This is a genomic window from Microbacterium sp. LTA6, from assembly GCF_045690355.1.
In the GTDB taxonomy this organism is placed as follows: domain Bacteria; phylum Actinomycetota; class Actinomycetes; order Actinomycetales; family Microbacteriaceae; genus Microbacterium.
In genome coordinates, this window is the sequence record NZ_CP147855.1 from 3,630,024 (window position 1) to 3,687,694 (window position 57,671).

General features: G+C 66.8%; 51 protein-coding genes (2 of these 51 cut by a window edge). 14 read left to right on the forward strand and 37 right to left on the reverse strand.

Translation table 11 applies throughout. The features are described from left to right. The 6 genes from LTA6_RS17405 to rpsO form a co-directional block, all read right to left on the reverse strand. Positions 1–613, reverse strand: partial view of an extracellular solute-binding protein gene (locus LTA6_RS17405; protein WP_341975118.1) — the 5' end (the start) only. 692 nt of this gene lie to the left of the window's left edge; 613 of the gene's 1,305 nt are visible here — the first part of the coding sequence; its start codon is at positions 611–613; its stop codon lies off the left edge, out of view. A gap of 16 nt (positions 614–629) precedes the next feature. Beyond that, positions 630–1,856, reverse strand: coding sequence for an adenosylhomocysteinase (locus tag LTA6_RS17410; protein WP_341975119.1), 1,227 nt, complete (start codon positions 1,854–1,856; stop codon positions 630–632). Beyond that, positions 1,853–3,109: an adenosylhomocysteinase gene (locus tag LTA6_RS17415; RefSeq protein WP_341975120.1), complete on the reverse strand. Its 1,257-nt coding sequence runs from the start codon at positions 3,107–3,109 to the stop codon at positions 1,853–1,855. Before LTA6_RS17415 ends, LTA6_RS17410 begins: the two co-directional genes overlap by 4 nt. A 190-nt stretch (positions 3,110–3,299) precedes the next feature. Next, a complete protein-coding gene (locus LTA6_RS17420; protein WP_341975121.1) occupies positions 3,300–3,641 on the reverse strand; it encodes a transcriptional regulator in 342 nt (113 codons plus the stop codon). Continuing rightward, positions 3,631–4,497 (reverse strand): hypothetical protein, encoded by an 867-nt coding sequence (locus LTA6_RS17425; RefSeq protein WP_341975122.1) that lies wholly within the window; start codon positions 4,495–4,497, stop codon positions 3,631–3,633. Before LTA6_RS17425 ends, LTA6_RS17420 begins: the two co-directional genes overlap by 11 nt. Before the next feature lie 152 nt (positions 4,498–4,649). Next, positions 4,650–4,919 carry a 30S ribosomal protein S15 gene (rpsO, locus tag LTA6_RS17430; protein ID WP_045280509.1) on the reverse strand — a complete coding sequence of 90 codons (270 nt, stop codon included), beginning with the start codon at positions 4,917–4,919 and terminating at the stop codon, positions 4,650–4,652. Positions 4,920–5,062: 143 nt separating this feature from the next. On the opposite strand from rpsO, the gene LTA6_RS17435 reads away from it, so the two are divergent. Continuing rightward, positions 5,063–6,355, forward strand: coding sequence for an MFS transporter (locus LTA6_RS17435; RefSeq protein ID WP_341975123.1), 1,293 nt, complete (start codon positions 5,063–5,065; stop codon positions 6,353–6,355). A 28-nt stretch (positions 6,356–6,383) separates the two neighbouring features. On the opposite strand, the gene LTA6_RS17440 is transcribed toward LTA6_RS17435, so the two are convergent. The 6 genes from LTA6_RS17440 to LTA6_RS17465 form a co-directional block, all read right to left on the reverse strand. Next, a complete protein-coding gene (locus LTA6_RS17440) occupies positions 6,384–6,938 on the reverse strand; it encodes a YceI family protein (protein ID WP_341975124.1) in 555 nt (184 codons plus the stop codon). 169 nt (positions 6,939–7,107) lie between these two features. Next, on the reverse strand, positions 7,108–7,476 hold the full coding sequence (locus LTA6_RS17445) for an FKBP-type peptidyl-prolyl cis-trans isomerase (protein ID WP_102191873.1): 369 nt from the start codon (positions 7,474–7,476) through the stop codon (positions 7,108–7,110). Between the two features lie 86 nt (positions 7,477–7,562). Next, on the reverse strand, positions 7,563–8,375 hold the full coding sequence (locus LTA6_RS17450) for an ABC transporter permease (RefSeq protein ID WP_341975125.1): 813 nt from the start codon (positions 8,373–8,375) through the stop codon (positions 7,563–7,565). Positions 8,376–8,382: 7 nt separating this feature from the next. Next, a complete protein-coding gene (locus tag LTA6_RS17455) occupies positions 8,383–9,210 on the reverse strand; it encodes an ABC transporter permease (RefSeq protein ID WP_341975126.1) in 828 nt (275 codons plus the stop codon). An 85-nt stretch (positions 9,211–9,295) separates the two neighbouring features. After that, positions 9,296–10,489, reverse strand: a complete 1,194-nt coding sequence (locus LTA6_RS17460) for an extracellular solute-binding protein (protein ID WP_341975127.1) — start codon at positions 10,487–10,489, stop codon at positions 9,296–9,298. Between the two features lie 52 nt (positions 10,490–10,541). Continuing rightward, positions 10,542–11,612, reverse strand: coding sequence for an ABC transporter ATP-binding protein (locus tag LTA6_RS17465; protein WP_341975128.1), 1,071 nt, complete (start codon positions 11,610–11,612; stop codon positions 10,542–10,544). A gap of 123 nt (positions 11,613–11,735) precedes the next feature. Here LTA6_RS17465 and LTA6_RS17470 point away from each other — a divergent pair, with 123 nt between their 5' ends. Then, positions 11,736–12,512 carry a GntR family transcriptional regulator gene (locus tag LTA6_RS17470; RefSeq protein ID WP_341975129.1) on the forward strand — a complete coding sequence of 259 codons (777 nt, stop codon included), beginning with the start codon at positions 11,736–11,738 and terminating at the stop codon, positions 12,510–12,512. Between the two features lie 37 nt (positions 12,513–12,549). After that, positions 12,550–13,257, forward strand: coding sequence for a cache domain-containing protein (locus LTA6_RS17475; protein ID WP_341975130.1), 708 nt, complete (start codon positions 12,550–12,552; stop codon positions 13,255–13,257). Between the two features lie 129 nt (positions 13,258–13,386). Here LTA6_RS17475 and LTA6_RS17480 read toward each other — a convergent pair whose 3' ends face one another. Then, a complete protein-coding gene (locus LTA6_RS17480; RefSeq protein WP_341975131.1) occupies positions 13,387–14,682 on the reverse strand; it encodes a PrsW family intramembrane metalloprotease in 1,296 nt (431 codons plus the stop codon). An 88-nt stretch (positions 14,683–14,770) separates the two neighbouring features. On the opposite strand from LTA6_RS17480, the gene LTA6_RS17485 reads away from it, so the two are divergent. Continuing rightward, on the forward strand, positions 14,771–15,640 hold the full coding sequence (locus LTA6_RS17485; RefSeq protein ID WP_341975132.1) for a fumarylacetoacetate hydrolase family protein: 870 nt from the start codon (positions 14,771–14,773) through the stop codon (positions 15,638–15,640). 81 nt (positions 15,641–15,721) lie between these two features. On the opposite strand, the gene LTA6_RS17490 is transcribed toward LTA6_RS17485, so the two are convergent. Together LTA6_RS17490 and LTA6_RS17495 are read right to left on the reverse strand one after the other, a co-directional pair. Further along, positions 15,722–17,182: an aspartate ammonia-lyase gene (locus tag LTA6_RS17490; RefSeq protein ID WP_341975133.1), complete on the reverse strand. Its 1,461-nt coding sequence runs from the start codon at positions 17,180–17,182 to the stop codon at positions 15,722–15,724. Positions 17,183–17,231: 49 nt separating this feature from the next. Continuing rightward, positions 17,232–18,167, reverse strand: coding sequence for a phosphodiesterase (locus LTA6_RS17495; protein WP_341975134.1), 936 nt, complete (start codon positions 18,165–18,167; stop codon positions 17,232–17,234). A 222-nt stretch (positions 18,168–18,389) separates the two neighbouring features. On the opposite strand from LTA6_RS17495, the gene LTA6_RS17500 reads away from it, so the two are divergent. Further along, positions 18,390–18,956, forward strand: a complete 567-nt coding sequence (locus LTA6_RS17500) for a TetR/AcrR family transcriptional regulator (protein ID WP_341975135.1) — start codon at positions 18,390–18,392, stop codon at positions 18,954–18,956. Positions 18,957–18,977: 21 nt separating this feature from the next. On the opposite strand, the gene LTA6_RS17505 is transcribed toward LTA6_RS17500, so the two are convergent. Both LTA6_RS17505 and LTA6_RS17510 read right to left on the reverse strand, forming a co-directional pair. Then, positions 18,978–19,304: a peptidase gene (locus LTA6_RS17505; protein WP_341975136.1), complete on the reverse strand. Its 327-nt coding sequence runs from the start codon at positions 19,302–19,304 to the stop codon at positions 18,978–18,980. Further along, positions 19,301–20,653 carry an inorganic phosphate transporter gene (locus LTA6_RS17510; protein WP_341975137.1) on the reverse strand — a complete coding sequence of 451 codons (1,353 nt, stop codon included), beginning with the start codon at positions 20,651–20,653 and terminating at the stop codon, positions 19,301–19,303. Before LTA6_RS17510 ends, LTA6_RS17505 begins: the two co-directional genes overlap by 4 nt. Before the next feature lie 155 nt (positions 20,654–20,808). On the opposite strand from LTA6_RS17510, the gene LTA6_RS17515 reads away from it, so the two are divergent. After that, complete coding sequence (locus tag LTA6_RS17515) at positions 20,809–22,908, forward strand: S9 family peptidase (RefSeq protein ID WP_341975138.1); 2,100 nt, start codon at positions 20,809–20,811, stop codon at positions 22,906–22,908. A 390-nt stretch (positions 22,909–23,298) separates the two neighbouring features. Then, the gene (locus LTA6_RS17520; RefSeq protein ID WP_407358329.1) at positions 23,299–23,931 is read left to right on the forward strand and encodes an endonuclease domain-containing protein; all 633 of its coding nucleotides are present in this window, start codon (positions 23,299–23,301) and stop codon (positions 23,929–23,931) included. 111 nt (positions 23,932–24,042) lie between these two features. Here the strand turns inward: LTA6_RS17520 and LTA6_RS17525 are convergent, their stop codons facing one another. The 6 genes from LTA6_RS17525 to truB form a co-directional block, all read right to left on the reverse strand. Beyond that, the gene (locus LTA6_RS17525; RefSeq protein ID WP_341975140.1) at positions 24,043–25,071 is read right to left on the reverse strand and encodes a 6-phosphofructokinase; all 1,029 of its coding nucleotides are present in this window, start codon (positions 25,069–25,071) and stop codon (positions 24,043–24,045) included. A gap of 215 nt (positions 25,072–25,286) precedes the next feature. Next, positions 25,287–27,449: a DEAD/DEAH box helicase gene (locus tag LTA6_RS17530; protein ID WP_341975141.1), complete on the reverse strand. Its 2,163-nt coding sequence runs from the start codon at positions 27,447–27,449 to the stop codon at positions 25,287–25,289. A 192-nt stretch (positions 27,450–27,641) separates the two neighbouring features. After that, positions 27,642–28,592 carry a bifunctional riboflavin kinase/FAD synthetase gene (locus tag LTA6_RS17535; protein ID WP_341978452.1) on the reverse strand — a complete coding sequence of 317 codons (951 nt, stop codon included), beginning with the start codon at positions 28,590–28,592 and terminating at the stop codon, positions 27,642–27,644. Beyond that, positions 28,589–29,026 (reverse strand): hypothetical protein, encoded by a 438-nt coding sequence (locus tag LTA6_RS17540; RefSeq protein WP_407358330.1) that lies wholly within the window; start codon positions 29,024–29,026, stop codon positions 28,589–28,591. The genes LTA6_RS17535 and LTA6_RS17540 overlap by 4 nt, the downstream gene beginning before the upstream one ends. Positions 29,027–29,083: 57 nt before the next feature. Beyond that, positions 29,084–29,452 (reverse strand): hypothetical protein, encoded by a 369-nt coding sequence (locus LTA6_RS17545; protein ID WP_341975142.1) that lies wholly within the window; start codon positions 29,450–29,452, stop codon positions 29,084–29,086. After that, positions 29,449–30,342, reverse strand: coding sequence for a tRNA pseudouridine(55) synthase TruB (gene truB / locus LTA6_RS17550; RefSeq protein ID WP_341975143.1), 894 nt, complete (start codon positions 30,340–30,342; stop codon positions 29,449–29,451). The genes LTA6_RS17545 and truB overlap by 4 nt, the downstream gene beginning before the upstream one ends. Before the next feature lie 55 nt (positions 30,343–30,397). On the opposite strand from truB, the gene LTA6_RS17555 reads away from it, so the two are divergent. Continuing rightward, a complete protein-coding gene (locus tag LTA6_RS17555) occupies positions 30,398–31,276 on the forward strand; it encodes an A/G-specific adenine glycosylase (RefSeq protein ID WP_341978456.1) in 879 nt (292 codons plus the stop codon). A gap of 26 nt (positions 31,277–31,302) precedes the next feature. Here LTA6_RS17555 and LTA6_RS17560 read toward each other — a convergent pair whose 3' ends face one another. From LTA6_RS17560 to nusA, 8 genes are all read right to left on the reverse strand, one after another. After that, a complete protein-coding gene (locus LTA6_RS17560) occupies positions 31,303–33,492 on the reverse strand; it encodes a response regulator transcription factor (protein ID WP_407358331.1) in 2,190 nt (729 codons plus the stop codon). A gap of 133 nt (positions 33,493–33,625) precedes the next feature. After that, a complete protein-coding gene (locus tag LTA6_RS17565; RefSeq protein WP_341975145.1) occupies positions 33,626–35,470 on the reverse strand; it encodes a glycosyl hydrolase family 18 protein in 1,845 nt (614 codons plus the stop codon). Positions 35,471–35,579: 109 nt separating this feature from the next. Beyond that, positions 35,580–38,150 carry a glycosyl hydrolase family 18 protein gene (locus tag LTA6_RS17570; RefSeq protein ID WP_341975146.1) on the reverse strand — a complete coding sequence of 857 codons (2,571 nt, stop codon included), beginning with the start codon at positions 38,148–38,150 and terminating at the stop codon, positions 35,580–35,582. A gap of 149 nt (positions 38,151–38,299) precedes the next feature. Beyond that, positions 38,300–40,438, reverse strand: a complete 2,139-nt coding sequence (locus tag LTA6_RS17575) for a helix-turn-helix transcriptional regulator (RefSeq protein ID WP_341975147.1) — start codon at positions 40,436–40,438, stop codon at positions 38,300–38,302. A 134-nt stretch (positions 40,439–40,572) separates the two neighbouring features. Next, complete coding sequence (gene rbfA, locus LTA6_RS17580; RefSeq protein ID WP_341975148.1) at positions 40,573–41,010, reverse strand: 30S ribosome-binding factor RbfA; 438 nt, start codon at positions 41,008–41,010, stop codon at positions 40,573–40,575. A 72-nt stretch (positions 41,011–41,082) separates the two neighbouring features. Next, a complete protein-coding gene (gene infB, locus LTA6_RS17585) occupies positions 41,083–43,887 on the reverse strand; it encodes a translation initiation factor IF-2 (RefSeq protein ID WP_341975149.1) in 2,805 nt (934 codons plus the stop codon). A gap of 59 nt (positions 43,888–43,946) precedes the next feature. Beyond that, complete coding sequence (locus tag LTA6_RS17590; RefSeq protein WP_341975150.1) at positions 43,947–44,219, reverse strand: YlxR family protein; 273 nt, start codon at positions 44,217–44,219, stop codon at positions 43,947–43,949. A gap of 41 nt (positions 44,220–44,260) precedes the next feature. Beyond that, the gene (nusA, locus tag LTA6_RS17595) at positions 44,261–45,244 is read right to left on the reverse strand and encodes a transcription termination factor NusA (RefSeq protein WP_341975151.1); all 984 of its coding nucleotides are present in this window, start codon (positions 45,242–45,244) and stop codon (positions 44,261–44,263) included. 129 nt (positions 45,245–45,373) lie between these two features. Between nusA and LTA6_RS17600 the strand changes: the two genes are divergently transcribed. Beyond that, positions 45,374–46,729, forward strand: a complete 1,356-nt coding sequence (locus LTA6_RS17600) for an FAD-dependent oxidoreductase (RefSeq protein ID WP_341975152.1) — start codon at positions 45,374–45,376, stop codon at positions 46,727–46,729. A gap of 3 nt (positions 46,730–46,732) precedes the next feature. Here the strand turns inward: LTA6_RS17600 and LTA6_RS17605 are convergent, their stop codons facing one another. From LTA6_RS17605 to LTA6_RS17625, 5 genes are all read right to left on the reverse strand, one after another. Continuing rightward, entirely contained in the window at positions 46,733–47,767 is a 1,035-nt protein-coding gene (locus LTA6_RS17605; protein ID WP_341975153.1) for a TIGR00730 family Rossman fold protein, read from the reverse strand. A 78-nt stretch (positions 47,768–47,845) separates the two neighbouring features. Then, a complete protein-coding gene (locus LTA6_RS17610; RefSeq protein ID WP_341975154.1) occupies positions 47,846–49,603 on the reverse strand; it encodes a proline--tRNA ligase in 1,758 nt (585 codons plus the stop codon). A gap of 57 nt (positions 49,604–49,660) precedes the next feature. Then, the gene (locus tag LTA6_RS17615; RefSeq protein WP_341975155.1) at positions 49,661–50,431 is read right to left on the reverse strand and encodes an isocitrate lyase/phosphoenolpyruvate mutase family protein; all 771 of its coding nucleotides are present in this window, start codon (positions 50,429–50,431) and stop codon (positions 49,661–49,663) included. 94 nt (positions 50,432–50,525) lie between these two features. Further along, positions 50,526–50,792 (reverse strand): hypothetical protein, encoded by a 267-nt coding sequence (locus tag LTA6_RS17620; protein ID WP_341975156.1) that lies wholly within the window; start codon positions 50,790–50,792, stop codon positions 50,526–50,528. A 26-nt stretch (positions 50,793–50,818) separates the two neighbouring features. Then, positions 50,819–51,748, reverse strand: coding sequence for an NAD(P)/FAD-dependent oxidoreductase (locus LTA6_RS17625; RefSeq protein WP_341975157.1), 930 nt, complete (start codon positions 51,746–51,748; stop codon positions 50,819–50,821). Between the two features lie 77 nt (positions 51,749–51,825). Between LTA6_RS17625 and LTA6_RS17630 the strand changes: the two genes are divergently transcribed. The 5 genes from LTA6_RS17630 to LTA6_RS17650 all read left to right on the forward strand — a co-directional run bounded on the left by LTA6_RS17630 (position 51,826) and on the right by LTA6_RS17650 (position 57,596). After that, complete coding sequence (locus LTA6_RS17630; RefSeq protein ID WP_341975158.1) at positions 51,826–52,416, forward strand: XRE family transcriptional regulator; 591 nt, start codon at positions 51,826–51,828, stop codon at positions 52,414–52,416. 752 nt (positions 52,417–53,168) lie between these two features. Beyond that, positions 53,169–54,512 (forward strand): DUF222 domain-containing protein, encoded by a 1,344-nt coding sequence (locus LTA6_RS17635; RefSeq protein WP_407358332.1) that lies wholly within the window; start codon positions 53,169–53,171, stop codon positions 54,510–54,512. Positions 54,513–54,575: 63 nt separating this feature from the next. Beyond that, the gene (locus LTA6_RS17640) at positions 54,576–56,021 is read left to right on the forward strand and encodes an RNB domain-containing ribonuclease (protein ID WP_341975160.1); all 1,446 of its coding nucleotides are present in this window, start codon (positions 54,576–54,578) and stop codon (positions 56,019–56,021) included. Between the two features lie 98 nt (positions 56,022–56,119). Then, positions 56,120–56,599 carry a helix-turn-helix transcriptional regulator gene (locus tag LTA6_RS17645; protein WP_341975161.1) on the forward strand — a complete coding sequence of 160 codons (480 nt, stop codon included), beginning with the start codon at positions 56,120–56,122 and terminating at the stop codon, positions 56,597–56,599. 31 nt (positions 56,600–56,630) lie between these two features. After that, the gene (locus LTA6_RS17650) at positions 56,631–57,596 is read left to right on the forward strand and encodes an NUDIX domain-containing protein (RefSeq protein ID WP_341975162.1); all 966 of its coding nucleotides are present in this window, start codon (positions 56,631–56,633) and stop codon (positions 57,594–57,596) included. On the opposite strand, the gene LTA6_RS17655 is transcribed toward LTA6_RS17650, so the two are convergent. Beyond that, positions 57,544–57,671: the final stretch of a hypothetical protein gene (locus tag LTA6_RS17655; RefSeq protein WP_341975163.1), read on the reverse strand. 757 nt of this gene lie beyond the right edge of the window; only the last 128 of its 885 coding nucleotides appear in the window; its start codon lies off the right edge, out of view; the stop codon is at positions 57,544–57,546. The genes LTA6_RS17650 and LTA6_RS17655 overlap by 53 nt on opposite strands.

Consider the following 57,671-nt stretch of genomic DNA (forward strand, 5'->3'; position numbering starts at 1 on the left):
AGCCGGAAGCGAACGGCTGGATGCCTTTGGCGTGCAACTGCTCACACGTCGAGAGCAAGCCGTCCCAGTCGGCGATCGACGTGGCCGGGTCCAGGCCCGCCTGTGCGAAGAGCTCCTGATTCACCAGCAGCGCATAGCCGTAGGTGCCGGTGGGGAGGATGTAGAGGTTGCCGTCCTCCGAGTGGTTCTCCGGGAGGAACTTCAGGTTCTCCTCGACCTCCGGAAGCATCGCATCCTGCAGCGGGTAGAGGCCGTTGCGATAGCTGTAGGCCTGCGCTCCGCCGTACATCGTGACGACATCGGCACCCTTGCGCGCGACGGTGGCGTTTCGCACCTGATCGAAGTATGTCGGGTACGGCATGGTGGTCAGTTCGACGGTCACCTGCGGGTACTTGTCCTGGAAGGCGGCGATCACCGCCTCGTAGGCCTCGGCTCCGCCGTCGTAATTGTCAGGGAGGAAGGACCACACGGTGATCGTGGTCTCCCCCTCGGGCACGTTCGCCGGGTCGAGCGCTTCGGCGCTGGGCGCTGCGCCCTCGGAGCATGCGGCGAGCGCGAGAGCGCCGGCCGCCAGCAAGCCGGCCGCTGCAATGCGGGTCCTGTTCTTGATCACGGGAAATCCTCTCGGTTCACCAGCTGCGCATCGCGGCAGCGAGGTCATCTGTCATCGGTTCGAGGGATGCTCCCTCGTGAGCCAGGCGGGCGATGGCGACCGCCTGTTCGAGTGCCTCGGGAAGCGGGTGGACACCCACGCCCCAGTCCTTCGCCGTCGTCGCGATGAGTTCGGCCGCCAGAGCCTGCAACGAAAGCGAGAGGTCCATCACCTCGATCGGGTTTCCCTCACCGTCCGTGCAGTTCAGGCAGTCGCCCTCGCTGATGACGAGGACCGTCGTGCCGTCGGCACGGGTGTACTGGGTGACACCGGCGCGAACGGAATCCGCTGTCCCGAGAGCATCCAGTTCCGGCATCGGAAGCTCGAACGCGCCACCACCTGCCGTGCAGAGGATGACGCCGTCCGGCATCTGGTCCACATGCGCAGCGGTGACGGCTCCGGCGATCCCGGTCGCAGCGAAGACCACCTCCGCGGTCGGCGCTGCGTCGGCAAGGCTCATCACCCTGTACCCGTCGTGCAGTGCCTGCAACGCCTTGATGGGGTCGAGTTCGGTGACGACGACGCGCGCGCCGAGCGCAGCCGCGTGAAGGGCTACACCCTTGCCCACCCAGCCGTATCCGACGACGACGACCGTGCGTCCGGCGATCTGCAGGTTCGTCACGTCGAGCAGGGTCATCACGCACGACTGGCCGGTGCCGTACACGTTGTCGAAGAGGTACTTGGTCTTGGCATCGTTGACCGCGACCACGGGGATGCGCAGCGCGCCGTCGTCATGCATCGCCCGCAACGGGCGCACACCGCTCGTGGTCTCCTCCGCAGCCCCCAGGAGGCTGCCGACGAGGGCGGGGAACTCGCGGTGCGCGAGACGGATGATCGATGCGCCGTCGTCGAGGATGATGTCGGGCGCGGTACCGAGGTACTCCCTGGCGAGTTCCAGGTCTCGCTCATCGCCGACGCCTTCCTCCGCGAACACGGCGAGCCCTTCTGCGGCGAGGGCATCTGCGGTCTCCTGGTCTGTTGACCGACCCGAGCAGTACACGCTGACCTCCGCCCCGGCATCGCGCAGAGCGAGCGCGAGGTTCGCGGTCTTCGGCTCGAGTACCAGCCCTACTCCGATGCGGTGTCCTTTGAGTGCTCCAGACTCGGCGAGGCGTACCGAGATCCCGCGGAGCACCGGCATCCCTCTGCCTGCCCAGGCGATCCGTCCGGCTCCGGCACGCGCCCGCTCTTCGAACGTGCTCATGGTGCGATCCCTTCGCTCAACCAGTCGGCCGCGTCGTCTTCCTGCTCCGCCCGCATCGGGTCGAGCTCCACGCCCAGGCTCGCGAGCTTCGCAGCTGCGATCGCGTCGTCGAGCTCGGCGGGAATGATGTGCACGCCCGGCTCGAGACCAGCGGTCACCAGGTGATGTGCGCCGATACCCTGAACCGCGAACGTGAGGTCCATGATCTCGACCGGATGCCCGCTCCCGCCGGCGATGTTCACGAGCGCTCCCCCGGACAGGACGTGAAGATCGCGATCGCCGATTCGATATGTGTCGATCTGCTCTCGAGGCGAGGAGATGGCGGACGCCGCGGCGGCGAGTGCATCGACGTCGACTTCGAGATCGTGGTGACCGGCGTTGGCCAGGACGACGTCGTGCCGGAGGAACGGCAGATCGCGCTCGCCGATCGCTCGCATCCCTCCGGTGCCGGTGACCACGAAGGTCGCGTCCGGCAGCACATCCCGGGCGGCGCCGACGGCGTGGCCGTCCATGAACGCTTCCAGGGCGCGCACCGGGTCGACTTCGATCACGCTGGTGCGAGCTCCCATCGCCTTGGCGTACTGCGCGATACCGCGGCCGACGTACCCGTAGCCCACCACGCAGAATCCGGCTCCGGCGATCTGACGGTTCGTCAGGCGAAGCATGGCCTGCACCGTGGTCTGCCCGGTGCCGAACTTGTTGTCGAAGAGGTGCTTGCAGCGTGCGTCGTTCGCCGTGAGCGCCGGGAACGGCAACCGCCCGGCTTCGTGCATGCGGTGCAGACGCGCCGTCCCCGTTGTCGTCTCCTCCGAGACTCCGCGGAGTCCTGCGAACAGCTCGGGGCGGTACTGACTCATGCGCATCGTCAGCTCGGCGCCGTCGTCGATGATGTACTCCGGTGCGTGGTCGGCTGCGATCAACAGCTCTCGCTCCCAGGAGTCGTAGTCGCCATCAGGTTCAGCGACGACGGTGAGTCCGCGTTCGCGGAGGGCCTCGACGACATCACCTCGGGTGGTGCGCGGATTGCTGCCGGCGACGATCACCTCGGCTCCGGCATCCGCGAGCACGGTGGCGAGGAAAGCTGTCTTGGCTTCGAGATGCACCACGACGGCGATCCGCTTGCCTTCCAACGATCCGTCGGAGATGCGCCGACGGACGAACCCGTCCAGCACCGGCGAGTGGCGGCGCACCCATTCGATCTGCGCCCGTCCGACGTTCGGGTCTCCCGAGCGCGAATCCTGTGTGACATCCATCGAGACTCCGTACAGAGTTGTGTCCTGCGTGATTGCATCCTGCGCGCGGATCGACGGGTGTCCGATCCGCGTGCTTCCGCCTATCTAAGCGGTTAGAACCGCTGATGACAAGAACCTCGTGGGTGTCGACCACCATAGCAGGGGAAACGACGACGTCAACGTGTCTGTTGAGGCTGCGGACCGACCCCGATCACGAGGGCAACTGTCGGCCACCCAGTTCGACGATCTCGCGGAGCGCCTGCAGGTGACCGCCGAACGCGTTCGATCCGTCAGCAGTGGCACGTACCCACGTGCGTGGTCGGCTGCCGACAATTCCTTTGCGGACGATCACGTAGCCTGCCTCATGCAGGTGTGCGATCGCCTTGCTGAGCGCGGAGTCCCCGACCTGGAGGATGTCGGCGAGCGTTCCGAAATCGAGTTCAATGGCCTCGTCCAGGGAGGCCATCAATGAGAACCGGATGGGACTGGCGAAGTTGTCGTCCAGGCGCGTTCGCGGGTGCGGCGAGCGCGTCGGCTGCGGGTCAGTCGGCATCGCGACCGTCGAAGAACGCGGCCGCCACGAATGCCAACACGACAACGACCGCAGCGATCGAGATGATCAACGGGTCGAGCGGCTGACGGAACTGCACGAGCACTGCGCAGGCGAACACTGCCCAGCCCAGCACGAACGCCGCCCATTGCGGCCAATACCAGACCGCACCCAGTGCCGGAAGCCGGTCGCTGATCTGCACCGCGATCCACCAGCCGAGCATCAGGAGGATCAGCGCCATGCTGAACAACGATGCCGGCACCGAATACGCCACGGAGGTGATCGCGATCGCAATGCCGAACACGGCGCCGATCGTCAGGGTGAAGTTGCGAGCGACCGTGGCAAGGGGCGCCCGGGCGCGCCGAAGGACCGCTGGACGTGCGCGGCGGAGATCGCGTACGGCGAGTCCGCCGAAGACGAGGAGGACCAACCCGCCTGGCGCCAGGCGCAGAACGAACGGGATGTCCGCGCCGACGATCTGAGTTGCGATACCGACGACGACGCCAGCGACGGCGACGAACCCGAAAAGCGCATACGCCCAGCGCTCTGTGCGCCGCAGCCGCGACTGGAAGCCGAAGCTCTCCTTGAGCTCGCCGGACAGCTGGATCCACACGAGTAAGAGAGCGATGAGCGTGATGAATGACGAGCTGCTGGAAGATCCGAACCCGAACATCATCACGGACAGATAGACGGCCAGCGCGGCCGCCTCCGCCAGCGCGACCCACGCGATTCCACGCCGATCGATTCGCTCCTCCCGACGCGTCGCGACCACGTCGACCTCATCGAGGTACGCCTGCGCGACATCCGCGGTGGGCGGTTCCAACGGCTCGGCCGCCGATAGCGGTTTCTGCTCCATCATCGCCCTCCCCAACTTTCCGGTAGGAAAGTCCATCTTCACTTTCCTACCGGAAAGTCACGATGAGGTCAACGAACCACGCGCAGCAGAAACGACGAAGGCCGCCCCACACCTGGGACGGCCTTCGGAAGAAGTGCGATTGATCGCTGGGTCGCTCAGCGGCGAAGCCCAAGACGCTCGATCAGCGAGCGGTAACGCGCGATGTCGATGTCCTGGAGGTAGCCGAGCAGACGACGGCGCTGACCCACCATGAGGAACAGGCCACGACGCGAGTGGTGGTCGTGCTTGTGCTCCTTGAGGTGTTCGGTGAGGTCCTTGATGCGCTGCGTCAGCATTGCGACCTGCACCTCGGGGGATCCGGTGTCACCGGGGTGCGTCGCGTACTCTTCCATGATCGCCTTCTTGGCGTCAGATTCGAGTGGCATAGATGGGATCCCCTTTCAGTTCGTTGCGCGGCGCCCAACACCTGATGTGCGAGCTCTCTTTATCCGCGGCCGATCAAACGGCAACCTGAAGAGTCTACCAGCAGCGGCGCCTGCCTCTGCACACGGGCCGATAGCCTCTTCAGGTGCAGTTCTCCCGCGGGCATCTCATCGACCTCACTCCCCTGCGGGCCTCCCCGGCCTTCGCCCGGATGTGGGTCGGCTCGTTGCTGACCGGCATCGGCGGCCAGCTCACGATCGTCACCGTGATGCTGCACGTGTTCGATCTCACCGGCAGCACCTTGGCGGTCTCGATGATCGCCGTCGCCGGACTGGTGCCGATGGTCGTGGCTGGCCTCTACGGAGGGATGCTGGCTGACGCGTTCGACCGACGCAAAGTCGCGCTGATCGCCGCATCGATCGCCTTCTGCGCCACGGCACTTCTGGCGGCGCTCACCTGGGCCGGCGCCGAGACCATCTGGTGGCTGTACGCACTCAGCATGATCATCGCCGCGACGAACTCGGTCGGCTTCGCCACCCGAACCGCCATCGTGCCGCGACTCATCCCCCTCGACCAGCTGGCCGCCGCATCCGCTCTGAACGGAATCTCCTTCGGCATCACGGTGATGGCGGGCCCTGCACTCGCGGGGCTGCTCGTCGCGCTCACCGGCTTCGGGTGGACGTACACGATCGACGTCATCCTGATGACGTCGATGTTCCTCGGCCTATGGGCCCTGCCGGCGCTGCGCCCGGAGGGCGAGACCGTGCGCCCAGGGCTGGCATCCCTTGTCGACGGGTGGCGGTTTCTGCGCCGAGCCGGCAACATCCGGATGCAGTACCTGCTCGACATCATCGCGATGACCTTCGGGCAGCCGCTCGCCCTCTTCCCCGCCCTCGGTACGCTGCTGCTGGGCGGAGGGGCCGTCACGACGGGAATCCTGACGGCAGCGGTCGCCGTCGGGACGTTCACGTCCAGCCTGTTCTCGGGCCGCGTGGTGCAGTACCGCTGGCATGGCCGCGGCATCACCCGTGCGATTCAGGCCTACGGCGCAACGATCGCCCTGTTCGGAGTAGTGCTGCTGATCGGCGCGTTCACGCCCGGCACATCCGAGACCTCGCCGAACATCATCCTCATCGTGTGCGCGTGCATCGCGCTCGCACTCTCGGGCGCCGCAGACAACGTCAGCTCGATCTACCGCAACACGATGATGCAGGCCGCGGTCCCCGACGCGATGCGCGGCCGCCTGCAGGGTGTCTTCATCATCGTGGTCGCCGGTGGACCTCGCGTCGGAGCCCTCTACGCCGGGGTTCTCGCCACGGCGACGTCGCTGTGGTTCCCCCCACTGCTGGGCGGATTCCTGGTCATCGCACTCGTAGCGATGCTTGCCAGGACGAACCCGCGTTTCCGCGGCTACGACGCACTGAACCCCGAGCCCTGAGGACCCGGGGTTCAGACGGCCGAGGGCGTCAGCTCTGCTCGAGAGCGCCCTGCAGGTCGAGGCTGATGGTGATCTCCTTGCCGACGAGGACTCCGCCGGTCTCCAACGCGGCGTTCCAGGTCAGACCGAAATCCTCGCGGTTGATCGTGGTCACCGCCGAGGCGCCGGCCTTGTAATTGCCGTAAGGGTCGGTGCCGAATCCACCGAAATCGAATTCGAAGCTCACCGGCTTCGTGACGCCGCGGATCGAGAGGTCGCCGTCGACGAAGAAGTCGCCGCCCTCGACGCGGGCGCCGGTGGAGACGAACTCCATGGTCGGGAAGTTCTCGGTGTCGAAGAAGTCCGCCGAGCGAAGGTGCGTGTCGCGACCGGAGTCCTTGGTGTCGATGGAGGTGACGTCGACGCTCGCCTCGACCTTCGCCTCGAGCGGGTTCTCGGGCGCCACCAGGGTCGCGTTCTTGATGCCGAAGGTGCCGCGCACCTTCGAGATCATCATGTGGCGGACGCTGAACGTGACCTCGCTGTGCGCGGGGTCGAGGACCCAGGTGCCTGGACGGTAGCCGGGGATGTCGATGCTGGTCATGGTTGCTCCTCTGGGGACGTGGACCGCTGCTGCGGCAGGGGCCGCTTCTGCGGCATCAGAGGAGACAACTCACATTCACATGAATGTATTCCGATGAATGTGAAATTGGCCCCGAATGCAGAAGACGCCCCGATCATCAGATCGGGGCGTCTTCTGGAAAAAGGGGTGATCAGCCGACAGCGACGAGGTCGATGATGAAGATCAGCGTCTTTCCGGAGAGGAAGTGACCTCCGCCGGCCGGACCGTATGCCAGCTGCGGCGGGATGACCAGTTCACGGCGTCCGCCGACCTTCATCCCGGGGATGCCGTCCTGCCAGCCCTGGATCAGACCGCGCAGCGGGAACTGGATGGTCTCGCCACGCCCCCAGGAGGAGTCGAACTCTTCGCCGGAGTCGAACTCGACACCCGCGTAGTGGACGGTCACGGTGTCGCCGGGCTTCGCCTCAGCGCCGTCGCCTTCGATGAGGTCCCGGACCACCAGTTCCGTGGGAGCGGGGCCGGTGGGAGCGTCGAACTCGGGCTTTGTGCGATCAGTCATGACTCCATCCAACCCGAGCGTCCCCGCCGGGTCAACGCAGATGATCCGCTGAGCGCGAACGCACGGGCCGGCTCAGCTCGGGCGCATCATCCGCGATCCGTGATGTCGCGCCCGAGCCGCTGGGACACCCACACCGGGATGAACGAGGCGAGGATCACGATCGTCGCGACCACGTTGACCGTGTTGGCCTCATTCGGACGCGCCATCTGGTTCATGATCCACAGCGGCAATGTGTCGACTCCCGGCGGAGCCGTGAAGATCGTCACGTACACCTCGTCGAAGCTGAGCGCGAAGGCGAGGATCGCCCCCGCGATCAGGGCGCTGCGGAACTGCGGGAAGGTGACCATCCGGAACGTCTGCCACGGTGTGGCGCCGAGGTCCTGGGATGCCTCCTCGATACTCGGATTCAGCCGACGCAGTCGAGCGAGGACGTTGTTGAACACCATCACGATGCAGAAGGTGCCGTGCGCGATGATCATCCCGTAGAAGCCGACCTGGATGCCGATGGGCTCGAGCATCCGGTTGTAGGTGTTGTTCAGCGCGACGCCTGTGACGATCCCTGGGAGGGCGATCGGCAGGACCACCAGCAGGTTCACCGCCCGCTGGCCGAAGAAGGAATATCGCTGCAGCGCGAAGGCGACGAGCGTGCCGAGGATCACCGCGATCACCGTCGCCCCGCTCGCGACCAGGACGGAATTGAGCAGAGCGATCCGCACCGGCTCGCTCGAGAACGCCTTCCCCCACCACTCCAAGGAGAAGCCGGTGACCGGCCAGCTGACGATCCGCGCCGCGTTGAATGAGTTGAGGACCACCAGTCCCAGCGGGATGTACATGAAGGCGAGGATGACCGCGACGAGGACCCCGAGGATCGCTTTGGAAGTGCGGGACAGTCTCAGCATGAGCCGCTCACATCCTTTCGAGAGCACCGGTGCGCTGAACGCTCACCAGGTAGATGACGACGAACGCGATCGGGACGAGCGAGTACGCCGCGGCGAGTGGCGGATTCAGGTTGATGTTCGAGGCGATGACACTGCCGATCATCTGGGTGTCGCCGCCGACGAATCGTGCGACGAGATAGTCGCCGAGGCTGAGCGAGAACGTGAACACGGAGCCGGCGATGATCGCGGGCTTGATCAGCGGAAGCACGACGGTCGTGATCGTGCGCCAGGAGCCTGCGCCGAGGTCGGCGGAGGCATCGAACAGGTTCGGCGGCAGCTGCCGGATCGCGGTGTACACCGGGACCGCCATGTACGGAAGCCACAGGTACGTCAGCGTGAGGACGACCGTCCCGAGCGTGAAGCCGGGCCCTTCGATACCGAACGGTGCGAGCATCCAGTTGAAGAACCCCTCCTTCGTGAACGTGATGCGCATCGCCAGCACCTTCACCAGATATCCCGCCCAGAGGGGCAGGGTGATCGCCACCGCCAGCAGGGCCCGCAGCCACGGCGCGGCCACTTTAGCCATGAAGATGCCGAGCGGCACCGCGATGAGGATCGACAGCACGGTCACGCCCAGGGCGATGCCGAGTGTTCGGACCGATGTCGAGAGGTAGGCCGGGTTGATGAAGAGCTGCTCGAAGTTGCGCAGCGTGAACCCGGGTTTCACTTTCGAGGTGAATGGATCCGTCACCCAGAAGGCGGTCACCAGCAGCATCACCAGCGAGAAGATGTAGATCCCGATGAGCCAGGTCATCGGGAGGGCCAGGAGGCCGGCGATGCGTGTGCGCCGCGTCATGTCGATCCCGTCGTCGTCGTTGCGGAAGCTTCCGTCCCTGGGCGGGACCGGAGTCCCGCCCAGGGCGCGTTGGATTCGTCGTCTCTCAGCCCTTGACCGAGAGCCAGGCATCCGTCCACTGCTGGAAGTTGGTGCAGGTGGCCTCGTCAGCGGGGCGACCGTCGATGCACTGCTCGATCGGGGTGGTCCAGAACCACACCTTCTCGAAGTACTCCTCGTTCGTGGCGTTGTAGTACTCGCAGTGCACCTTGGCCTCGTCGCTCGTCTCGCAGAATGCGGCGTTGGCCGGTGCCATGCCGAAGTTCATCGCAATGGCACCGTTCACCTCCGGAGTGGAGGCGTAGTCCATCCACGCATAGGCGCAGTTCGGGTTCTTGGCCTCGGTCGCCAGCATCCAGGCATCCGACCAGCCCGTCGAGCCCTCCTCGGGCAGCACGCTCTTGAACTTGTCGTCTTCGGTGAGCTTGCGCAGCACCTCCCACGACGTGCCGAGCACGGTGGTGCCACCGGCGAACGACGTGATCTGCGCGGCGGGGTCCGACCAGTATTCGGAGACGATCTCGTTCTGCTGCTTGAGCAGCTCGACGGCCGCGGCGAGCTGCTTCTCGTCGAGCGCATACGGGTTCTCGATGCCGAGATCAGGCTCGTGCGCCATCAGATAGACCGCGGCATCCGCGATGTAGATCGGAGCGTCGTACGCGATGACCTGACCGGCGTACGGGCTGTCCTTCTCCCAGGCGACATCCCAGCTCGTTGGCTCCTCAGTGACGACATCGCTGTTGTACTGGAGGATGTTGGCGCCGCGACCGATCGGGATGCCGTACGACTTGCCGTTGATCGTGTCGTAGATCTGCCCCTTCATCCCTTCGACGATGTCGTCGCCGAAGCTCGGGATCAGCTCGAGGTTGAGAGGCTGCACGTCGCCGCCTGCGATCAGGCGCAGGCTCGCGTCGCCCGATGCGGACACGAGGTCGTAATCGCCGGTGCGCATGAGCTGCACCATCTCGTCGCTGGTGCCGGCGACGCGGCGATTGACCGTGCATCCGGTTTCCTTCGTGAACTCGTCGCTCCAGGCCGGTTCGACGAAGCCGCTCCAGGCGACGATGTTGACGTCGCTCTCGTTCTCGCCGAGTTCGCCGAGCATGGGGATGTCGGGTACCTCGATCTGGAGTTCACCGTTGCCTTCGGTGGACGGCTTTTCACCCCCGCCAGAACAGGCGGAGAGCGTGAGGACGGCGACGGCCGCCATTGCGGTGGTGGCCAGGATCTTGTGACGCATGGATCGCTCCTTTGTGATCAGTGCTGCAGGGTTTTCAGTGGTGCCGGTTGCTTCAGGGAAGCCGGGCCGCATGCTCAGGGGTCCATGCGGCTCGAACGAGATCCCCGCGGCCGAAAGCCGCTCCGGACGTGGGGTGGTGGGCATTGGGCTGCTCGGCGATGATGTCGACTCCGGCGTCGGCCGTGACCAGATAGCGGGTGGCCGGGCCGGTGTAGACGACCTCGCGGACCGTGCCGGTCAGTGAGACGTCACCATCGCCGAGTGGTTCGTCGCGCGCCGTCAGACGCACGCGCTCCGGACGGATGCTCATCGTCCGACGGTCACCGGTGAGATCCTCGGCGAGTTCACCGCCGATGAGGTTGGAGAGACCGAGGAAGCGGGCGACGAACTCGGTCTGCGGGTATTCGTACACCTCGCGAGCCGTGCCGACCTGTTCGATCCGTCCGTTGTTGAACACGGCGACGCGGTCGCTCAGCGTGAGCGCCTCCTCCTGGTCATGGGTGACGAAGATGAAGGTGATGCCCACCTCCCGCTGGATCTGCTTCAGTTCGATCTGCATCTGCTCGCGGAGCTGCTTGTCGAGGGCTCCGAGCGGCTCGTCGAGCAGCAGCACCTGGGGACGCAGGATGAGCGCCCGCGCGAGGGCGATCCGCTGTCGCTGACCACCGGAGAGCTGGTGAGGCAGGCGATCGGCGACGTGGTCGAGCCGCACTTGCTCGAGGGATTCGTGCACGCGACCTGCGCGCTCTCGGCGTCCTTCGCCGCGAACGCGCAACCCGTAACCGACGTTCTCGGCGATCGTCAGATGCGGGAACAGCGCGTAGTCCTGGAACACGGTGTTCACCTGGCGGGCGTGCGGTGGCGTCCTGGTGACATCGACACCGGACAGGCGGATGCTGCCGCTCGTCGCTTCCTCGAAGCCGGCGATCATCCGCAGCACCGTGGTCTTCCCGGAGCCTGACGGGCCGAGCATCGAGAGGAACTCGCCGGAGGCGACATCGAGATCGAGGTCGCGGACGGCTGTGAACTCGCCGAAGGACTTGGTGACACCGCTCAGCGTCACACTTCCCGGCGCGGCACGGTCGTCGTCGACTGCCGCAGTGGCGGGGGCCGTAGCGATCATCTCGCTCTCCTCTGGTCATCATCGAACGTGAAGGTGGATTAAACATATAAACCCAGAGGTAATATTTCAAGAGGCAGTTTTCGCCGTTCACCGCGGAAGGTGGAGAATCGCAGAATGGAATCGATGGCGATGTCGCGTACGGCACAGGATTCCGAGGCGCGTCCCGCCACCACTCAGCATCCGCACCGGCTGCAGGGCGCCCTGTTCCAACCGATCGGAGACGAGGGCCGGGCCGAGCTCGTCGAACGACGCCTGGTCGACGCGATCACGCGCGGCCATCTGCGCGCGGGAGAACGGCTCCCCTCGGAAGCAGACCTCTCCAAGAGCCTGGGCGTCGCCCCGGTGACCGTGCGCGAGGCGCTGCTCGCGCTGCGCGGCCGCGGACTCGTCATCACCAAACGCGGACGCAACGGGGGCAGCTTCGTCGCCGAGCACGCCGACCCGCTCTCCTTCGCACGCGAAGCCCTGCGTACCTCATCCCGACTCGCTCTGCGCGACCTCGGCGCTCATTACGCCGCGATCACCGGCGCGTGCGTGCGCCTGGCAGCGCGGCGCGCTGACACCTCGGAGACCCAGCAGGTGCGGCGACGGATGGAGCGGCTCGCCGACCTCGACCCGGAACAGCAGCGCCGGCTGCTCGACGACGTGCAGATCGAACTCGTCGCGCTGAGTCAATCGGCGCGATTGACCCGTGAGCAGATGAAGCTGCAGGCCGAGCTCTCCCCCTACCTCCGACTCGTCGCGCACGAAGTCGAGGATCATCGCCGCCAGGCGGCCCACCTCCTCGCGGTGATCGATGCTGTGGAGAAGGCGGACGCGGAAGCGGCCGGCAGGCAGACGGAGCTCATGGTGACCGAAACGATCGACGCGCTCATCGAACTGCAGACGCGGATCAGCTGAACCACATGCCCACCATCGACGTGCACAGGAGGACGTGATGAGTACGAAAACCCCCACTGCGATCGACGCAGCGGCAACGATCGTGCGGGAGTACTTCTCCTCGCCGATCCGCGCACTGCTCGGTTGGGTCACACCACTGGCCGAACAGCTCGCTGCCGTCGAGCGCAGCGGCCCTCTCACCAGGGCGAAAGTCGACGCACTGGTGCGGCCGTATGCTCTGGAGACGCTGGACCTCCCCGGCGTGCCGGTGTACGGTGCCGGGTTCATCGCCGCGATCGACCTGCTCTCGGATGCGCGCAGTCATCTCGCCTGGTGGCAGGGTGCGGAGCGCAAGCAGCTGGTTCTCGCATCACAATCGGTGAACAAGGAGAACATCGACTACAGCGCCCTCGAGTGGTATCGGGTGCCGATGTCGACCGGCGACCCTCACGTCGCCGGTCCCTACGTCGACTATCTCTGCAGCGACGAGTACACGATCACCATCGCGGCGCCCGCCGAGGTGAACGGCACCCGCATCGGGGTGGCCGGCCTCGATCTGCTCGTCTCCGCCGTCGAGCGCGAACTCACACCGAGGTTCACCGCGCTCGGGCACGAAGTGACGCTGACGAACGGCGTCGGCCGGGTCGTCGTCTCCACAGACCCGAGATGCGCCACCGGAGATTCCATCCGCGGCAGCCGACTCGAGGGGCTGCCTCGTATCGCCTGCGAAGGCGTCGCGCTCGACGTCATCGTCGAAGAGATCTGAGGGGGAATTCCGGATCTCTCTTGACACCCCGATCACGCGGGTGCACCCTGTTTACAGATCAACTCAGCGCCCGGGCGTCATGCAGGCATCGCCGCAGCACCGGGCGCTGAGTCTTGCTACGACAAGCTCTCAGTACGCGAGCAGCGCCGCCCTCGTCGCACGGGTGCGGATGAGCAGCGCACGTTCGTCCTCTGCGGCGAGCGGGTCGCGTCCGCTGATCGCCCGCTGACGGACAGCGGCAAGCGCCGCTGAATCCTTGATGAACTCGCGCATCAACGGGCGGCGATCGCCGCGCAGAGAAGCCGCCCACTGCAATCCGGTCTTGCGTCCGGCAGGGGTCGCGAGCATGGTCACCTCTTCCGGGGTGAACCATCCGGCAGCCGCGTACTCCCCCAGCCGCATCCGCGTCAGCCGGGATTCCTCCCGTCGCAGCGCGATGATCCCGAGGATGAAGCCGATGAACAGCGGCACCTGCAGGGTGAAGTACAGGCCGAAGAAGTCGGCGAAGGTCGCCGAGCCGTTCCAGAAACCGTGCAGCAGGATGGCGCCGAGCATTCCGAGCAGGCCGGCGCCGAGCGCCGCGCCCACCGGAGCATGCCGCCGCGCGGCCAGACCGATCGCGAAGCCGGTGAGCGCGGTGAACATCGCGTGGGCGAACGGCGACAGCAGCGCGCGCATCACGAACGTCACCGTGAGCTGCTCGCCGCCGCCCTCGATCAGGCTGATCGCGAAGTACTGGATGTTCTCGGTGAACGCGAACCCTGCGCCGACCAGAGCCCCGTAGACGACGCCGTCGACCGGGCCGTCGAAGGCACGGCGCGCGGTCAAGTAGATGAGGAGGACGCCGAGGCCCTTCCAGAACTCCTCGACGATCGGAGCCTGGATGACGGCAGCCACGGCGTCGGATCGCTGGCCGAAGAGAAGGGTCAGTCCGAGATCGAAGAGCAGAGTGAGCCCGATGGCGGCGATCGCGCCCCAGGCGACGGCGAAGAACAGGATGCGCTTCGGCTCCGGCTCCCAGCGGTCGATCAACCGCACCCCGAGGAAGACGATCGTCAGCGGAATGAGCGCGAGCACCATCCCGATACCGGATGCCAGCGCACCAAGCGCCCAGACGAAATAGCCGATCAGGGCGATCAGCAGAAAGCCGAGTGCACCGAAGAGCCAGATCGAGACCGTGCGGCCTTTCCTCGCCGGGACCGGCAGGCTCGGCAGGGACGGCGCCGGAGACGGGGCGGCGGGCGCCGGAGGTGCATAGTGCGTCGGCTGCGCGAGTGCCGATCCGTACTCCGGCTGCGGAGACCTCGGCGGCAAGTACGGCGACTGCGCATACTGCTGCGCAGAGTACTGCGCTGCTGCCGGTTGCGCCGGCGGCGGTGTGTACGACGGCGGCTGCTGCGGCTGGGACGGTCCTCCGGAACTCATAGCCAAAGCATATGGGGAACAAGCATTGCGCCCGCGGTCTGGCGAAGTCCTCCAGGAAGTTCGTGCTCGTCACCGGTAGCGTAGAGGTATGCGGTTCGCTCATCTGCGCCGTGCCGATTCCTCTCACATTGCTCTTGCAGTGGTGGAAGACGCCGATGCCATCCTCGTCTCCGATCTGATCCCCGACGCACCTGCGACCCTGCAGGAGCTCATCGAGGGCGGTGCTGACGCGCTCGACGCGATCAGGAGCGCTCTGGGCTCGAGCACCGCTCCGCGGCATCCGCTCGGCGACTTCGGTTATGCATCTGCCGTGCTCGCTCCCCCGGCCGTGCTCGCCGTCGGGCTGAACTATGCCGCGCACTCCAGCGAACTCGGCCTGAAGACCGACAGCGCGCCGACGGTCTTCACCCTGTGGCCGAACTCGCTGACCGGTCACGAACAGACGACGTCCTGGCCGCGGTCCCTGAGCGAATCAGTCGACTACGAGGCCGAACTCGGCGTGCTCATCGGCACACCGGCCAAGGATGTGTCCGCGGACCGGGCGCTGTCGTACGTCTGGGGTTATACGGTCGTCAACGACATCACCGCCCGCGACATCCAGTTCTCCGAGGCGCAGTGGTCGCGATGCAAGTCGTTCGACGGCTTCACTCCGACCGGCCCGTTCGTGGTCACCGCAGACGAGGTCGCCGACCCGCAGGATCTGCATATCTGGACGATCGTCGACGGCCACACCGTGCAGGATGCCTCCACCGGTCAGATGGTCCGCTCGGTGGCGACGTTGATCGCACACTTGTCCCAGTCGCTCACACTGCTGCCTGGCACCTTGATCTCCACCGGCAGCCCCGGAGGCGCCGGCTACTCGCGCGATCCGCAGATCTTCCTCCGTGATCGCTCGACGGTCACCGTGGGCATCGACGGCATCGGCGAGCTCACAACGCACTGCCGCATTCTCGGCTGAGAGCTTCGACGCACTCCGAGGCGGAAACGACAGAGGGCGGATGCTGCACGCTGCAGCATCCGCCCTTCGTCATCGGGCCACTCAGATCTCGGTGAGATCCTCGGCAGCGATGATCGGGATCGCCGCCGTCACCGCTTCGAGTCCGGAGAGTCGGGCGGGCGAAAGCTGCTTGATGACCTCTTCGCGCGACATGAGCCCTGCTTCGACGACGAGGTCGGCGACGTTGCGATTCGTCAGCAGTGCCGCCTTGGCGAGTGCCGCCGAGGCCGCGTATCCGATGAACGGCGTCAGGGCGGTGATGACGCCGACCGATGCACCGACCATCGCGCCGAGACGGTCGCGGTTGGCGGTGATGCCGTCGACGCAGTTGACGCGCAGCGTCCACATCGCCTGACGCATCCAGGTGATCGACTGGAAGATCGAGTGCGCGATGACGGGTTCGAAGGCGTTGAGCTGCAGCTGACCGCCCTCGACCGCCATGGTCACGGTCATGTCGGCACCGACCACCGCGAACGCCACCTGGTTGACGACCTCCGGGATGACCGGGTTCACCTTGCCTGGCATGATGCTGGATCCTGCCTGCCTCGCCGGCAGGTTGATCTCGCCGAGACCTGCCTGGGGGCCTGAGGAGAGCAGTCGCAGGTCGTTGCAGATCTTGGACAGCTTGACCGCATTGCGCTTCAGCGACGAGGAGAAGGACATGAACGAGCCTGTGTCGCTCGTCGACTCGACGAGGTCGGTGGCTGTCTCGAGGTCGAGGCCGCTGATCTCGCGGAGGTGCTTGAGCACGACGGGCGCGTAGTCCACGTGCGTGGTGATGCCCGTGCCGATGGCGGTCGCGCCCATGTTGATCTCGAACATCAGCGACGCGTTCTCGCCGAGGCGGCTGTGGTCCTCGCCGAGGGTGGTCGCGAAGCCGTGGAACTCCTGGCCGAGCGTCATCGGCACGGCGTCCTGCAGCTGGGTGCGGCCCACCTTGAGAACGTCGTGGAACTCCACGGCCTTCCCGAGGAAGGAGCGTCGGAGGAGGTCGAGTTCGTCCAGCAGCGACTGCAGCGTCAGCGACAGGCCGATCTTCACGGCCGTCGGGTACACGTCGTTGGTCGACTGACTGCGGTTGGTGTGGTCGATCGGCGACAGGAAGGCGTAGTCGCCCTTCTCGCGTCCGGCCATCTCGAGCGCGATGTTGGTGATGACCTCGTTCGCGTTCATGTTCGTCGAAGTCCCGGCACCGCCCTGAATCACGCCGACGGTGAACTGATCGTGGAACTCGCCGTCGATGACGCGCTGCGCTGCCCGGTCGATGAGATCTGCCCGCTCCGCGTCGAGGACGCCGATCTCCCTGTTCGCGCGCGCGCTGGCCTGCTTGACCATCGCGAGGGCCCTCACCAGGTCGGGGTAGACCGAGATGGGGCGCTTGGTGATCGGGAAGTTCGCGTCGGCGCGGGCGGTGTGAATGCCCCAGTACGCGTCGACGGGGATCTCCATGCTCCCGAGGGAATCGGTCTCGGTGCGGGTCAGGGCAGGCGCGGCAGAAGCCATGTCACATCCTTGTGGGTGGTGGCGGGTGAGAGGAATTCGGGGGATGCTTCTATTCTACGTCGCTCCGCGAGTGGGTCTTGCGGGCGAACGCTTCGAGGCGCTCGGCCGGCGTCAGCCCGGACATCTGCTCGAGCCACGCCTCGGAGAAGTAGTCACCGGTGGGAGCATCCGTCACCGGCACCACGGTGTGCGTGATCGTGTCCGGGTGCACGTGCACCAACTGGAACGACTGCGCGGCATCCATTCCGTTGACCGCGGATGCCGGCAGCGCGACGTTCATCGTGTAACAGGTGGCGGACGCCACGCTCACCGGAACGCCCGCGAAGGTGCCGTGTGCGGAGTAGTGGAGATGCCCCGCGAGGATGCCGCGGACATCACTGCCGCGGATCACCTCTGCCAGTTCATCCTGATGCTGGAGTTCGAGGATGTCGAAGAGCGGGATGTGGCTCGGCAGCGGCGGGTGGTGCATCGCGAGCAGCGTGCCGTGCGGGGCAGGCTGACGGAGCTGCTCGGCGAGCCACGCCCGTTGCCCGCCGTCGAGGTCGCCATGGTGCCATCCGGGCACACTGGTGTCCAGGGCGATCAGCCGCAGCCCATCGAGATCCCAGACGCCGGTGACGGGTTCTTCGGTGGGAGCGAGATCGAGCAGCCCCTCCCGAAGTGCCGGGCGTTCGTCATGGTTCCCTGCAACCCACACGACGACCGCGCCGAGCTCGGCGGCGACCGGTTCGACAGCATCGCGCAGCCGTCGATACGCCTCGGGCTCTCCCAGGTCGGCGAGGTCACCGGTGATCACGATCGCGGCCGGATTCGGATGCACGACCCGGATCGCTTCGAGCGTCCGTGCGAAATTCGCCTCGACGTCGTACCGTCCGGCGAGGCGGACTCCCCCTGCGAGATAGTGCGGGTCGCTGACGTGGATGATCACGTGGGATGCCGGCTCGTGACGACCGAAGACGTGCTCGCTGGCGGAGGGCGCAGACATGGCATCAGCCTAGGCGGCGAGACGGACGATCGCCTCGCCGCCTCCGGAATCACGCCTCGTGTCGACGAGCGTATTCCGAGAACACGACCCCTGAACCGAACACCGTCGTACTCACCTCCTCGAACTGCGCGGGGTGGTACGGACGGGTCCCGAACAGGGGGATGCCATCACCGAAGAATGAAGAGATTACAGCACCTGTAGTGGTTGCGCTAGGGTGAGCTCATGGCAAAGAACGAGGCGAGACGCCGCACGATCACGGATGCCGGCCTCCGGGTGCTCGCGCACGACGGCTCCCGCGGACTCACCCATCGCGCGGTCGACCTCGAAGCCGGCGTGCCCACCGGGACGACATCGAACTATTTCCGCACCAGGGACGCCCTCATCGAGGGGCTGGTCGAACGCATCGGCGAGCGGCTGGCGCCGACCCCGGAGGATCTCGCCGCGCGCGCGTCATCCGTTCCGAGCCGAGCACTGTTCGCGGACTACCTCCGCGACATCGTGCGTCGGCTGAGCGACGATCGCGACGTGACGCTTGCGTTGTTCGAGCTCCGCTTGGAAAGCAGCCGACGTCCGGAGCTGGCTGCTGTGCTGGGCGCCTGGCAGCGATCGGGTCTGGATGCCGACGTCGATTTCAATGCACAGGCAGGCCTCCCCGGCGGGCGGCGGGAGATCGCGCTGTTCCACTATGCGATCGACGGGCTCCTGCTCGACCGTTTGACGACGCCGATCGATCCTGAGACATCGACCGACGATGTGATCGATGACCTCGTCGCGGGGCTCCTCGGCTGAACGCCGCAGACTGACCGTCGCTCAGTGCCCGAGGACGATGATCAGGATGCCGGTGACCACGGCGACGGCGCACAGGGCGAAGCATCCGTAAGCACCGACGAGCGACAGACGTTTCTGCCCATCCGTGAGCGGGCTCTTCTTGGCGGCCTTCGCCGCCTGCTTCGCGGCGCGCTTGAGCTCTTTCTCAGAGATCACGGTGATCGCGTCTGTGAACTCGGCCGGACTCACGACCGGCGCGTGCCCGCTGCGCACCAGGAGGCGCAGTCCCACTGCGTAGAAGGTGACGATCGCCGCGGCGCCGATGAGCGCGGCCGCGAACACCTGGATGAAGGCGAACCAGTTGATCACTTCGACTCCTCGTTCGTACCGTCGGCCGTGTCCGTTTCAGCCGGTGACGCCGCACGGGCGTCCGATCGCGCGGCGGCCTTGGCCTTCTTCGCTGCCGACTTCGCCTTCTCCCTGGCGTGCGCCCTGGCCTTGGCCTCGGCCTTGGCCCGCTCGAGGCTCTGCTGTCGACGAGTCGGCGGCGGGGCATCGGGAAGGTCGACGGCCATACCCGACTCGGCCACATCGCTCATCGCGTTCGCGTGGGTGACCACGTTGCGACGGGAGCGCAGGAAGAGGCCGATGATGATGGCGACCGCGATCACGGCGTCGATCGCAACACCCCAGTTGCCCAGCCACTGCACCAGCAGCGCGGCCATCGCCCCGACCGCTCCGGCAGCCGGGAGCGTGAGCAGCCAGCCGATCCCGATGCGTCCGGCGGTCCGCCAGCGGACGGTGGAGCCGCGGCGGCCGAGCCCCGAACCGATGACGGAGCCGGACGCGACCTGCGTCGTCGACAGTGCGAAGCCGAGGGCGCTGGAGGCGAGGATGGTCGCGGCCGTCGAGCTCTCCGCGGCGAAGCCCTGCGCAGGCTTGACGTCGGTCAGCCCCTTGCCGAGTGTGCGGATAATCCGCCAGCCGCCGAGATAGGTGCCGAGGGCGATCGTGAAGGCACACGCGACGATGACCCAGAATTCCGGCTCATGATGCTCGTCGGACTGCCACCCGATCGTGATGAGCGCGAGTGTGATGATGCCCATCGTCTTCTGCGCGTCGTTCGTGCCGTGCGCGAGGGCGACGAGGGACGACGTGAAGATCTGCCCCCAGCGGAAGCCGTCGCGACCGTCAGGCTTGCCGTCGTAGCGCCGCGTGATCGAGTACGCGATCTTCGTGGCGATGAAGGCGATGAGTCCCGCCGTGAGCGGCGCGATGAGCGCCGGCAGGATGATCTTCGACAGCACGATGCCGAAGTCGATTCCCGTGAATCCGACCCCGACGAGGGTCGCGCCGATGAGGCCGCCGAACAGTGCGTGCGAAGAGCTCGACGGCAGGCCGAGCAGCCAGGTGAGCATGTTCCACGTGATCGCGCCGATGAGTCCGGCGAAGATCAGCGGCAGGAACACCTCGGCGCCCATCTCGCGGATCGCGTCCTCGCGGACGATCCCGCCGGAGACGGTCTTGGCGACCTCGGTCGATAGGAATGCGCCGACGAGGTTGAGGACGGCGGCGAGAAGGACTGCCGTTCTCGGCTTGAGAGCACCGGTCGCGATGGGCGTGGCCATCGCGTTCGCGGTGTCGTGGAAGCCGTTCGTGAAGTCGAAGAAGAGTGCAAGTGCAATGACAAGCACGACGATGAGGGCTGCGGTTTCCACCGTTCACTTTCGGTCGATTCGAAGAAGAAGGGTGTCGACGTGATCGACGTGATGAACGAAGAGTTCACCGTGGGTTTGCCTTCCGTTAACCGGCCCCGGTAGATCCTCCCACCCTCCCCGATGCCGGTCAACTCGACCTGGGATAGCGTGGAGCGGTGACCAACGCTCCGATCGCAGACCGCCGCTCGCACATTCGAACCCACCACGGCCACACCTTCGAGGATCCGTACGAATGGTTGCGCGAGAAGGAGTCGTCCGAGGTGACTGCACACCTCGAGGCGGAGAACGCCCACACGGATGCCGAAACCGCACACCTGGCAGACCTCCGCGAGACGCTGTTCCAGGAGATCAAGGGCCGTGTACTGGAGACCGATCTCTCCGTGCCCACCCGACGCGGAGACTGGTGGTACTACGGCCGCACCGAGGAAGGCGCCCAGTACGGCATCCAGTGCCGCGCGGCAGCCGCACCCGACGACTGGACTCCCCCACTGCTGGAGCCCGGGGTACCCGTGCCCGGCGAGGAGGTGCTGCTCGACGGCAACGTCGAGGCGGAGGGACATGAGTTCTTCGCCCTGGGGTCCTTCGCCGTCTCGGACGACGCCACCCGGTTGCTCTGGTCCACCGACTTCGAAGGCGACGAGCGCTACACGGTCCACGTGCGCGACCTCGTCACCGGCGAACTGCTGGCCGATGAGATCCCGAACACCGGCGGCGCTTTCTTCACGCCTGCCGGCGACGGCATCCTGTACACGACGCTCGACGATTCCTGGCGGCCCGACACACTCTGGCTGCACCGCATCGGCACAGCGGTCGACGACGATGTGAAGCTGTTCCACGAGCCCGACGAGCGGTTCTGGCTGGGTGCAGGCATCACGCGCAGCCGGCGCTATCTCGTGATCGCCGTGGGCTCCAGCATCACCAGCGAAGAGCATCTCGTCGATCTGCGCGGTCCGATCACCGCCGAGCCCCGACTGGTGTGGCCGCGCCGCGAGGGAGTCGAGTACTCGCTCGAGCACGCCGTCGTCGACGGCGACGACCGCCTGTTCATCCTGCACAACGACGACGCCCTCGACTTCGAGCTCGTCTCGGTGCCGGCATCCGACCCGCAAGGCGAGCGGCGCGTCATCGTCGCGCACGAGGCCGGTCGGCGTCTGCTCGGCATGGACGCGTTCCGTGATTTCGCGACGGTGGAGTACCGCAGCGAGGGGTTGGAGCGCGTCGGCCTGCTCGACTACGCGACGGATGCCGTGGACGAACTCTCCTTCGACGAACCGCTGTACTCGGCCGGCGTCAGCGGGAACCCCGAGTGGCACTCGCCGTTCCTCCGTCTCGGCTACGCCTCGTTCGTGACGCCGGGCACGGTGTACGACCTGGACCTCGCCACCCGCGAACTGGTGCTGCGCAAGCAGCAGCCGGTGCTCGGCGGGTATGACGCGGCCGAGTACGGGCAGAAACGCGAATGGGCGGTGGCATCCGACGGCACCCGGGTGCCCATCTCCCTGGTCTGGAAGCGCTCGTTCGGTGAGCCGGGCGCCGAACTTCGACCGCTGCACCTCTACGGCTACGGGTCGTACGAGCACTCGATCGATCCTGGGTTCTCGGTGGCGCGCCTCTCCGAACTCGACCGCGGCGTGATCTTCGCGGTGGCGCACGTGCGCGGCGGTGGCGAGATGGGCCGGCAGTGGTACGAAGACGGCAAGAAGCTGTCCAAGCGCAACACGTTCACGGACTTCGTCACCTGCGCCGAACATCTGATCGCCGCAGGAGTCACCTCCGCGGACCGCATGGTCGCCGAGGGCGGCAGCGCCGGGGGTCTCCTCATGGGCGCGGTCGCGAACCTCGCACCGGACAAGTTCGTCGGCATCCTGGCATCCGTCCCCTTCGTCGACGCGCTGACCTCGATCCTCGACCCCTCGCTCCCCCTCACCGTCATCGAATGGGACGAGTGGGGCGACCCGCTGCACGATGCCGACGTCTACGAGTACATGAGGTCGTACACGCCGTACGAGAACGTGCGATCTGACGCGACGTACCCGCGCATCCTGGCCGTGACATCTCTCAACGACACGCGGGTGCTCTACGTCGAGCCGGCGAAATGGGTGGCGGCGCTGCGCGAAGCGGGTGCGTCCGATGTTCTCCTGAAGTGCGAGATGGTCGCCGGGCACGGCGGCGTCAGCGGGCGCTACAACTCCTGGAAGGAAAGGGCGTTCGAGCTGGCCTGGCTGCTCGACACCCTCGGCTTGGCGGAGGCCTGACCCCGGGCTGCTGAGATCAGGAGTTCCGCCCGAGATCAGGACGATTCAGCAGGAATCGTCCTGATCTCGGGACATTGTCCTGATCTCGGGCTGCGGCGACTTCTCCTCCACAGACGACTGTCGGGCTAATTTGATGCACATCCCGCCGGTTCAGCCCCGCGGAACCGCGAGTACGCGGAGAGTGTACGGATGCTCCTCGAGGAATGGCTCCGCGCTCACGATGGCGCCGCGCACTCGTCAGACATATACGCTGCTGGGTTCAGCAAGCATGCGATAGCGGCGGGAGTCCGATCGGGGCGGATGCTGCGATTCCGGCGGTCCTGGATCGCGCTCCGTGAGTGTGATTCGGCGATCCTGGCCGCGATCGGCATCGGCGGGCGACTGACGTGCGTGAGCGCCGCCCGGAAACTCGGGCTTTGGGTCCCCGCGCACTCTGGCGTCCACGTCGCCGTATCGCCTAGCGCGGCCCGGATCAAGACCGAGGGACTGCGTGTGCATTGGTCGACGGGCCCTGCGCCCGCTGCTGCGCGCGCAGTCGTCGATCCGCTGATCAATGTGCTCCACCATGTAGCGCGATGCCAAGAACTGGCTGCCGCCCTGGCGATCTGGGAATCGGCGCTCAACAAGAAGTTCGTCGACGCCGCGGTGCTCGAGCGCATTGAATGGCACAGTGAACGCGCGAACCACATCGCCGCCCTCTGCACAAAGCTGTCCGACTCGGGACTGGAGACCCACTTCGTGGACCTGATGCGCGCGATCGGCGTCGCCGTTCAACAGCAGGTATGGATCGACGGGCACTCGATCGATGCGCTGATCGGCGATCGCCTGGTCGTTCAGCTCGATGGTTTCGCGCACCACAGCAGCCCGGCCGATCGCCGTCGTGACATCGAAGCCGACGTCCGCTTGCGCCTACGCGGCTATACCGTCGTGCGCTTCGACTACTACCAGGTGCTTTTCCAGCCGGACTTGGTCCAGAACGTCATCCGCGCGGCGATCGCACAGGGGCTTCACCGCGCGGCCTGACGGTGTCCGTCCGCCTGAGATCAGGAAGACCGCCCCAGATCAGGAAGAATCTGCGGGAAACGTCCTGATCTGGGGACTTCGTCCTGATCTCAGCCGGCGTCGGGGCCAGGATCAGCCGAAGAGCGCCGCGGCCTCGTCGTAACGGGCGCGGGAGACGGTGTTCAGCTCACCGAGAGCCTCGGCGAACGGCACACGGACGATGTCGGTGCCACGCATGGCCACCATCTGACCCCAGGACTCCTCGACCAGCGCATCTGCCGCGTGCAAGCCGAGCCGAGTCGCGAGCACTCGATCGAACGCCGACGGCGAACCGCCGCGCTGGATGTGGCCGAGCACGGTGGAGCGGGTCTCGATGCCGGTGATGCGCTCGATCTCGGGGGCGAGGATCTCGCTGATGCCGCCGAGGCGCGGGCGGTTGAAGGCGTCCAGTCCCTTATCGCTGTATGCCTCGTCCATGCCGGTGAGGGTGAAGCCCTCGGACACCACGACGAGCGGAGCCCTGCCGCGGTCGAACGCGCTGGTGACCAGAGCGGCGATCTCATCGATCGACATCGGGACCTCGGGGATGCAGATCACATGAGCGCCTGCGGCCATTCCAGCGTGCAACGCGATCCAGCCGACATGACGTCCCATCACCTCGGCGACCATGCACCGCTGGTGCGAGTCGCCGGTGGTGCGCAGGCGGTCCATGGCATCGGTTGCGATGTTGACCGCGGTGTCGAAGCCGAACGAGTAGTCCGTGGCCTGCAGATCGTTGTCGATGGTCTTCGGGACCCCGAGCACGTTGATGCCGTCCTTCGACAGACGATCGGCGGCGGCCAGAGTGCCCTCTCCGCCGATCGCGACGATGCCGTCGATCTTGTGGCCGTACAGGGTCTTCGCGATGTTCTCGGCGCCGCCGCGCGCACCCTCGTAGGGGTTGGTGCGGCTGGTGCCCAGAATCGTGCCGCCGGCCTTGGAGAGCCCCTTCACCTCGTGTCGCGTGAGCGGGAAGAAGTCACCGTCCACAACACCGCGCCAGCCGTTCCGGATGCCGACGAACTCGATGTCGTACGTCGTCGTGCCCTTGAGAACGATGCCGCGGATGACCGCGTTGAGTCCGGGGCAGTCGCCGCCGCTCGTCAGGATGCCGATCTTCATGCTGCTGCCTTCTGACTTCGGGAAAGGGGGAAAGGCGACGCTGCCTGCCTCGACACTAGTGCCGAAGCGCCATCAGGCGCCATTCGAGACGCGCGAAAACCCCGGATCTTGCCGGCCAAGATCGACCGAATCGCCGATCTTCCCTCGAAGGGGATTTTTCGAAGCCGTCCGCCCGTTAAGAAGCGTGCTTCTTAACGGGCGGATTGAGGTGTATTTCAGGAGGCGCCGAGCGCCTGACGCAGCAGGTGCATGAGCGCAGCGAGCTGCACCGGCTCGGCAGCCGCGTCATCCACGGCCTCGCCGTCGAGCGCACGCGCTGCCAGCCCTTGCTTCTGATCGATGAGCTCCGCGATCTTGGTGTCGATCGTGTGCGCGGCGATGATGCGCCAGGCGGTGACGGGCTCGTCCTGCCCGATGCGGTGCACCCGGTCGATCGCCTGCGTCTGTTCGGCGGCCGTCCAGCTGAGCTCAGCGAGCACGACGTTCGATGCTGCCTGCAGATTGAGGCCGACGCCTGCCGCGGTGAGCGAGCAGACGGCGATGCCGACGGCGGGATCGCCGTTGAAGTCGTCGATCGCCTGCTGGCGCGCAGTGGACGTCTGATCGCCTCGGATCGACACTGAGCGGATGCCCACCGAGGCGAAGTGCGCCTCGGCTCGATCCATCACGTCGATGTGCTTCGCGAAGAACACGACCTTGCCGACCGAGCGCTGCAGCTGTGCTGCATAATCGGCGGCGAGCTGAGCCTTGGCCTGACCGATTCGGCGCACCATCGTGAAGACGTTGTCGCCGCCGGTACCTGCGGCCTTCGACTCCTCGAGCTCGTTGTGTGCAACCAGGCGGACGATGTCTTCGTCGATCTCGCCAGGAGTACCGGTCCACAGGCTCTTCGATGCGGACGAGGTGCGCGCTTCGATGATGCGGCGGTACTTCGCAGCCAGCCGCTCCCCCAGTTCGCGCTCCGCCTGACGGATGCTGCGCCCGAACTCGTCGTCCAGCTGCACGGGGAGGTCTGCGATGAGCTTGTCCGGCAGGTCGGCCGCGACGTCCTTCTTCTTGCGGCGGACGATGCCCATCGAGATCACGGCCTCGCGAGCCTCCGGGTAGAAGGCCTTGTCCGCGGGAGTGAGGCCGGTCGCGTCCAGCTTCTCCATGAGCTCCGGACCCGGCTTCTCACCGGTGGTCCAACCGAGGAACCGCCAGATCGCGTCGAAGTCCTCGACGTCATTGATCAGCGGCGTTCCGGTGAGCGCCAGCATCAGCGGGTTGCCGCCGGGCGTGCGCTCGCGGACACGGGAGGCCAGCGCCAAGACGTTCTGCGAGCGCTGCGACGACAGGTTCTTGATGAAGTGCGCCTCATCGACGACCATGCCCCGCAGTCCGAGCGAGCCCAGCCAGGACATGTGCCGGTCGAGGATCTCGTAGTTCACGATGAAGACGTCCGCGAAGGCATCGATGTCGTCGCCGTCACCTTGGATGACGGTGGCGCGACGCTGCGGTGTCCAGCGCTCCACTTCGCGCGCCCAGTTCATCTTCACGACGTTCGGGACGACCGCGAGCAACGGGTAGGCCCCGGCGACGGATGCGGCGAGTGCGGACTGCGCGGTCTTGCCGAGTCCTGGCTCGTCCGCGAGGAGGAAGCTGCGGTGGCCCGCTCGCACCTCTTCGAGGAAGCGGGACTGGTGCACCATGATCTCGAGGCCCTTGGGCGACAGGTGGTCGAACTCGGGTGCCGGCGGCAGATCCATGCTCGCCACGGCTCCGCCGGCTCCGGTCTCGAACGACTTGTAGAGCGGCCCCATCAACTCCCAGCCGTCGAGGCGGCGGCGCGGAGTGCTCGTCGCCCGTGGCGTGAGGTCGGGCTCGAGGAACGGGTTGGCGAGCTGACGCGCTTCGACGGAGAGCGGTGTGACCTGGCGCTCGGCGATCCCCGCCGGCACGACGGGCGCCTGCACAGGGGCGATGTCGACGATGATGAGCTCTTCCGGAGCGAGCTCGGCTCCGGATTCGAGGAGCCAGTCGCGCCGCATCCGCTTCGCAACCGGCGATGTCGCCTGATCAGCCTCGAGCAGCTGGATGAGGGACGTGTCCCGCGCTGCGGTCTTGGCGAGGATGGTCGCGACGCCGTCGAGCCGCTTGAGCAGTTCTGCGCGTGCGGGATCGCCGAGCTCGGCATCGGCCTTCACCCTGGCCCGCTCCTCGCGCACCAGGAACGCGATCACCTGGAACTTCACCCGGTTCGTCGGACCCAGCTTGCCGCGCTGCGACTTCGCTTCGATCTCGCGCACTTTGCGCGCGAGGATCGGGATGAGGGGGGCGTCGTCGTCGCGACGGGATGTCTTCTTGCGCCGCGTGGCGGCAGTTGCCGTAGTCGGCATGCTCCTCCTGAGCGTGAATGCCGAGGCGCCCGGGGCGCCTGAGCCGTTCTCGATGTCCGCGTGTGGCGTGTGCCAGGACCGTACGAACAGTAGACCTCATTCCCGCCGACGCACGAGTGACGTGCGAGGTTCGCCGGGAACGATCGACAGTCTACGCCAGAATCGCCGTCCACTGCCGAGCGACGAGCCGAATCACGGCTGGCGGGCGAGCAGCACTTCGGCCTCGGCGACATCGGACGCCATCTGCGCCTTGAGCTTGTCGATGCCTTCGAACGCGACCATCCCCCGCAGGCGCTGGACGAACTCGACGCTCACGTCGTGGCCGTACAGATCGAGATCGGTCTCGCCGAGGACGTGCGCCTCCACCTGACGAACGAGGACGTCGTCGAAGGTGGGGTTCGTCCCGACCGAGATCGCAGCCCGGTGGCGGATCCCGCTGTCGTGGTCGACGAGCCAGCCCGCGTACACGCCATCCGCCGGCACGAAGGCGTCGACGATCGTCGAAAGATTCGCAGTCGGGAATCCGAGTTCTCGCCCCCGCTTCAGTCCGTGCACGACCTCGCCGCGCACATCGACATTGCGGCCGAGGACGCGCGTCGCCGTCGCGACGTCTCCTTCGATGAGCAGCTCACGGATCCACGTCGACGACACCCGACGCTCGGATCCGGGCAGATAGACGTCGTCGACGACATCGACCGTGAAGCCGTGCTGCGGGCCGAGCGTGCGAAGGAGTTCGGGGTCTCCCGCCCCGCCGCGACCGAACCGGAAGTCCTCGCCGACGAGCACCGTCGACACCCGGAGCGCTGCGACCAGGATGTCGGCGACGAACGCCTCGGCGCTTCGCGCAGCCATGGCCTCGTCGAATGTGAGCAGAAGCGTCGCATCGAGGTCGAGCTCGCCGAGCAACTCGAGCTTGCGCTCGACCGTGACCACGTTCTCAGGACAGCGATCAGGGCGCAGCACGGCGAGCGGATTGCGGTCGAAGGTGACGGCGACAGCGCGCGCACCGGATGCCGCAGCCTCCTCCTTCAGTCGACGGATGACCGCGCGGTGACCGGCGTGCACGCCGTCGAACTTCCCGATCGCCACGACGGAGCGACCGAAGTCGGCGGGAATCTGAGCGGGGTCACGGAAGACGATCACGCCGCCACCCCCGAGAGCTGCGGCGACGATACTGGTCGGTGCGTGCGCAACCACCAGATCCCGAACACCGGGAGAACCAACGGGATGAACAGGTAACCGACACCGAACATCGACCAGACGGTCTCGTGCTGGAAGAGCGCCGGCATCAGCAGGCTGAGCGTCCCGACGACGAGCACACCCGTGAGCTCGAACACGATTGCCACCCAGGCCACGGCGTACCAGCCGCTTCGTCCGGCGAGCACCAGCGCGAGAGTCGCCAGGATGTACACGACGGCCGCCACGGCGGACAGTGTGTAGGCCAGCGGCGCCTCGTCGAAACGGCGGATGATCTGCACGACGCTCCGCCCGGTCGCGGCGAGCGCCATCACGGCGTAGACGATCACGAGGACACGGCCGATACCGGTCATCCGAGGGGCGGGAACGGAGGAGCTCATAGCGCATTCCATCCTAGGTGCGCAGAGAAGGACTGGTCTCCGCGTCCTCGCCAGAGGTCAGGCGATCTGGATCGTCCAGATGACCTGCATCCGCCAGAGCATGATCGCGATGGCCAGGCCTGCGACGCCGAGGATCACGGTGCTCCAGCGGCTGCGCTCCATCAGCGCCCACAGGACCGCGCCGATCGGCAGCAGCACGGCGGAGACGAGATAGACCCAGTACTCGAGCAGATCACCGGTGGGCGGATTGCCTGCCAGGGGCGCGACGATCGCGATGACCACCTGTGCGACGAGGAGGATCTCGACGAGAGCGAGAGACCCGACCGAGAAGTCGCTGGGACGGCGACCGACGAGACCGAGAACGAGGCAGAACACTCCGGCCGCGACGGCGACCGCGATCTGCGCGACGGTGAACCAGAGGATCACGACGCGACGTCCGGCATGTTCATGGCGCTCTTGAGGTCGGCGCCGCGCTTCTCGACGATGCCGACGAGCGCTCCATCCGGATCGATGGCCGCTGCGAGTGCGCCCGTGAGCCGTGCGGCCTGACCGGCGAGCCGTTTGCCGTGGCGCAGATCCCGGGCGTCATCCGCGCTCACCGGGAGCGCCTCGAGGATGCGCGCGGCAGCATCGGCGGGGGTGAGCGTCGATGCTCCGGCCAGATCTTCGATGGCGACGGCATCCGCGACGTCGAAGGCGCCTACTCGAGTGCGGCGCAACGCCGTGAGGTGACCGCCGACGCCCAGTGCAGCGCCGAGATCGCGCGCCAGCGAACGGATGTAGGTGCCGGAGGAGCAGTCGACGACGACATCGAGGTCGAGGGTGCCGGAGCCTCTGCGCTCGGCGATGACGTCGAAGCGGGACACGACGACGTCGCGTGCGGCGAGGACGACCTCCTCCCCTGCACGAACCCGGTCGTACGCCCGGCGACCGTCGACCTTGATCGCCGACACCGAACTGGGGACCTGCGAGATCGCACCGGTCAGCGCCGCGACCCCCTCTGCGATGCGCGCCGGGGTGACCGTGGCCCAGGTCGAATCGTCGGCGCGCTCGGTGATCTCGCCGTCCGCGTCGTCGGTACCGGTCGTCTGGCCGAGCCGGATCGTCGCCTCGTAGGTCTTATCTGCGCCGACGATATAGGTGAGGAGCCTCGTGGCCCCTTCGATCCCGATCACCAGCAGTCCGGTCGCCATCGGATCGAGTGTGCCCGCGTGCCCGACCTTGCGAGTGCCGAAGGCCTTGCGCGTGCGCGCGACCGCGTCGTGGCTGGTGATGCCCGCGGGCTTGTCGACGAGGAGGATGCCGGGCGAGACCATCCTCCCAGCCTAACTCTCGTCATAGGCTGACCTGGTGCCCGCGAATCCGACGTCTCTGCCCGCTCTGCAGGCCGAGCTGTCCACCTGGTATCGGCGAACCGCCCGAGATCTGCCATGGCGCCGCACTGCGTTTCACGAACAGTTCGGCGCCTGGGGCACGCTCGTCAGCGAGTTCATGCTGCAGCAGACCCCTGTCAACCGGGTGATCCCGCATCTGGACGCCTGGTTGACGCGCTGGCCGACGCCCCGTGCCATGGCTGCCGCCACGGGGTCAGAGGTGGTGCAGCAGTGGGCGAACCTCGGTTATCCGCGCCGCGCACTGTGGCTGCACCGCGCGGCGATCGAGATCGTGGAACGGCATGACGGAATCGTGCCGCGAGAGGTCGATGCTCTGCTCGCTCTCTCCGGAATCGGCGACTACACCGCGAGGGCCGTGGCCGTCTTCGCCTACGGCGACCGGCATCCCGTCGTCGACACCAACACACGCAGAATGCTCGCGAGGGCGATCGAGGGAAAGGCGCAACCGGCGGCGGCCTCACGTCGTGACCTTGCCCTGATGGATTCCCTGCTGCCGGCGACGGATGCCGAATCGGGCGTGTTCAACGCCGCAGCGATGGAGCTGGGCGCGACGGTGTGCACCGCTCGCGCTCCGAAATGCGACCGGTGCCCACTTCGCACCAGCTGCGCCTGGGTGGCGGCCGGCCGGCCGGAAACGCCGGACACTCGGCGGCGGCAGGCGACGTATGAGGGTTCGGACCGGCAGGCCCGCGGCGCGGTGCTGCGGATGCTGCGCGAAGCGGCGCCGTCCGCAGTGCCACTGTCGTCCGTGATCGCCGATTGGCCGGATCTCCGACAGCGAGACAGGGCGATCGACTCGCTCATCGCAGACGGCCTCGCCGAGGCATCCGAGGATCTGCTCTCGCTCCCGCGCTGATCGTCCGGGAGCCCGGGACCGCTCCGTCAGAGAAACTGATCCGTCCGGTGCGCCAGCGCGGTGAGCTCCACTCGGGTTCGGACGTCGAACTTCGCCAGCAGCCTCCCCACGTGCACCTCGACCGTGCGGACCGAGACATTCAGTCGCTCCGCGATCTCCCGATTCATGGTGCCGCCGACGACCAGCATCGCCACCTCGAGCTCCCGCACCGTCAACTGCGTCTCCCACGCGCGTCGGCAGGCAGCCAGATGATCGTCCTCCGCACCGACGCCGCCATCCGCCGGGCCGAGCCTCTCGATGCGTCGTTCCATGGCGGCCGCCCAGGCGGCTGCGCCCGCATCCTCGAACAGGTTCCGTGCCGTTCCCAGGTGCCGTCGCCCGGTCATCCGCTCGCCGTGGATCACGGTGTGGATGCCGATCAACGCCTCCACCCTCGCTCTCGCGAATGGCGAGCGCAAGGCCCGCGCCTCGACGTGAACCTCCGCGAATTCCGCACGCCATCGTCCCTCCGGCGCGTCGATGACACGCGCGCATAACCGGCGAGCGCTGTCCTCCTCCCCCGGCTCGACTCTTCTGGGCGTTCGTTCTCGTGCCGCAGGGGCGACCTCGTCAAGCCCGGGAATGCCGAACACCGCCTCCGGAGCACCGCGATCCTGCCACAGCCGCAGGAATGCCGCGGCCTTGGCGAACGCACCATCCAGATACGCCTCGATGCCGCGATCCACCAGACGTTCCACGCGGAGTCCGGACGGCAGCGCAGCGGTCAGGGAGCGTGCGAACGGGCTCAGGGTGCCGAGAACGGCGAGGTCGAGGCGACGAGCGAGTGCCACGGCGAGTCCCGCGAACGGTATCGCCACCGGAGACACGACCGCTGCCGCGATCAGACACTGCCTGGCCTGCGATATATCCCCACGCCACGTCAGGAGGAGCGTCTCCGTCACCGCCCGATAGGCCTGCACGAGCGGGCTGTATTCGAACCCGGCGACGAACGGATCGATCTCAGCGCCCATCGTGCCTTCTCCGTTTGCGAGGATCCGCAATCCGCCATCGATGTCGTCGTCCAGGGCAGCGCGCAGAGCGCCGAGCACACTGCCGGAGACCGGGCCCGTGCCTTCGGCGGCCGTTGTCTCCCGCTCCCCGACGAGCAACCAGCTCAGGGCGACCACTGGATCGCGCAATCGGCTCTCCGCACCGACCCGCGCGCATCCGTCGCGCAGCGCATCCAGCCAGGATCGCATTCCGCTGCGGTCTCCTCGCTCGGCGCAGAGCACCGCGGCAAGGGCCGCCGCTCTCGTCCAGGCGTACCAATCGTCGTGATCATCTGTTCGCGGCCGGAGCTCCGTCGCATCGATGTCGGGCACGTCGCCGTGAAGATGCGCCAGTGCCACCACGAGGCCGCCCAGCCCTTGAAGACGGTAGCGCTCGGTGCCATCGGGGAAGAGGCTCCCCAGCCACCCGCTCGCCTCCGCCGCATAACCCGCTCCGATCGCCGCCGCGCCGGCCACCAGGCGTGCATCGTCGCGTTCGACCCCGACCGCGTGCGATGCCGCCTCAGCGGCGAGGAGGAGAGCGCGATCGGCGTCGCCGCCCTCGGACAACTCGCGCGCGATTCGGATCAGCTCGGATGCCGTCGAGGGATCGCCGCGCAGTGATGACCTGGCCCGATGCCAGTCCGCACTCACCTGCTCGCCCCTGCGGCCGAAGATCGCGCCCAGCCGTTCGTGCACATCCACCTGAACGGCCGATGCTGTCGTCTCTCGAAGCCAGATCGCGAGTCGCGGGTCCGCGAATCGAAATCGGCCGGCGTGGATGGTCAGATGCTGCCCCACCGGACCGGCGACGATCTCATGCGCGGACCGAGCCGCGAACTCGAGCACCGGATCGAGGCGATCCTCCAGACACAGTGCCGCCGCCAGCAGCAGATCCCGATCGGCATCGGTGAACCTGAGGTCGGCGAACTCATTCGCGATCGGCGGCACCAGCGGAAGCGGCGCAGGAAGCGGCCTCAATCCGTGCCGTTGCTGGGGTGCGAGATGTGCCACGACTTCACGGACGGTCGGCAGGTCGGCGTTCAACTCGACCACGAGCGTTCTCAGCACATGCGGTGCCGTGCTCAACTCATGTTCGAGCAGATCATCGAGCATGTTCTCGATGATCTCCAGCGAAACGACCGTTCCTTCGGACGGGCGCCGTCGCCACATCTCCGGTGTCTTCACCTTGTCGACTCCCCCGGTGCGAAGAGTACTTCGCAGCTAGGCACAGGGTAGCAAAGCAGTCCCGTGCCTCTTCGGCACCGAGACGAGCACCCTGGACAGGTGTCCAGGGTGCTCGTCTCGTCAGGTCAGGCGGCTAGCACGCACCGACCAGACCCCATGCTCCCCATTCGACCGAACCGGGTGCCTCTCCCTGAGTCCACCACTTCGCGGTGTACTCGGACCCCTGGTACGAAGCGGTCGCGCCGCCCGTGTAGACAGCGGTCGGCGACCAGGCCGCGGCATCGCAGGCGCCAGGATCCGTCGGATCGGTCGGATCGGTCGGATCCGTCGGATCGGTCGGATCGGTGCTGCATGCCTCGACGAGCGCCCACACGGCGTTCGTGCCAGGAGTGTCACCCTGTGTCCACCACTTCGCGGTGTACTCCGATCCCGCGTGCGAGACCGTGGCGCCGCCGGTGTAGACGGCTGTCGATGACCATGCCGCGGCGTCGCAGGTGCCGGGATCGGTCGGATCGGTGGGATCCGTCGGATCCGTGGGATCCGTCGGATCGGTCGCTCCACCGGGTGCCGCAGCGCGGAGATGGTCGGCCAGGGTGCCGATGAGCTCGCCCTGGCGGTCGCCGGAGAGCTCCCACCACATACCGCCGCCGAGCTTGTGCTCCACGATGTACGCGGCCTTCTGCGCGACGCTGCGGGTGTCGTCGTAGCTCCACCACTGGTTGCCGTCGTAGCGCCACGAGGCGCCGATCGTCGCGTCGTAGTGGCCGGTGCCGAGGTTCTTCAGCTTGTCGTAGTCCTCGTTGCCCTTCTCCCACGTGCCTGGTCCGGCGCCCGTCGCCGGGCCCCATGCGTTGACTGAGGTGGCTCCCTGCCAGCCGCGCCCGTACGCGGCGAGGCCCATGCCGAGCTGGGTCGGATCGATCCCGGTCTTGAGGTACTCGCGCACGCTCTGATCGACGCTGAACTGTCTCGCCTCCGCCCGGGTATCAGCCGGGTCGTCGTACAGGTTGCCCTGATGACCGGTGAGTCCGGCATCCCATGCGCCGTGCAGGTCGTAGCCCTGAATGTTGCCGAAATCGAGATAGTCGAACAGTTCGGGATCGTTCCAGCCCCCGGCCTCGATGTCGGCAGGATTCGCCGGCAGGAAGGCCGACAACTGATAGTCCTTTCCGGTCGTCACGGTCAGCGCATCCAGCTGCGTACGGAACTCCCTGAGCAGAGCCTTGAAGTTCGCCCGGTCGTTCGCCTCGTCGACGATGTTGCCGACCTCGCCGTTCTGCGAACCGGGCCACTCCCAGTCGATGTCGAATCCGTCGAAGACTCCCGCTGCCGCTCCCGGTCCGCCGCGCCCGTCGACGACAGGCAGGTTGCCCTTGATGTACAGATCGATGCAGCTGGAGACGAACGTCTTCCGGGTGGCGTCCGTGGCTGCTGCCGCCGAGAAGTTCTTCGACCAGGTCCAACCGCCGAGCGACAGCATCACGTTGAGGTCGGGGTTCTTCTGCTTCAGCTGCTTGAGCTGGTTGAAGGATCCCGCCAATGGCTGGTCCCAGCTGTCGGCGACGCCGGAGACCGAGTTCGCGGCCGTATAGCCCATCCCGAAGTCGGCCCAGGCGTCGCCTGCGCCGTCGGAGCCGTTCGGTCCTGTGCCCTGCGCCTTGTTCGCGATGAAGCACTTCAGCGTTTCGTGGTGGATGTTGCCGAAGGCGTAGTTGATGTGCGTGAGGTCGGCGGCAGCACCGGAGACGTCGAGCTGCTTGGCCTGGAAGCCGCGCCCGTACACCCCCCACTGCGCGAAATAGCCGACGGTGCGATAGCCGTTCATGGCACTCGGCGCCTCGGCGGCCACGGTCTGGGGCACCGTGGCCGCCGCTGCCGGCACGGTGGCGACGGCGGCGAGCGCGGCGACGGTTGCCGCCGTCGCGAGCGTCGCCAGCGCGGCGGCGATGCCGCGCCTGGGTCGTTCAGGTCTCGTCATGATCTTCCTTCGTCTGGCGGATGCCGGAGCATCCGCATCCTGTCTTCTCCCGCCCTCGATGCTGAGATGCAGGAGGAGGTGGGGCGGCTGGGGGCCGCCCCACCAGGTCTCAACAGCGGATGCCGGCTCCCCAGACGTCCGCTGATCCGGGTGTGTCGCCCTGGGTCCACCATTTCGCGGTGAACTCGGAACCGCCGTGTGCGACTTTCGCCCCGCCTGTGTAGACAGTCGTGGCGCTCCACGCAGGAGCAGAGCACGTGCCCGGTGTCCCGCCGCCTGGCCCACCGATGCCGGGCTCGACCACCGTCACGTTCCGTGGCAGGTCGTACAGCGTCGCGTAGACGTTCTCGCCGATCGTCAGGCGCAGGTTGGAGATCTGCGCGATCGGAAGCCGCCAGCTGAGCTTGCTGAACACGGATGCTCCCGGGGCGATCCCTCCGGAGGGAACCTTGATCGTGTAGGTGTGGAAGTTCCCGTCGAGCCCGCCGACGTTGTCGCCGGCGTGGTCGCTGTCGACCTTGACGATCCCCCAGCCGTTCTGCTCGCCCATCGCACCGGTGTCGCTGGTCGCCGTGTCGAACGTGATGGTCGCACCTGCCGGAATCGCCGTGGCGGAGTTGTTGGTGAACGTCACCTTCGGATTGATCGGATAGTTGTTGTCGCCCAGCGCGAAGTCGCTGAACTCGACGCCCAGATCGATGGCTTCGGTCGGCATCTGCTCGTCTGCCTTGGCCGCACCGTATGGCTGCGACGCGGAGAGGCGATCGTGGAGCAACCCGACGAGAGTGGATCCCATCTCGTACTGTCCGGCCGCCTCGTCGTAGCGGTAATCGCCGGCGAGCTCCCAGATCATGACCCCGCCGATGCCGTTGTCCGCGACATAGTCGGCCTTCGCCTCGATCGCCTGGTCGGCATCGCCCGAGAGGAAGGTCTTCGTGGTCGGATTCCACCACCACTCGACCTTGGTCACCGGATCGAAATGCCGGGTGTAGGTGCCGGTGATCGTGGTCGGCGCACCGTAGGACGCGGTGTAGTCACCGACGATCCCGCGCTCGAGGTTGAGCACATGCCAGATCGGGTTCGCGCCGGCACCCACCTCGCCGCCGCTCTTGTCGAGGTCGTGCCAGAGGTTGTTGATGCCCACGGCGCCGGCGCCGCACTTCGACGTCCCGCCCAGACTCGGTCCGGTGCCTGGCGGGCACTTCGTCTGGTCGGCCAGCGGCGCCGAACCGTAGAGTCCGTTGGTCCCGCCTTGAACGCCGTCCCAGCCGCGCGTGTAGAAGGGCACTCCGAGGTTGATGCGCCCGGCAGGCATCGCGCCCCGGAAGTAGTGGTACGCCCAGTCGGCGTTGAGGTAGCCGATTCCGCTGTAGGCGTTGTACACGCCACCCGCGGCGAGCTCGGGATCTTTTCCGTCGTCGAACAGGGCGCCGTTGCCGCCGACGTAGTTGTTCCAGGACCCGTGCAGGTCGTAGCTCATGATGTTGACGTAGTCGAGGTACGGCAGGATCTGGTGCACTTCGGCACCGCGGAGCAGCCATCCCGACGCCGGAGCGGCGACTGTCAGCAGATAGTGCCTGCCGTCCGCGGCACCGGCCGTGTCGAGTTTCTCGCGAAGCGTCTTCATCAGCGCCTCGTATCCTGCCCACAGTGTCGCGCGACGCGGCTCGGAGAACGCGAAGTCATCAGGGTTTCCGGCCTTGCCGTTGCTGTTGGCGTACTCGTAGTCGATGTCCACGCCCTCGAATCCGTAGGTGCGGATGAACTCGACAGCCGAATCGGCGAAAGCATCGATCTTCGCCTGCGAGTCGGTCAACGCGTAGAAGCCTCCGTCCGCCACCCGGTCACCCGCGGCATCGAAGTGGCCGCCGGTCTCCGCCCAGCCGCCGACCGAGACGAGCGCCTTGACACCGGGATTCTGCGCTTTGAACTTGTTCAACAGATTGAAATGGCCGTCGTAGTCGTAGGCAGGGTCCATCTCCGCTCCGGCGACACCCGGCCACGTCATGTCGGTGGCCGCGTTCCCGGCGGCATCCTGGTTGACCGAGACCTTGCCCTGCCCATCGATGTGCGCGAACGCATAGTTGATGTGGCTGAGCTCGGTCCACGGAATGTCGCCGGCGAGGTACCGCGGGGTGCCGCCGGTACCGGTGCGCCAGGAGGTGAAGTAGCCGATCACTCGGTGCTCGAGTCCGTTGGGCAGGCGCTCGCGGCCGGCCTCGTCGTAGATCGTGCAGTACGGGACGTCGACGCCCGGCGTCTGGTAGAGCCCGTCCGGGCGGCACTTCTCGTCGGGGTTGTCCGTCCACACCGTGCCCTCATCGACCGGGTCTGTCGGATCAGTCGGGTCGGTGGGATCGGTGGGATCGGTGGGATCGGTGGGATCGGTCGGGTCGGTGGGATCGGTCGGGTCCGTGACGCCGCAGGCACCCAGCGACTCCCAGGGTCCCCAGGCCTCGGTACCCGGCGTGTTGTTCTGCGTCCACCACTTCGCGCGGTAGTTGGCGCCGTCGTGTGAGACCAGTGCGCCGCCGGTGTATGCCGACGCCGACGCCCACGCCGCCTCGCATTCGGTGTCAGCGGCTCCCGCCGGTCCGGCGGCCGCGAGTCCGGCGATCACCATCGCCGCGCTCAGTAGAGCCAGCGTCCTGAGCCGCCGCGGTGTTCTGTCAGTGCGCATGAGGCGTTTCCGTTCTTCGTCGGACAGCGATCCGCGGGTGATCGCGGTGATCCGACGCTATTGACCCCGCTCAGCGCCTCGCATCGGGGTTAACCACATGCATCCCTGATCCGCATCGACGGGACGGGACGCGTGCGCGAAACCAGCGCTCAGGCGTACTGGTTGGTGCGGTGCGCGAGGACCGTGAGCTCAGCCCGGGTTCGCACATCGAACTTGGCGAACAACCGCCCGATGTGCACCTCGACGGTCCGCACGGAGACATGCAGTCGTAGTGCGATCTCTCGATTGCTGTGGCCCTCGGCGACGAGCATCGCGACCTGCAGTTCGCGATCGGTGAGTACCGGTTCCCATGCCGCTCTGCAGGCCGCCAGCGGATCGGCGGCGCACACAGGAATCGGTGCGGTCGGCAGGCTGGAGCTCTCGGCCACCAGCTCTCCCAGGCGCACCAACCGGGCGTCAGCCGCCGACTTCCATGCCTCCGCACCCGCTGTCGCGAAGAGACTCCGCGCTGCCTGCAGATGTCGGACGCCCGCTCCCAGATCGCCACGCGTCACGCAGGTCGTCCCGAGAAGTGCCTCGACCCGTCCGCGCTCGAACGGAGATCTGATGGTGCGGCTGGCATCGGCGGCCGCCTGATAGTCCTGTCCCCACGCGTTCGCACGCGCTGCACGGATCGCAATGCGGATGCGGCGTGCCGAGGTGATGTCCGGAGGCTCGATGAGTGTCGGAAGCATGACCGGGCCCACCTCCTCCAGACCAGGAAGACCGAGGCATGCGCCGGGAGCGCCGTACTCGGCCCACAGTCGCATCTGCGTGGCTGCCTCATCGAAGCGACCAGCCAGATACGCGGCGATACCGTCTTCGACGAGGTGATCGGTGTGCAGCGAACGAGGCAGAACCACCGTGAGAGCGGCCGACATGGCGCCGCGTCGTCCCGTCGTGGCAAGCTCCACCAGACGCGTCAAGATGACGGCGAGACCGGCGAAAGGGAGCGCGAGCGGCACAGTCAGGGCTGCGCGCACGAGGACCTCGTGCGCGGCACGCACATCTCCCGACCAGAGTCGGAGCAGCGCCTCGACCGTCGCCCGATATGCGCCCACCACCGGACTGCGCTCGAACCCGCGCACGACGGCGTCGGCGGTGTCGATCCGATCGTCGCCTGCGAGGATGCGCAGGCCGCCTTCGGTGTCCCCGGAAACTCCGGCGCGCAGCGCCAGAAGGATGCTTCGGATGGGCTCTTCCCCGACGATGCCCGCGACGGCCTCGCCGGCGAGAAGGGTCGCCCAGGCGTCCGCCGGCCCGCACAGTGCGCCACCGGCACGGCATGCGGCATCGGCCTCGCGGGTCAGCTCCGCCCACTTCAGACTCTCCGCGTCGGAGTTCCGCTCTGAGCTCAGCATCGCCACGATCGCGGTGAGACGCCCCCAATCGCGCCACGCTTCGGGGCTTCCGCCGGTCGGCCGGAGACGCTCCGTGTTGACGGGGGGCACCTCCCCGAATCGAAGCGTGTTCGCCACGACCAGCCCTGCTGCCGCCACGCTGTCGGGGCGCTCGCCGTTGCGAGAGTCCTCTTCGACGACGGCGCCGAGCAGGTCGGCTGCATCGTCCACCCAACCGCCACGGAGGGCGGCAAGCCCGGCAGCGGAACGTGCCGCGACGAGGCCCTCCGGATCGGCGTGCCCTGCGGCTTCCCTCGCGACCGCGAACGCGCGCACGGCGTCGCCGCTCGCCGCAGCATGCCGTGACAGCTCCAGGAGCGGCCGCGTCAGGGCGGATTCGCCCTGCATCGTGCTCAGCGAGAGGTGCCAGAGAGCACGCCGATCATCGCCGAGCTCTTCGTACACGGTGTGCAGCGCTGCATGGATCTCCGTGCGCTCGGACAGGTCTGCGGTCTCATGCACCCAGATGCGCAACCGCGGGTCGATGAAGGCGAAATGCCCGGCGACGAGGAGCAATCGTGCGCTGAGCTCGCTGCTGATGATGTCCTCGATGGTGCGCCTGGAGACAGCGCGAAGAACGTCGGTGCGGTCGTCGACGCACACGGCGGCGGCGAGCAGGGCCCGTCGTTCCCACGGCGCCAGCAAGACGTCCGCGAACCGTGCGGCGACGACCGGCGTCAGCGGAAGCGGGTCAGGCAGCGCGCGCGTTCCCCGTCGCTCTCCCGGGGAGAGCAGACGGGCGACTTCCGCGATCGTCTCGAAGTCGCCGTCGAGCTCGGCGAAAAGGCGCGCGGCGACGTGCGGGGCGATCAGCAGGCCGCTCTCCTGGAGAGACTCCAGGAGTTCCACGACCGGAGCCGATCGTCGACGCGACCGCGTCGCCCCTCCGGTTTCCGGGTATGTCGCAATCACCCTTGCCTCCGCTCACCTCATCGTCGCGTAGGACAAATGTTAGCAGCGCTTACAAAGGTGCGGTGGTGCGATCAGCCTTCTTCTTCGTCCAGTTCACGCGGCTTGACGTACGGGTCGGCATCTCCGGCATGTACGGCCGAAGCGGCGATTCCGGCGACGGCCGCGTCGCGCTCGCGCGCTTCACGCAGCAACGCCGCGATGTGGTCGGCGTTCTCCGGAAGTGCGTCCGGGATGAACTCGAGCGTCGGCACCAGGCGGGTGCTCAACTGCCGCCCGACCTCACTGCGCAGCATCCCCGTCGCTGATGCGAGCGCCGCACCGCTGGCGATGCGCTCCTCCTCGGTGCCGAGCACCGTGTAGAACACGGAGGCATGCTGCAGATCCCCGCTCACGCGGACGTCCGTGAGAGTGACGAAACCGAGCCGCGGATCCCGCAGTCCCTTCTCCAGCCGCTCGGCAAGGATCACACGGATGCGATCGGCGAGACGGGCCTGTCGTTCACCAGCCATTGTTCTCTTCCTCTCCACGAAGCCTTCGGGCGAGGATGCTCAATGCATCCCCGCCCGAAGCTATCGAACTGATCAGCCGCGAGGCTTCTCGACGAGTTCGATGGTCTCGATCTCGTCGCCGATCTGAATGTCGTTGAACTTGCCGAGGCCGATACCGGCCTCGTAGTCCGTGCGAACCTCGGTGACGTCATCCTTGAACCGCTTGAGCGACTCGATGGCGAGGCCGTCCGCGAGGACGACACCATCGCGGATGACGCGGGCCTTGGCGTTTCGCGTGATCGTTCCCGATCGCACGATGACACCGGCGATGTTGCCGAACTTCGAGGAGCGGAACACCTCGCGGATCTCGGCGACGCCCGACTGGACCTCTTCGTACTCCGGCTTGAGCATTCCCTTGAGGGAGCTCTCGACCTCGTCGATCGCGTTGTAGATCACCGAGTAGAACCGGATGTCCACGCCTTCGCGAGAGGCGCGCTCGCGCGCCTTCGTGTCGGGGCGGACGTTGAAGCCCACGATGATCGCGTTGTCGATCGTCGCCAGGTTCACGTCGGACTCGGTGATCGCACCGACACCGCGGTGGATGATGCGCAGCTGCACCGAGTCATCGACCTCGATCTTGAGGAGCGACTCCTCCAGCGCCTCGACGGCACCGGACACGTCACCCTTGATGATGAGGTTGAGCGACTCGACCTTGCCCTCTTCGAGTGCACGGGTGAAGTCCTCGAGCGAGATGCGCTTGCGGGCCTTGGCCAGCTGCGCGTTGCGCTCGACCGCTTCACGCTTCTCAGCGATCTGGCGGGCCAGACGGTCCTCGTCGGTGACGAGGAACACGTCACCGGCGCGGGGCACGGAGTTCAGACCCTGCACCTGGACCGGACGGGACGGGTAGGCCTCTTCGACCGCATCGCCGTTCTCGTCGAGCATCGCGCGAACGCGGCCGTAAGCCGTACCGGCGACGATCGAGTCGCCGACACGCAGCGTTCCGGACTGGATGAGCACCGTCGCGATCGAACCGCGGCCCTTGTCGAGCTTCGCCTCGATGGCGACGCCTCGTGCGGACTTGTTCGGGTTCGCGGTCAGGTCGAGACCGGCGTCGGCCGCGAGCAGCACGGCGTCCAGGAGTTCCTGGATGCCGGTACCGGCACGCGCCGAGACGTCGACGAACATGACGTCTCCGCCGTACTCTTCAGCGACCAGACCGTACTCGGTGAGCTGCTGGCGCACCTTGGCCGGGTTGGCGTCGGGCTTGTCGACCTTGTTCACCGCGACCACGATCGGGACGTTGGCCGCCTGGGCGTGGTTCAGCGCCTCGACCGTCTGCGGCATGATGCCGTCGTCGGCCGCGACCACGAGGATCGCGAGGTCGGTGACCTGGGCACCACGTGCACGCATGGCGGTGAACGCCTCGTGACCCGGGGTGTCGATGAAGGTGATGGCCCGCTCGATGCCCTCGTGCTCGGTCCAGACCTGGTACGCACCGATGTGCTGGGTGATGCCGCCGGCTTCACCCTCGATGACGTTGGTCTGACGGATCGCGTCGAGCAGTCGGGTCTTACCGTGGTCGACGTGACCCATGACGGTGACGACCGGCGGACGGATCTCGAGGTCTTCCTCGTTCTCCTCCTCCAGCTCCTGCTCGAGGTTGAGACCGAAGCCCTCGAGGAGCTCCTTGTCCTCGTCCTCGGGCGAGACCATCTGGATCTTGTAGCCGAGCTCGGCACCGAGCACCTCGAACGTCGCCTCGTCCAGCGACTCGGTGGCCGTAGCCATCTCGCCGAGGTTGAAGAGGATGGTGACGAGGGTTCCGGGCTGCACCGTGTAACCGGTCAGCGTCTCGATCTTGTCGGCGAAGTCCGCGATGGAAGCTCCGCGGCGCATGCGAATGATCTCGCCGTTGCCACGGGTGACGTTGACGCCACCGACGACCGGGGCGCTCCGCATCTCGAATTCCTGCCGCTTCGCCCGCCGCGACTTGCGCTGCTTGCTCTTGCCGCCGCCCTTGCCGAAGGCACCAGCGGTACCACCGCCGGGACCACGGCCACGGCCACCGCCGCCACCGGGACGACCGGCGAAACCGCCGCCGCCACCGGGACGTGCACCGGGGCCGCCTGCGCCACCGGGGCCGCCTGCGCCGCCGGGACGACCGGGGCCGCCCGGACGCTGCTGGAACGGTGCACCACCGGGACGACCGCCACCCTGTCCGCCGCGCGGAGCGCCGGGACGAGCGGGACCGCCGGGGCGGGGTGCGCCGGGACGCGGAGCGCCGGGACGCGGGGCCTGCGGGCGCGGGATGTTGCCGGGCGTCGGACTCGGACGCTGGCCCATCCCCTGCGCCGAGGCGAAGGGGTTGTTGCCGGGACGCGGACCTGCCGGGCGCTGCCCCATCCCCTGCGCAGAGGAGAACGGGTTGTTACCGGGACGCGGGCCGCCGGGCGTCGGAGCTGCGCCGTCGGACTTCGGCGTCGCAGTGTCTGCCTTCGCTGCCGACGGAGCATCCTGCGCAGCCGGAGCGGCCGGAGCAGGGGTCTCTGCGACCGGAGCGGGCGCTGCGGGGGCGGGAGCCTCCGGAGCAGGCTTGGGGCCAGGCTTCGGTCCCGGGGTCGGGCCCGTCGGCTTCGCCGCACCGGGCTTTGCTGCACCGGGCTTGGCCGCGGCAGCCGGCTTGGCCGCGGCGGCCGGCTTGGCCGCTGCAGTCTCCGCAGGCTTGGCAGCACTGTCGGCTTCGATCGCCGCGCGCAGCTTGCGCGCCACCGGCGGTTCGATGGTTGAAGAAGGGCTCTTGACGAATTCGCCGAGCTCCTTGAGTTTTGCAAGAGCGACCTTGCTGTCGACGCCAAGTTCGGCGGCGATCTCGTGTACGCGTGGTTTTCCAGCCACAATTCTCCTGTCAGGGTCGGTCCACCCAGACAGGGCAGACCACTAGTCGCGGACGGGTCTCATTTCGAGCCGTTCACTTTGTTTCCATAGCCATTCAGCCGTTTCTCGATGGTCTGCGTGTCCAGTGGTGCGGACACACGGAGGGCTCGTGCGAAAGCGCGGCGCCGCAGGGCGGCATCCATGCATTCCCGCGTCGGATGCAGCCACGCGCCTCTCCCCGGCAGAACCGCACGCTCATCGATGATGAGGATGTTGTTCTGGGAAACCACCCTGAGAAGGGCGGAGCGAGAAGCACGGGTGCGACAGCCGACGCACGTTCGTACAGGTTCCATCTTACACCGCGCCGCCGAGGGTCTCCGCGCAGGCCATCGACTCAGTCCAGGACGCTGTCCGGCTGGATGTCGATCTTCGCTCCGGTGAGCTTGGCGGCCAGACGCGCGTTCTGGCCTTCCTTGCCGATCGCGAGCGACAGCTGGTAGTCGGGCACCAACGCGCGTACCGCCTTGGTTCCGGCATCCAGGATGAACGCGCTGGTGACCTTCGCCGGCGACAGCGCGTTGGCCACGAAGGCCGCGAGTTCCGGGTTGTAGTCGACGATGTCGATCTTCTCCCCCGCCAGCTCCTCGGTCACTGCGCGCACCCGTCGACCGAGCTCGCCGATGCAGGCGCCCTTGGCGTTGATGGAGGGGTCATCCGACTTCACCGCGATCTTGGTGCGGTGACCGGCTTCACGGGCGAGTGCAACGATCTCGACGAGGCCGGCCGCGATCTCCGGGACCTCCAGCGCGAAAAGCCTGCGGACGAGCCCGGGGTGCGTACGCGAGACCGTGATCTGCGGACCCTTCATCCCCTTGGCGACGCTCGTGACGTAGACGCGGATGCGAGACCCGTGCGTGTACTCCTCGCCGGGCACCTGCTCCTCGGGCGGGAGGATGGCTTCGACGGATCCGAGGTCGACGTGGATCATCCGCGGGTTCGGACCCTGCTGGATGACGCCGGCGACGATGTCGCCTTCTTTGTCCTTGAAGTCGCCGAGCACGACGTCGTCGGCGATGTCGCGCAGCCGCTGGCTGATGACCTGCTTCGCCGCGAACGCCGCGATGCGGCCGAAGTCGTCGGGGGTGGCGTCTTCTTCGCCGATGATCGCGCCCTCTTCGTCCTTGACGACCTGGAGCACGGCGACGTGGCCGGACTTGCGGTCGAGTTCGACGCGGACGCCCTCCGGAGTGGTCCCGTCGGCGGCGACATGCTTCGAGTACGCAGTCAGGACGGCCTGTTCGATGATCGCGACGAGTTCATCGAAAGGAATCGCCTTCTCTTTCTCGATCCCACGCAGCAGACTCAGTTCGATGTCCATGACGACTCCCTATTCAGCTCTCGTCGGCGCTTGTTCACGCGCCGACATCCGTACAACGATACCCTGTGGCCACGACCCGGCGCGACGGCTGGGGCCGCTGCTCGCGGCGTCGACACCCCAGGAGGATCCGTGACCACGTTCGACACCATCGTGATCGGCGCCGGTATGTCGGGCACGACCAGCGCACGGATACTGGCGGACGCCGGCCACCGCGTGCTCGTCCTGGAAGCACGCGACCGGATCGGCGGTCGCATGCAGAGCGACCGCTCGGCGGGCTTTCCGGTCGATCTCGGCGCCTCCTGGATTCACGGGATCACCGATTCCCCGCTCTCGGATCTCGTCCAGACGCTCGGGATCCCCACGATCGAGTTCACCGTCGGGAGCTTCCAGGCCGGTGGGCGGCCGATCGAGAACTTCGACGGCGAGAGTGCGCCGATGGATGCCGACGCCTCTGCTCGGTGGGTCGCGGATGTCGAAGCGGCCGACCTCGCGCTGGTCGACGAGATCGCACGGTCCGAGCCCGGCGACACGTATCTCGATGTGACCGAGCGCGTCCTGGACCGTACCGGATGGGCACCGGAACGCATCGACGAGGTGCGCGAGTTCTTCCGGCATCGGGTCGAGGAGCAGTGCGGGGCGTGGATCGGCGATCTCGATGCGCACGGACTCGATGAAGACGCGATCGACGGTGACGAGGTGATCTTCCCTCGCGGCTACGATGAGCTGCCGCACCGCATCGCCCAGGGACTCGACATCCGGCTCGGCCACGTCGTCACAGCGGTGAACCGCTCAGCCGACGGGGTGATCGTGTCGACCGATCAGGGTGAATTCACCGCACACAACGCGATCGTGACCGTTCCGCTCGGTGTTCTCAAGGCGGGCGCGATCGAATTCGCCCCCGCTCTGCCGGAGGACGTCGCCGGACCCATCGCGCGACTCGGCATGGGTGTCTTCAACAAGATCTTCGTGCAGTTCCCCGAACGGTTCTGGTCCGAGGACAGCTATGTGCTGCGCGCCCTCGGCGACGCCGGTGAGCACTGGCACTCCTGGTATGACGTCTCGGCGATCAGCGGGCACCCGACGCTGCTCACCTTCGCCGCCGGACCCTTCGGGCGGCATGTGCAAGGGCTCTCGGACGGTGCGGTGATCAGTGATGTGCTCGCCAGTCTGCGCGCCATGTACGGCGACGCCGTCGGTCAGCCGGTCGCGCATCGGATCACGCGCTGGGGCGACGATCCGTTCTCGATCGGCTCCTACTCGTACCTCGCCGTCGGTTCTTCGCACCACGACCACGACGCGCTGGCCGGTCCGGTCGACGGGGTGCTTCATTTCGCGGGCGAGGCGACCTGGGGCGATGAACCGGCGACGGTGGGCGCTGCACTGTACTCCGGACGCCGCGCGGCGGAGAGGATTCTCGGCCGCACGATCGATCTGAACGAATTCGCCGCGCGCATCATCGCACGCGAGCAGTCCGACGCCCGCTGAACTTCAGGGGGCGGTAGGCAGGGCGTTGATCGCGCCGATCAGCCGGTAGAGGGCGCCGACCTCGCGCCGCCGCAGCCGCAGGGCGAGCCGGGGCAGGTCGAGACGGTCATGGTCGAGCACCTCGGCCTGCACCGGCTCGATGCGCTCGATCGAGCCGTCGAGCAGCAGGTCGCTGAACTCCTCGTTGAGCGCGGCGACGTCGGCATCCGACGGCACTCCCCGCAGTCGCAGCACCAGCCGATCTCCGACCCAGCGCAGTGAGTCGTAGTTCCTCCAGAACCCGGTGATCTCGGCGGCAGCAGCATCGACCGAATCCGTCACCAGCACTCTGTCGAAATCGTTCGGCGAGATGACGCCGGCCGGTACCATCTGCTCTTTGATGAAGCGCTCGAGCCCCTGCCAGAAGTCGCCGCCGGGTTCGTCGAGGAGCACGATCGGCATCGGTTCGGCCTTGCCGGTCTGCTGCAGGGTGAGCAGCTCGAACATCTCGTCCATCGTTCCGAATCCGCCAGGGAGGCAGATGAAACCGAGGGACTCCTTGATCAGCATGAGCTTGCGAGTGAAGAAATACTTCATCTGCACGATGTGCGAGTCATCCGCCATCACGTCCGAGGGCTTCTCCTCGAACGGGAGACGGATCGACACTCCGATGGCGCGCTCCGTGCCTGCACCTTCGGCGGCCGCCTGCATGATCCCAGGACCGGCTCCGGTGACCACCATCCACCCCTGGTCTGCGAGGGCGGAAGCGACACCTCGAGCCTGCTCGTAGAGCGGATCGTCGTGCCGCGTGCGCGCAGAGCCGAACACCGTCACCTTGGGGATCTTCGAGTACGGCTGGAACAGGCGGAACGCATCGCGCATCTCCGCGAGCGCGGCCGACGCGATCTTCAGGTCGAGGCGCGATGTGCCGTCCTGGCCGAGCAGCACTCCGCTGCGCAGAATCCTGGTGATCAGGGACCGGTTGGTGCGGATTCCTGCTTCGTCCAGGACCTTCGCAAGTTCAGCATCCAGGGCATCCGAGGTCAGCGCGTCGCTCATGACCCCAGCCTGTCACGTCCTCCGGCGACAGGAGCGAGCGACCCGCAGACCCTCGGCGCGATGCCGAGGGTCTCGCCCTCAGCGCGCCGAGAGCCCGGCGACAGCCTCGGCGACCGACACGGTCTCCCGCTCGCCGGTGCTGCGATCCCACAGCTCGACCTGGCCGTCTGCGGCACCTCGTCCGACGATGACGATCTTCGGTACGCCGACGAGCTCCGCATCGCCGAACTTCACGCCGGGCGAGACCTTGGGGCGGTCGTCGTAGAGCACGTCGAGGCCCGCCGACTCGAGCTGGGCCGCGATGCCCTCCGCGACGTCGAATGCGACCTGATCGCGCCCTGCGGCGACCACGTGCACATCGAACGGGGCGACGGACGCCGGCCAGATGAGGCCCTTGTCATCGTTGTGCAGCTCGGCGATGATCGCGAGGATGCGGGTGACGCCAATTCCGTACGAACCCATCGTGACGGTGACCAGCTTGCCGTTCTCGTTCAGGACCTTCAGGCCCAGCGTCTCGGCGAAGAAGCGTCCGAGCTGGAAGACGTGGCCGATCTCCATGCCACGGGCGAGCTCGACCGGACCCGATCCGTCGGGGGCCGGGTCGCCGGCGCGGACGTTCGCGATCTCGATGATGCCGTCGGCGACGAAATCGCGGCCGGCGATGACCGAGTGCGCGTGCTTCTCGTCCATGTTCGCGCCGGTGATCCAGCTCGTCCCCTCGGAGACGCGGGGGTCCACGAGGTAGCGGATTCCGGTGGCGGACTCCTCGCCGAGCACGGCGCCGGTCAGCGACCACGGACCGATGTAGCCCTTGACCAGGAGCGGGTTGTTCTCGAAATCGTCTTCGTTGGCGGTGGAGACCTCTGCGGGAGCGAAGGCGACCTCGGCTCGCTTCTCGTCGACCTCTCGGTCGCCGGGGATACCGACGATCACCAGCTCACGCGTGCCGTCGACATGGGTGAGGGCGAGCACGACATTCTTCAGCGTGTCTGCCGCGGTGTACTCCCCCTCGAGGTTCGCGTTGCAGTGCGCGACCAGGGTGTCGATCGTGGGAGTGTTCGGGGAGTCGAAGATCACCGGCGCGGCATCCGCGTCGAAGGCGATCGCGTCAGGCACGGCTGTCGTGAAGGCCTCGACGTTGGCGGCGTAGCCGCCGGCAGAACGCACGAAGGTGTCTTCACCGACGGGAGTCGGGTGCAGGAACTCCTCGCTGCGCGCGCCGCCCATCAGACCGTTGTCGGCCGCGACGATCACGTATTCGAGGCCGAGCCGCTGGAAGATCCGCTCGTAGGCATCGCGCTGAGACTGGTAGCTGACCTCGAGCCCGGCATCCGATGCATCGAACGAGTAGGCATCCTTCATCGTGAATTCGCGCCCGCGCAGCAGACCGGCGCGGGGGCGCGCCTCGTCGCGGTACTTGTCCTGGATCTGATAGATCGTCAGCGGCAGATCCTTGTAGGAGGAGTAGAGGTCCTTCACCAGGAGGGTGAACATCTCCTCGTGGGTCGGCGCGAGCAGGTAGTCGGCGCCCTTGCGGTCCTGCAGACGGAAGATGCCGTCGCCGTAGGACTCCCACCGGCCGGACTGTTCGTAGGGATCGCGGGGCAGCAGCGCGGGAAAATGCACTTCCTGCGCACCGGCATTCGCCATCTCATCACGGACGATGCTCTCGATCTTCGCCTTGACCTTCAGCCCCAGCGGAAGCCACGTGAAGACGCCGGGCGCGGCGCGACGGATGTAGCCGGCGCGCACGAGCAGACGGTGGCTGGTGACCTCCGCGTCGGCGGGATCTTCGCGGAGCGTACGGAGGAAGAAGTTCGAAAGACGAGTGACCACGGGCCAAGTCTAGTGACCCGTGGCACCCGTCCTCGTTGAGTGCGGAGCAGCCGTAGCTCAGTTGAGCGCGGGGAGCCCTGTGGGCACGACGCCGCCTGCGTACAGGCTCGAGGCCAAGTCCTGAAGAGCGGTCAGGGCGACGCGTTGCGGAAGCGGACCGAACGAGATCCGCGCCACTCCGAGCGTTTCGTACGCGGATGCAGCGAGAGCGCCGGGGACTCCGATCACGCTGATCTTTCGCTCCCCGATGCCGTCGACGAGCTGGCGGGTCACGTTCGCGTCGAGCAGACCCGGCACGAAGATGCAGGTCGCACCGGCGTCGAGGTAGGCACGTCCGCGCTGGATCGCGTCGGCGATGCTCTCCTCGATCGGGCGATGCCCCGCGCGGACGAAGGCGTCGGTGCGGGCGTTGAGCACGAAGGGAACACCCTCGGCCTCTGCTGCCTTGACGACCGCTTCGACGTTCGCCACGGATTCGTCCAGCGGCTTGAGGCGATCCTCGATGTTCGCACCGACGACTCCTGCGGCGATCGCCAGGCGTGTGGTCTCCCCCGCGTCACCGTAGCCGTCGTCGAGGTCGGCCGTCACCGGGAACTCCACGGCCGCAGCGATACGGCCGACCATGTCGAGCATGATGTCGCGCGGAATGCTGCCGTCGGCGTATCCGAAGGTCGCGGCGATTCCGTGGCCCGCCGTGGCGATCGCCGTGGTCTCGGGAAGGCCGGCGACGGCTCGCGCCGACACGACATCCCACACGTTGATGACACGGAGGATCTCTGGTGCCTCATAGAGTCCGACAAGGGCCTGAGCTTTGGATGCTGTGGTCATGCGTCAACGCTAACGCGGCTCGGCGGGTTGCGGGGTGGATGACCGGTCTTCGGCCGGCGGCCTCGGTCTGCGGTCGTCGGCCTTCAGCCGGCGGTCAGCGGCGTGCCCGGCGGACCAGCGCGCCATACGCGCGCATGAGCTGCGGCACGACGAGATAGACGGCCAGCGGAACGACGACGATCGTCAGGACGAACGCGCGGAGCACGGGGTGCCACCCCTCGGCGAAGGGCGCGATGGCGAAGAAGCCGAGGGTGACGAGCGGGAAGATGGCGAGCCAGGTGATGATCGCCCGTACATGCACGGACGGCGGGCGTGGGGCGTCGACCGGGGGCGCGATCTCGGTGGGGGCAGACTGGGACATGGGGGCCTTTCGGTGGTTGTCGGAGTTCACGCCGCGGCGGCGGCGTCGAGATTCAGTTGCAGAAGCCATCCGTTGATGGCGATGGCGGCGGCGCTTCCGGCACCCGCTGCGGTGATGACCTGAGCTGTGGGGGTGACGACGTTGCCCGCAGCCCAGATGCCGGGGACGCTGGTGTGGCCGAAGCCGTCCGTGCGGATGAGTCCACTGGTGTCGTCGACGTCGCAGCCGAGGGTTCGCAGGAGTCCGTCGCGTGGGCGTTGACGCGGTGCGATGAACACCGCGTCACAGTCGACGACCTCACCATCGGTGAGGGCGATCCCATCCAAGCCCCCATCATCACCCGGCAGATGAGACACGGTTCCGTCCACCACCTGCACGCCGAACGATGCGAGTCGATGCCGCTCCGTCTCGGAGAGTTCGATTCCGTTCGTGATGAACGAGACGCGGTCGCTGTAACTGCGCAGCAACGCCGCCTGCTTGATGGACATCTCGCGGATAACCCCGCCGACGACGGCGATATTCCGCCCCAGGACCTCATGGCCGTGGCAGTACGGGCAGTGATGCACGAGGGTGCCCCACCGCTCACGCACCCCGGGGAGGTCGGGCAGCTCATCGACGAGACCCGTGGCGATCATGATCGCCCGCGTTTTCTCGCTACGCGTCTCTGTCGAAACGACGAAGGTCCCGTCGCTTTCACGATCGATCCTCGTCACGTCGGCATGGCGAACGGATGCGCCGTACCGTGCCAGTTCGTCACCGCCCGCCGCGAGAAACTCGGCGGGCGAGAGGCCGTCGCGAGAGACGAAGCCGTGCATGTGAGGCGCCGGCGCATTCCGCTGTTTCCCGCCGTCGATCAACAGCACATCCACCTGCGCTCTGGCGAGCACGAGTCCCGCGCTGAGGCCAGCCGCTCCGCCCCCGATGATGATGACGTCGTGGCGATCGTTTGTGTTCATACGGCCAGACTGGCCGCGCTCACCCTGAAGTCGGGAATCCTGTTGCCGAAAGTGGAACGGCGTGCTTTGCTCGACGGGTGAGCACGACGCAACGCATCGAGACCGAACTCAGCCAAGTCGCTCCGAGGCTTCGCCAGGCGCGCCAGAAGAGAGGCATGACGCTCGAGGAACTGGCGGTGGAGACCGGCATCTCCAAGAGCACACTCTCCCGTCTCGAATCAGGCCAGCGCCGACCGAGCCTTGAGCTCCTGCTTCCGGTCGTCGCAGCCCTGTCGGTGCCGTTCGACGAGATCGTCCGCTCCCCTCGCGTCGATGATCCTCGCGTGACGCCGCGAGCGACGCGAGCGGACGGAAGAACTCTCACTCGATTGTCTGCTTCGAAGGGCGAACCGCAGGCGTTCAAGATCACCATCCCCGCAACGGACCGGCAACCGGTGCTTCGCACGCACACCGGCTACGAGTGGATCTACGTCTTGGACGGTCGGCTCCGACTCATCCTCGGTGACCACGACGTCGTGATGGGCCCCGGTGAAGTCGCGGAGTTCGACACCAAGAACCTGCACTGGTTCGGCTCGACCGGCGCAGGACCCGTCGAGATCCTCAGTTTGTTCGGCAAGCACGGGGAGCGGATGCACGTACGAGCGCGCACGCGCCCGGCTTCGGCCTGATCTGGGTACGGCGATCTCAAATGGTCCTCAAACGGACGCGCCGCGGGGCGTAAGTTGAATCGCCGTTCGGGAACTCACATTCTCTATCTCAGTGAGTGTTGTTCCTGGATGCCGTTAACCGCTCGCCCTAGTCAAGTTAGAGTCGCTGCATGCGAGCGCGTCCGACCGACCCAAGGGACCAGACGTCTCAAGTCGACGATCCGAGCTACCGTGTGTATTTCTGGGCTGATGATGCTGGCACAAAAGAGGAATGGGAGCTCTCGGAGACCGACATCTCCGAGGTGCTGGACTGGATCTCCACGCGCGCAAATGGTCGCTCTCACAGTCTCTGGGCGGTGACGAGATCGGCGGGCCGTGTCTGCTTGATCCGTCTTCGCGGCATCGATCTTGATGCCCGTCGCGACTCCTGGCCGGCCTGGGCTGACGAGGCTCGCTAGCCGTACTATCCGACGGACTCTCCCTGATGCCGTACAGGCACAAGACGAAGGCCGGCGCGAACGGTCCGGTGCGCGCCAAGTCGATCGGTCCCGCGTGAATCCCAGGCGCTATCGAGCCGCAGCCGTGCCCGTGCCTCTCGATCGCGCCACAGACGATCGTTATGACCAACTCGTGTGGCCGACGCGCAATGCGAGACGGTGAGACGGGTGACGGGCGACGGGTGACGGTCTCGCAAGACGGACTGCAGCGCGTCGAAACGCGGTTCCGGAACACTCGTTCTCGTCGAATTCGGGTCGTTATACAGCCGTGGTCTAATGAGCTATTTCCTGGCGCTGATCTGGGGTTGGAATGTCGGTGGCCCCTGGTGTACTGGGGTTATGACGGCGTTGATGGATGCGACAGTGGAGCAGGTGGCGACGCTGGGCGCGCTCACTGATTCTGTCGTCGAGATCGAGCGCACGATCAGCAGCCTGCAGGCGGCGCGGGATGGTCTTCTCGCTCTCGGGTCGCGGTTCGCGCTCGACGTCGCCCAGCAGGGCGGGCATGAGGATTTCGGGGACATGGCGTTGCGGACGGTCGCGGCGGAGATGGGTGCGGCGTTGCGGGTCAGCGACCGGACGGTGCAACGGCGGATGGCGGAAGCCTCGTTTCTGGTGGAGCAGTTCCCGTCGGTGTGGCAGGCGCAGGGTGCGGGGCGGATCAGTGCCTCACACGCCCGAGTGATCATCGACGCCGGCGCACACCTGGACGATGCTGCGGATCGGGATGCGTATGCGGAGCAGATGTTCGGGTTCGCGGAGACGGAGTCCCCGAACCGGGTGGCCCGGATGGCCCGCCGGGTCGCCGAACGCTTCCAACCGCGGTCGATCGATGAGCGCCACCAGGATGCCCGCGACCGGCGCGGCGCGTGGATGAAAGACCGGGCGGATGGGCAGGCGGAGTTCGGGCTGGTTGGCCCGGCCGCGCTCGTGCACGGCGCGTTCGACCGGATCACCGGCATGGCGAAAGGCGTGCAGGGTGCTCCCGGCGGCGACAACGAGGATGCCGCCGATCCACGCACGATCGATCAACTCCGCAGCGACCTCGCCCTCGACCTCCTCCTCACCGGGGCACCCGCCGGTCACGACACCCCCGACGGGCTCCTCGCCACCATCACCGCCCACGTATCCGTGACCGTCCCCGTCACGACACTGATCGGCACCGGGACCACCCCGGCGGAGTTGGACGGGCGGGTCCCGATCGACACCGCCACCGCGAAAGAACTTGCCGGGGCGGCATCCGGGTGGGATCGCATCCTCACCCACCCGATCACCGGGAACCTCCTCGCCGTGGACCGCTACCGGCCCAGTGCGCACCTGACGCGGCACCTGAAAGCACGCGATCAACGCTGCCGATTCCCGACCTGCGGACTCCCCGCCCGAGACTGCGACATCGACCATCATCAAGACGCCGCCCTCGGCGGCGCGACCACCTTAGAGAATCTCGGCGACCTCTGCCGCCGACACCACGTCCTCAAACACCACACCCCGTGGCACGTCGAACAACTCGACACCGGGGTCTACGCCTGGACCAGCCCTACCGGCAAGGTCTACCTCGACCGACCCCCACCCCAGAACACCGTCACCTTCACCGAAGACGACACCCCACCACCCTTCTGACGCCGAGTCGCGCATTCGCGCGCTTCGCCAGGGCATATCGTCGGGGCACATAGTGTGGGTTTCATGCCTCAACGCCGATCACATGTCGCTCCCTCCGCCGCACAGACCGAGCTGGCGGCGGCGCTCGCGACGCTGCGCGAGTCGCTGGATGCGCCTGTGGAGTTCCCGGCATCCGTTCTCGCTGAGGCCGAAGCCGCGACGGCACCGATACCGGAACTCGACTTGCGCGACATCCCCTTCGCAACCCTCGATCCCCTGGGCGCGCGCGATCTGGATCAGGCGTTTCACCTCGAGCGCCACGGCTCCGGCTACACCGTGATGTACGCGATCGCAGACGTGCCCGGCTTCATCACGCCGGGCGGAGGGGTGGATACCGAAGCACGCCGGCGCGGCCAGACGCTGTACGCCGCGGACGGCAGGATCCCCCTGCATCCGCCCGTCCTCAGCGAGGACCGGATCTCCCTGCTGCCCGAAGCCGACCGACCCGCGCTGGTATGGACGTTCGAGCTCGACAGTGCCGGCGTCGTCACCGATTTCCGGCTCGAGCGCGCACTCATCCGCTCACGCGTGCAGCTGGACTACGTCTCCACCCAGCAATCGCTGGACCGCGGCGAAGAGGGGCCGGCCTCGCTCCTCCCGGAAATCGGTGCGCTGCGCCTGGAGCAGGAACGTCTGCGCGGTGGCGCGAGCCTGAATCTTCCGGACGACGAGGTCGTTCGGGACCCTGCCGGCCGATACGCCATCGAACGGCGCCGCCCGCTGCCGGTCGAGGAGTGGAACGCCCAGCTCTCGCTGATGACCGGGATGGCCGCAGCCTCTCTGATGCTGGAAGCCGGCGTCGGAATCCTGCGCACGATGCCAGAACCCGATGAGAAATCGTTCGAATCCTTCCGCCGACAGACCGAGGCGCTCGGTCGCCCATGGACCACGGGCACCTACGGCGAGTACCTCCGCGCACTGGACCGGAACGATCCGATGACCCTGTCGGTGCTCGAAGCGGCCGCCATGCTGTTCCGCGGTGCCGGATATCTGCCGTTCGACGGCACATCGCCGACGGATGCCGAGCAAGCCGCGATCGCCGCCCCCTATGCGCACGCCACGGCACCGCTGCGGCGTCTCGTCGACCGCTGGGTACTGACGATCTGCCTCGCCGTCTCGAACGGGAAAGATGTCCCCGACTGGGCACGGGAGTCGCTCGACGAGCTGCCCGCCCTGATGCAGGCATCCGGGCAGCGCGTGTCGCAGCTGAACAACGCGACGATCAACTGCGTCGAAGCCGCGCTGCTGACGCCCTTGGTCGGGTCCGTGATCCAAGCGACGGTGATCGAGCTGCGGGAGGATCGAGCGACGATCCAGATCGCGGACCCTGTGGTGACGGCATCCGCTCCGGTCCCCGCAGGCGCAGCGCCCGGCGATGCGATCTCACTGCGACTGGTGCGCGCCGACATCGCGCGCGGAGAAGTGGAGTTCGCCCTCCCGAAAGATGGTCCTGGTGACCTGCCTCGTTGACTGGCGGGTGACTGGCGGGTGACTGGCGGCAAAGTGACGGCACAGTGGCGGGTCGATGACGTGGCCATGGCGGCAGGAGCTGAACGAGCATGATTTCCATGAACACGACACGAATCATCGAACTCCGCCAGACGCAGGGCTGGACGCAGGAACGGCTCGCGAACGAGAGCGGCGTCGGCCTCCGCACCGTTCAGCGGCTGGAAGCAGGACAAGACGCGAGCCTGGAAACGCTGTCCCTTGTCGCCGAAGCGCTGCACGTCTCAGTGCGAGAGCTGTTCACCGTGATCGACGACGCTGATCTGAGCAACCGCGTCGATTCATTGGAGGACCGCACAGTCGAACAGCAGGCGGCACGAGACCGGATCAGCAGCGCGTGGCGATGGCTGTACATCGGGATCGGCGTCGTCCTCACCTTCGTGAGCTTCACCTTCTCGTACGGACTGGTGCTGTTCCTCTCCTACTGGATCGGGGGCTACATCATCCTGGTCGCGATCCGCCGGATCTATCTCGAGCCGCACCTCGACATGAGGTTCCCCCTGTCCCGCGGGAAATCGAAGACGAAGGCCGCCGTCCGCTGAGCACTGAGGCGGGCGACGTAGGCTCGCATTCATGCCGAAGTCTCCATACGTCGACAAGCTCCGCGCGCACATCGGCCATGATCTGCTGCTTCTCCCCGCTGTCACCGCCGTCATCCGTGACGGCGACCGGTTCCTGCTGGCACGGTCGCACGGGTCGAAGCTCTGGGGCCCGATCGGCGGTGGCATCGAGCCTGGGGAGAACCCGGAGGATGCCGTCGCTCGCGAGGTCCTCGAAGAACTCGGCGTCGAGCCGGTTGTCGGCGACCTCGTCGGCGCGTTCGGCGGGGCCGACCTGATCATCGACTATCCCAACGGCGACCGCGTCGGATACACCACGATCGCATTCGAGTGCGAACTCCCTGCTCGTGCTGAGCTGATCCTCGAGGAAGACGAACTCGTCGAAGTCGGCTGGTTCGAGCGATCCGCACTGGCAGATCTTCCCTTGCAGCCCGGCGTCATACGGATACTGGGTAACGCGACCCGGGGTCGTTCGACTCCGGGCAGAGCGATCATCGAGAAGGCGGTCTGCTACGTCGTGGCCGACGACCACCTCCTGGTGTTCACCCACGACGACCTACCGCTCACCGTGACCGGCGTGCAGGTTCCTGCTGGCACGGTCCGAGTCGGAGAGTCAGCGGGCGATGCGGCCGTGCGAGAGCTCTTCGAGGAGACCGGACTGCGAGGGAGCGTCGTTCGTCCACTCGGGTCAGCGGACTACGACCTCGCCCCGACACGGTCTGAGATCGCCCGGAGACACTTCTTCCTGATGCGCGTCGATGAGGCAGACGTTCGCGCTTCATGGGTTGCCGGAGAGACCGATCCGGAGGGCGGAGGTCCGGCTCAGACGTGGACCTGCCGCTGGATCCCGCTCGCGCAGGCACACGTCCTCGCCGCCGGCCTCGGGGCGAAGCTCGGTGAAATCATGACCCTGTCGAAGGACGAGCTCACGCCGCAGGCACAGCTGTCGTCGTCATCACCAGCATCTGCGGATCGCTGAGATCCAGCGACACCGAGATGGCCGAGAACTCCGCGAGCGAGGCTACGTGCGTTCCGCCGCACAGAATCACAGCCT

What these genes read in the sequence shown, in the direction of transcription:
- LTA6_RS17565 (WP_341975145.1), bottom strand. Translation starts at nt 35,470, where the DNA reads ATGACGAGACCTGAACGACCCAGGCGCGGCATCGCCGCCGCGCTGGCG.
- LTA6_RS17455 (WP_341975126.1), bottom strand. Translation starts at nt 9,210, where the DNA reads ATGACGCGGCGCACACGCATCGCCGGCCTCCTGGCCCTCCCGATGACC.
- LTA6_RS17525 (WP_341975140.1), bottom strand. Translation starts at nt 25,071, where the DNA reads ATGAAGATCGGCATCCTGACGAGCGGCGGCGACTGCCCCGGACTCAAC.
- LTA6_RS17645 (WP_341975161.1), top strand. Translation starts at nt 56,120, where the DNA reads ATGAACACGACACGAATCATCGAACTCCGCCAGACGCAGGGCTGGACG.
- rpsO (WP_045280509.1), bottom strand. Translation starts at nt 4,919, where the DNA reads ATGCCACTCGAATCTGACGCCAAGAAGGCGATCATGGAAGAGTACGCG.
- LTA6_RS17500 (WP_341975135.1), top strand. Translation starts at nt 18,390, where the DNA reads ATGGCAAAGAACGAGGCGAGACGCCGCACGATCACGGATGCCGGCCTC.
- LTA6_RS17440 (WP_341975124.1), bottom strand. Translation starts at nt 6,938, where the DNA reads ATGACCAGCATCGACATCCCCGGCTACCGTCCAGGCACCTGGGTCCTC.
- LTA6_RS17650 (WP_341975162.1), top strand. Translation starts at nt 56,631, where the DNA reads ATGCCGAAGTCTCCATACGTCGACAAGCTCCGCGCGCACATCGGCCAT.
- LTA6_RS17635 (WP_407358332.1), top strand. Translation starts at nt 53,169, where the DNA reads ATGAGCTATTTCCTGGCGCTGATCTGGGGTTGGAATGTCGGTGGCCCC.
- LTA6_RS17495 (WP_341975134.1), bottom strand. Translation starts at nt 18,167, where the DNA reads ATGTCTGCGCCCTCCGCCAGCGAGCACGTCTTCGGTCGTCACGAGCCG.
- LTA6_RS17460 (WP_341975127.1), bottom strand. Translation starts at nt 10,489, where the DNA reads ATGCGTCACAAGATCCTGGCCACCACCGCAATGGCGGCCGTCGCCGTC.
- LTA6_RS17475 (WP_341975130.1), top strand. Translation starts at nt 12,550, where the DNA reads ATGAGTACGAAAACCCCCACTGCGATCGACGCAGCGGCAACGATCGTG.
- LTA6_RS17450 (WP_341975125.1), bottom strand. Translation starts at nt 8,375, where the DNA reads ATGCTGAGACTGTCCCGCACTTCCAAAGCGATCCTCGGGGTCCTCGTC.
- LTA6_RS17445 (WP_102191873.1), bottom strand. Translation starts at nt 7,476, where the DNA reads ATGACTGATCGCACAAAGCCCGAGTTCGACGCTCCCACCGGCCCCGCT.
- LTA6_RS17620 (WP_341975156.1), bottom strand. Translation starts at nt 50,792, where the DNA reads ATGTCCCAGTCTGCCCCCACCGAGATCGCGCCCCCGGTCGACGCCCCA.
- LTA6_RS17420 (WP_341975121.1), bottom strand. Translation starts at nt 3,641, where the DNA reads ATGCCGACTGACCCGCAGCCGACGCGCTCGCCGCACCCGCGAACGCGC.
- rbfA (WP_341975148.1), bottom strand. Translation starts at nt 41,010, where the DNA reads ATGGCTGGTGAACGACAGGCCCGTCTCGCCGATCGCATCCGTGTGATC.
- LTA6_RS17640 (WP_341975160.1), top strand. Translation starts at nt 54,576, where the DNA reads ATGCCTCAACGCCGATCACATGTCGCTCCCTCCGCCGCACAGACCGAG.
- LTA6_RS17615 (WP_341975155.1), bottom strand. Translation starts at nt 50,431, where the DNA reads ATGACCACAGCATCCAAAGCTCAGGCCCTTGTCGGACTCTATGAGGCA.
- LTA6_RS17590 (WP_341975150.1), bottom strand. Translation starts at nt 44,219, where the DNA reads ATGGAACCTGTACGAACGTGCGTCGGCTGTCGCACCCGTGCTTCTCGC.
- LTA6_RS17605 (WP_341975153.1), bottom strand. Translation starts at nt 47,767, where the DNA reads ATGAGCGACGCGCTGACCTCGGATGCCCTGGATGCTGAACTTGCGAAG.
- LTA6_RS17465 (WP_341975128.1), bottom strand. Translation starts at nt 11,612, where the DNA reads ATGATCGCTACGGCCCCCGCCACTGCGGCAGTCGACGACGACCGTGCC.
- LTA6_RS17485 (WP_341975132.1), top strand. Translation starts at nt 14,771, where the DNA reads ATGCGGTTCGCTCATCTGCGCCGTGCCGATTCCTCTCACATTGCTCTT.
- LTA6_RS17490 (WP_341975133.1), bottom strand. Translation starts at nt 17,182, where the DNA reads ATGGCTTCTGCCGCGCCTGCCCTGACCCGCACCGAGACCGATTCCCTC.
- LTA6_RS17470 (WP_341975129.1), top strand. Translation starts at nt 11,736, where the DNA reads ATGGCGATGTCGCGTACGGCACAGGATTCCGAGGCGCGTCCCGCCACC.
- LTA6_RS17415 (WP_341975120.1), bottom strand. Translation starts at nt 3,109, where the DNA reads ATGGATGTCACACAGGATTCGCGCTCGGGAGACCCGAACGTCGGACGG.
- LTA6_RS17425 (WP_341975122.1), bottom strand. Translation starts at nt 4,497, where the DNA reads ATGATGGAGCAGAAACCGCTATCGGCGGCCGAGCCGTTGGAACCGCCC.
- nusA (WP_341975151.1), bottom strand. Translation starts at nt 45,244, where the DNA reads ATGGACATCGAACTGAGTCTGCTGCGTGGGATCGAGAAAGAGAAGGCG.
- LTA6_RS17480 (WP_341975131.1), bottom strand. Translation starts at nt 14,682, where the DNA reads ATGAGTTCCGGAGGACCGTCCCAGCCGCAGCAGCCGCCGTCGTACACA.
- truB (WP_341975143.1), bottom strand. Translation starts at nt 30,342, where the DNA reads ATGGTCTCGCCCGGCATCCTCCTCGTCGACAAGCCCGCGGGCATCACC.
- LTA6_RS17540 (WP_407358330.1), bottom strand. Translation starts at nt 29,026, where the DNA reads ATGAGCTCCTCCGTTCCCGCCCCTCGGATGACCGGTATCGGCCGTGTC.
- LTA6_RS17410 (WP_341975119.1), bottom strand. Translation starts at nt 1,856, where the DNA reads ATGAGCACGTTCGAAGAGCGGGCGCGTGCCGGAGCCGGACGGATCGCC.
- LTA6_RS17570 (WP_341975146.1), bottom strand. Translation starts at nt 38,150, where the DNA reads ATGCGCACTGACAGAACACCGCGGCGGCTCAGGACGCTGGCTCTACTG.
- LTA6_RS17530 (WP_341975141.1), bottom strand. Translation starts at nt 27,449, where the DNA reads ATGCCGACTACGGCAACTGCCGCCACGCGGCGCAAGAAGACATCCCGT.
- LTA6_RS17625 (WP_341975157.1), bottom strand. Translation starts at nt 51,748, where the DNA reads ATGAACACAAACGATCGCCACGACGTCATCATCATCGGGGGCGGAGCG.